The following is a 57,671-nucleotide window of genomic DNA, read 5'->3' on the forward strand; positions in this document are numbered from 1 at the left end:
ATTAACAATCTCGCCTGCGCCTCTTGTATTAATCTTAAAGTAAATCATAACACCTATAATATACAAGGGATTGAAACTGGCTTTACCTATAGTTTTATTTTAACATTTTTCACTGTGTGAATTGAACCTGTGAGGGATTGAAACACAGTTATGGTGTATCCATTATAATCTTCATCAATTGTGTGAATTGAACCTGTGAGGGATTGAAACTTTATAATTTCAAATTTATTTTCCTTATAGTGCTTATGTGTGAATTGAACCTGTGAGGGACCAAAGTAGCGATTGAAGTAAAGATTCCAAAATTAAGTTTAATTTTCACGCTTCTAAAATTCTCGCATTAATGGCTAATTCAAAGAGAAAAGATACAGGGGGACAAGTCAAAAAATGTAAATTAGGAACAAATTCAACTCGCCACTTGTTTTTTCTTTTGGTTAAACGGGAGAACAAAATTCATCTACAACCATGAACACAAAAAACTAAACCGCCGAAATTTTCTTAAAATAACTGGCTTAATCTCCCTTTCTCCACTCCTTAACTCATGCTCAAACCCTGTTATCTCTTCAATCTTTGACAGAGCAACAAAATATCAGCCTAAACCTAAAGTTGACATCTTGATTGAAGGGAACACTCAAAACATCGCCACAACTATCAGAGGGAAATACCAAATTTTAAAATCAATTGCAGAAAATCCTGGGAAAGAGCTTAAAATCGGATACGAATCACCCTCTGGTTACGGAATCTTGCGAATATCTTTCGTAAAAGATAATCTTGCATCTTATCCGCATCTTAAAATCATAAACGAAAGAACGGGCGAGATTGCAAACATTCTTTGGGGAATGGATGGAATTTATCCGTCAATTAAATTCGTTGATTCAAAAGGGAAGACGATAACAAAGAATGGATATGAACTTGAATTTCCTCTCAAACTTAAAAATCTTCCATCAACTAATTCAACTCTTTCTGCAAGGGACTGGCTTTTGATTGGGTTGAAAGTTTTTGCGGTTGCACTTGCCATTTGGCTTGGACTTTCAATTTCAAAACTTGTCATTTCAGCGCTTTCATTCCTTGCTTTCAATGCACTTGTAATTGGACTTTTGATAGTTAGTTTAAGCGTTGTAATCCCACTTGTCAAATGGATTCTTGATGTAATGGGTATAACTTTTGATGATGTCATATCAATTTTTGAGCAGACAATTGATTTAATCGTTTCAACTCTTTTAAGTATAGTTGACTACTTAACAAATTATTTTAAAAAGTAAATTCTCCAAGAAAGGGCTTGTTTATACAATCAATCCTGCTCTTTATGTTTAATAGGGATTGGAATCAATGGGGCGCGTAAAAAGCAAAATTCCTCTTGACTTTACTATCCAAAATTTTTAACTTACAAACAAAAATTTTCGGAGTTTATTTGGGAGATAAGGTAGAGCAAAAATATAAATTGATTTTGCATATGCTTGTTTTAAAGATTTTTTATTGCTTGTAGCCCTTCATCTTAATGTTTATCCATTATCGGATAACAAAAAAGGCAGGTCTATGTCAAAGCGGGATAGTTTTGATTTAACATTTATTACAAACGAAAATGGAAAAACCCTCAAAGACAGGTTCATTGAACTAATAAAAGATTGTCAAACATTTGACTGCATAGTCGCTTACTTCAAAGTCACGGGGTTCTACCAAATTTATAAAGCTCTTGAAAATACACAGAAAATGAGAATTTTGGTCGGAATTGGAACAGATAAAGAAACATTTGATTTAATTGAATCCACAAGAGAAAATAATCTCTTTTCCCATCCCGAAACAAAAGAGCAAATAAGCAAAATTATACAAGAAGAGTTTGAATTCTCAGAAGATAAAAAAGAATCAGAAGAAGGAGTTCTGAAATTTATTGAATGGATAAAACATGGAAAGATAGAAATAAGAGCTTATCCTAATAAACACCTTCACGCAAAAGTATATATTATGACATTTAAGGAAGGTGATAGAGATGTCGGAAGAGTGATAACAGGCTCAAGTAATTTTACATATTCAGGACTTGTTGATAATCTTGAATTTAATGTTGAACTGAAAAATAGGGCTGATTATGAGTTTGCAAAACAAAAATTTGAGGAACTTTGGGAAAAATCTGTTGATATATCAAAAAAATATGTTGAAACAATAAATGAAAAGACATATATCAATTCAAGTATTACTCCCTACGAACTTTACCTGAAATTCTTGTATGAGTATTTTAAAGATGAGCTATCAAGACACGATAAAGTTTATTTAAAGTATTTACCTTCAAATTTTAAACGGCTTGAATATCAAGAACAGGCAGTTCTGAATGCGAAGAAAACCCTTGAAGAATACGGTGGTGTTTTCCTTTCTGATGTTGTTGGATTAGGAAAAACTTACATTGCAGCTATGCTCGTAAATCAACTTGATGATGGGAGAACTATCGTTATTGCTCCGCCTTCACTTCTCAACAAAAATAATCCGGGTTCTTGGCCCAATGTATTTGATGAGTTTCGCATAAATGCCGAATTTATTTCCATAGGCAAACTAGAAGATGCACAGAGATATATTGAAAAATATGAAAATACAGATTATCCCGTTAAAAACATCGTTATTGATGAAGCCCATAGGTTCAGAAATGAACTTACTATAAGTTATGAAAAACTGGCTCAAATATGCAGAGGCAAAAGGGTTATTCTCGTTTCAGCAACACCATACAACAACTCCCCAAAAGATATAATCTCGCTTCTAAAACTCTTTCAAAATCCGAGAAAAAGCACAATTCCCGGACTTCCCGATCTTGAAGGTTTCTTCACAAAACTTCAAAATCAAATTGAAACTAACAGGCATGAAGATTACAACGTTTTTCTTGAGACAACCAAAAGAGTTGCAAGATTGATCAGAGAAAGGGTTTTAAAATATCTGATGGTAAGAAGAACAAGAAAAGAGATTGAAAAGTATTTTGCAGATGATTTGAGGAAAAATAATATAAAATTTCCAGAAGTTGAAGACCCAAAGCCATTTTACTATGAACTGAATGAGCAAGAGGATGAAATTTTTATGGAAACTGTTAAGCTCTTAACACGAAAACTCACTTATGCCCGATATATGCCCTTGCTTTACTTAGAAAAACCAATCACACCCCTTATTGAGCAATCTCAACGCAATATGGGTGGTTTTATGAAGGTTCTTCTTGTAAAACGACTTGAAAGTAGTTTCTACGCTTTCAAAAATAGCATTGAAAGGTTTATTCGTTCCTACGAACTATTCATTAGAGCCTACAAAGAAAATCAAAGTGTCTATATCAGTAAAGATTATATAAATAAAATCTTTGAGCTTCTTGAAAGAGGTGACGATGCGGAAATTCAGAGATTAATTGACGAAGGAAAAGCTGAAAAATATAACGCATCAGATTTTAGAGAAGATTTCATAAAAGATTTAGAAAACGATTTTGAAACTCTAAAACGAATAAAAGAAATGTGGGATTCAATCAATAGAGACCCAAAACTTGAAAAACTCCTTTATGAACTTGAAAAAAATCCAATACTCAAAGATAAAAAAATTGTCATCTTCACAGAGTCAAAAGAAACCGCTGAATATCTAACTGAAAATATAAACAAAAAATTCGGCAGAATTTCTCTGCTCTTTCACGGCTCATCCCCCGAAAGCGTAAAAGATGAAGTTATTGAAAACTTTGATGCAAGAGCAAGAAATAAAAAAGATGATTATAGAATTCTCGTCTCAACCGAGGTTCTATCAGAAGGTGTAAATCTCCACAGGTCTAATGTTGTGATTAACTACGATATACCTTGGAACCCAACAAGACTTATGCAAAGAGTTGGTAGAATAAACCGTATAGATACTCCTCATGATAGAATTTACACTTTTAATTTCTTTCCGACAAAGCAGGCTGATTCGGAAATTGAACTTACAAAAATAGCTCGTTCAAAAATAACTGCGTTCTTAACTTTGCTTGGTGCTGATTCTGCAATTTTAACAGAAGGAGAACCCGTAGCATCTCACGAACTATTTGATAAACTTCTTTCAAAGAAAACCATTCTTCAAGATGAAGAAGAAGAGAGCGAATTGAAATATCTCAAAATTATTGAAGATATAAGAGATAATAATCCGAAACTTTTTGAAAAGATAGAACGACTTCCTAAAAAAGCTCGTTCGTCAAAGCTTTTCAAAGATGAATATAAAAACTATGACATAAACCCCGCTTCGCTCCTTACATTTTTCAGGAAAGGAAAACTTATGAAATTCTTTCTATCAGATAAAGAAAGAACCGTTGAACTTGATTTTCTAACAGCTGCAAAAATACTTGAAAGCCAACCCGATGAAGAAAGAGAAAACCTTCCGCTTGATGAATACTATGAACTGCTTGATAAAAACAAAACTCAATTTTACAATTCAACTATTGATGAACTTGGTGAATTACAGGGAAAAAAGGGAAGAAGCACTGAAAAAGAACTTATTAAAATTTTGAAAGCTCTGCTGAAATTAGAAAATCTCACCGAAGATCAGGAAGATTACCTTAAAAGCGTCATATCACAACTTGAAAAAGGTGCTATACCTAAAAAAACGGCTCAGAGAATTATGAGAGAAATCCAAAAATTAAAAGAACCCAAAAGAATAAATGAAAACCCATACGAAGTCATAGCTGTTTTGAAAAAATCAATAGATCCGTTGTTTCTTAGAGGACATCTTGCAGAATTTTACTCGGAGTATGAACAAAAAAGAGAAGTGATATTATCTTTATATTTAAAATAAAAAAATTTGGAGGGAAAAATGAATAGGGGACAAGCGAAAAGATTAATAATTGAAACATTTGAAAATCCGTTCAATAAAGAAAAATTTGTAAAGTTTATTTCAAATTTACTGAAAAGCTATGATAGGGGAAAGGCGCTCTCTCCAAGAAATGGAATTCAGGGGGTGACAGAAAAATATATTGATTTTATAGTTTCATGGGAAAGAATTGGTAGGTATGAGGTTGATGACAAAAAAATAGATATTTTGATAGTTAAGTTGAAAAAGGGAATTTCGTTATATCGTGCTCGCTCCGCTCAGAGAAATTTCATTGCCAACTATCTAAAAGGAAAGTTAGGAACAAATACTGTAAAAGACGCAGCATTGGTTGCATTCTATTCAGATGATTCCGAAGATTGGCGTTTCTCTCTTGTTAAATTGGAATATCGTTTTGGAAAAACCCCATCAGGTAGAATTAAAGCAGAAGAAGAATTTACACCGGCAAAAAGATGGTCATTTTTAGTTGGTAAAAATGAAAAAAGCCATACAGCCCAAAGCAGATTCTTGCCTATACTTGAGAATGATGATTGGAGACCAACCCTTGAAGATTTAGAAAAAGCTTTTGATGTTGAAGTCGTAACAGAAGAATTCTTTAAAAAATACAGAGACTTGTTTATAAGAACGAAGCTTGAACTTGATGAAATTGTAGAAAATAACCAAAGGGTTAAGCAGGAGTTTCAGAATAAAAACATCAATACAGTTGACTTTGCTAAGAAACTTCTCGGTCAAATTGTTTTCTTATACTTTCTTCAAAAGAAAGGCTGGTTTGGTGTTGAAAAAGGGAAACCATGGGGAACAGGACCAAAAGATTTTATAAGAAGATTATTCAACAAAGAATTTGGAAATTACAAAAACTTTTACAACGATATCCTTGAACCTTTATTTTATGAAGCATTAAGAACTGATAGAAGTGCAGATGACCATTATTACAGCAGATTTAATTGCAAAATTCCATTTCTAAACGGTGGTCTTTTTGACCCACTAAACAATTTTGATTGGGTAAATGTGGATATACTTTTACCAAACGAACTTTTCTCAAATAAAAACAGAACAAAAGAAGGTGATATTGGAGATGGAATTCTTGATGTATTTGATAGATATAACTTTACCGTAAGTGAAGAAGAACCGCTTGAAAAAGAAGTAGCTCTTGACCCAGAGCTTCTTGGAAAAATCTACGAAAAGCTAAATGCTATAAGACCAGATAACTTTGATGAATATCTTAAAGTTTTAAAATCAGGCAAAAAAGGAGAAGAGATGAAATTTAACAAAGAGTATGGGGTTTATTATACACCAAGAGAAATTGTTCATTACATGTGTCAGGAGAGCTTGATAAATTATCTTGAAACGGAACTTTCTGGAAAAGTTCAAAGAAAAGACATTGAGGAGTTTGTAAGATATTCAGATTTGATTTTAGAGCACGAGAGAATGGCTAATGAAAAGAGAGAAAAAATTGAAAGAGGAGAGCAGAAGGAGACAAAATACGAACATAAAATGCCAGAAAGCATTATTCAAAATGCAAAACTGATTGATAAACTCCTTGGTGATCTAAAAACTTGTGACCCCGCAGTTGGCTCTGGTGCTTTTCCAATAGGTATGATGCATGAGATTGTGAAATTAAGACAATTGCTCTCGGTTTATCTTAACAAATCAATTAACACTTATGACCTAAAACGCCATTGCATAGAAAACTCTCTCTATGGAGTAGATATTGATCCTGGAGCTGTTGAAATTTGCAAATTAAGGTTCTGGCTTTCGTTGATTGTAGATGAAGAAGACTTTTATAACATAAAACCACTTCCAAACCTTGATTATAAGGTTGTTTGTGGAGATTCGCTTTTAGGGTTACCCGAAAATATTTTCCCAAATGATGCAATTAGCCGTCAAATAGAGGAAAAGAAAAAAATTCTCTTTTCTACCACTGTTCCAGCAGATAAACAAAAAATTAAAAGGGAGATTGAGGAATTATTTGTTCAACAAATAAAATTTATGCAACAGTTTAACCCTGAGATAATAGATATAAGTTTTGATTTCAGAATACATTTTTCAGAGATATTTCGCGAACCTAGAAATGGCTTTGACATTTTAATTGCAAACCCGCCGTATGTGAGACAGGAAAGAATAAAACATCTAAAACCACAGCTCCAAAAATTTTTCCCTGACTTCTACAATTCAACATCCGACTATTATACTTATTTTTACAAAAAATCTTATAATATTTTGCGAAATAGAGGGATACTTTGCTTTATCTCAAGCAATAAATGGATGAGAGCAAAGTATGGAGAGAAACTAAGAAAACTTTTAAAAGAAAAAACAAAAATAAAAGAACTTATTGATTTTTCTGGCTATAAGGTCTTTGAGCAAACCGTTGATACAAATATAATTATTTTTCAGAAAGAAGAACCGGAGAGAAACCATGCTTTATATTTTGTAAATGTCAAAAGCGATGTGGATGATGTAATAAGCTATATTCAGAATAATAAACAAATCATCTTACAGCAAAAACTCTCCGATAACGCATGGACTCTGGCAGAAGACGAGGTCCTGGCACTTAAAGAAAAGATTGAAAAAAATAGGCAAACCTTTGAAATATTGGAATGTGAAAATTTACCGTGGAGTTTTAACTGGCTACAATGAGGCATTTATCATTGATACAGAGACAAGAAACAGAATTTTGGCAAACTGCAGGACAGAAGAAGAAAGAAAAAGGACAGAAGAAATTATTAAGCCAGTTTTGAGAGGTAGAGATATTGAAAAGTGGAGATATAATTGGGCAGGGTTGTGGTTGATTAAAATTGAATCTGGTTGGACAAATAAAAATCGTGGAAAAGTAAAGCCAGAAGAATTTTTCAAAAAGATGTTTCCCAGTATTTATCAACATCTAATTTCATTTGCCAATAAAGAAATTGAAGACAGAAGAAAAGGACTTTTAAATCGTGATGACCAAGGAGATTATTGGTGGGAATTGCGAGATTGTGATTACTACCCCGAGTTTGAAAAGGAAAAGATTGTGTGGCAACATGTAAGTGGTAGATATCCTTTTGCATATGTAAGCAAAGGTATTTATCTGAATAATGCTCTATTTATGATAACTCACAATAGAGGAAACACAATGGAGTTAAAGCTTATATTAGCTATTTTGAATAGCAAATTGGGTGATTACCTTCTAATGACTTTTTCAAGATTATCAACAATAGGAAAATACGCATATGGTGCAAAAGATGCTATTGAAAAAATCCCCATCCACCCCATCACCCCTCAAAACCAGCACATAGTCAAAAAAATAGAATCTCTTGTTTCCCAAATCCTCTCCCTCACCCAATCTTCTGATTACGAAACAAACCAACAGAAGCAGGCAAAAGTGAAAGCACTTGAAAGACAAATTGACCATCTTGTATATAAACTTTATAATTTAACAGAGGAAGAGATTAAAATTATAGAAGGAGAAATATGATAGATAAAAAATTTAAAATAAAGCCTATTCCAGACAGTGAAATAAACCTATCGGAAAATGATATTCTTGGCACTTCCGTTTATGTGGAAACTATCAAGCAAATAATAGAAAATCCAGAAACACCAACACCATTAACAATTGCTCTCTTTGGTTCGTGGGGGTCAGGGAAATCATCCATCATAAAAACACTTGAAGAGATTTACAAGAAAGAAACCAAAAACATTAAGTTTTTTGTATACGATGCTTGGAAATACTCAAAAGATGATTTTAGAAGAACATTTATTTTAGATTTAAGAAAAAATTTTGGATTAACTACAAAAGAAGAGGAAGAATTATTTTATAGAGATAAATCTGAAGAGATACGATTTAAACCAAGGCTTGACATATGGACTGTTATTATATTTATATTCTCGCTTCTCTTAACCTTTTTAACTTCCTACTTTTTAAAACTTGCCAGTGTTTTAAATAACATTTTAGGTGCTTTATCCTTTTCAACATTATTAAGCGTTTTGTTTTCCTTTTTTAGGAGTGCTCTGATTTATCATAAAATAGCTATCACTACATCTAAACTGTTTGCTCCAGAGCAGTTTGAAAATAGGTTTAGGAATACTATTAATGAAATTATAAAGAATGGAGAAAAATTAGTTATCGCCATAGATAATATTGATAGATGCCATAAAGAACAAGCTTTTGAAATTCTTTTAACTGTAAAAACCTTTCTTGGGCATAAAAATGTTATTTTCATTATCCCGGTTGACGATAAAGGGTTTAAATCTTATTTACAAATGTCAAATAGAGATGCAGATGAGTTCTTGCGAAAGCTTTTCAATGTATCAACTACTATCAGAAGCTTTTCTTCAAGCGAACTATATGATTTTGGTCTTAAATTATGTGAAAAATATGAAATTGATTTTCCCAAAAAAGAAACAGTTATTTCTTTAATCTGTCAAGAATTTTCAAGAAACCCGAGAAGAATAATTCAGTTTTTAAACAATTTACAAGTTGAATATAATTTAGCAATAGAGCAGGAAAAAGGGGGATTTATACCTTCTGGTTCAATTACCAACAATATAGAAATGCTCGTTAAATTACTTATTATAAGAGAAGAATACCCTGAACTTTACGAAAAGATGAAAGACAATAAATCTTTACTTCAAACTATAACTGATGATTTAAAAGCAGGTAGATTTAACAAAAATGGTGAATTATGGGATAATGGAAATATAAAACTCACAGAGGAAGAATATAGATTTTTGATGAGAACCGCCAACATCGTATTAGATGAGGCAAGATTAGAACCATTTTTTATTGTTAAAGATATTTTTAAAGATGTTCCTGATAAAATTGAAGAACTAGTTCTAAGTCAAGATTGGAAGTCTATTAAAGAGTATATAGATAAAGGGCAAGTTACATTTGATAAACTAATATATTTTATTGAAACCAAAATAGATGAAGATGTAATAAAAAGAAAACTTTACGATACTTCTGGATTTAATCTTCTGTCATTACTGCTTAAAATTATAGTTGATAAGGGAGATGAAAATTTTGCTCTGCGAGACAAAATCATTTCTTTTTTGAATATCAAACATCTCTGGAAAAATCCTTCTAACTACCCAATTAAAGAGTTAGCTCTATCTTTAAGATGGCTAAAGACTAAAGGAATAGATGAACCCATAAACTATGTTATAGAAGCGATGAATAACACCAAAAATTTGACAGATAAAAATTTGATAATTTTATTGAAAGAATTCATAAATGTTTTTAAAAAGGACGAAACCATACTTTCCAAAATTAAAGATAAGTTTTCTGAAATTTTATTAAAAGATTTTACTTTATATAATGACTTTAAGGATATTATAGAAAGTGAAAGCATAAAGTATCTTCTTGATAATAACTTTGTTAAACAGATAATCCCCACACTATCTCAGGATTTTAATCAAAATCTAACCAAGGAAAAAATAAAAATAATTAAAGCTTTAAATAAACACGAAGTACTGGATGATGATAACATTATTCAATATATCAATAGATGCATTCAATATGCTGGGATTTTACAAAATTATAACAACTGGATCATCTTTGGGTTCTGGCTTGAAGCATTAGTTGGTTTTGTGAATAAATTAAAAAATAACAATACATTATCTAATCTTTATAGCTTTCTATCTCAAAATTATAACTTTCTGATTACAAATTACAATAATGGATACTTTGGGGAAGATCAAATTAAAGTTTATAAAGCTTATATAAATGTGCTTGGGGAATTTTATTTATCAACAGATCATTCTAATTATAGACAAAATATTTCAAGTTGGCTTAATGCTTTTAGTAATCCAATTAATTTAGATGTTTTTTCGCAAGTTTATAAGGTTTATAGAAAAATAATCAGCGAAACCCAAGATTGGCAAACACTTATTCAGTTTATAATTAATCAACTTATTAATCAAAATAACTGGGACTATAAGAAAGTTATTATTGAAACTGTTAATTTGACGCTTACTAAAACAAACGAGAATAAAGGTTTAAATCAAGCACAGATTAATCAAGTATTATCACATTATTTTGATTTATTTATAAAGGGCAACGAGGAGATTGAAAAATATATTTTAGAAATTTCTCAAAGTGAATTTATTGGAAATAAGGTAATAGATTATCTCTTAGATTTACCTTCAAACTATCTGGAAAAAGTTCTTTCAATCTTAGAAAGCTTAATTGATAAATATGGATTTGAAAGGTTTTATCCAAAAATTAAAGAGTTACTTGCAAGTTCCAATCCGAGAGAACAAGAAATGGGTATAGAATTACTACATATTTTAAAAGAAAAAATACCAAACGATAAGAAAGAAACAATTAAACATCTCCTTTCTGACATAGATTTAGAAAAAATTACAGACGAAGCACGACAAAAATTAAAAGCTATTGAGAAGTATTTACAATCAAACACGGGGTAGAAGAAATTTATGTCTGAGAAGTCATTCAAAGTTGGAGTTAATCCAGCAGTTATAAAATGGGCGAGAGAGCACAGGAGATAGATTGTTGAAGAAGTATCTAAAAAGAAATTGAAGATGGTAAAAGAATTGCCAACTTTGGGGCATATTAAGATTCTTGCTTTTTAAACTTATCAAATCAAACCGGATAGAAAACTTCAGAGACAAATTTGCTTGAGTTTGGGTAAAGGGAAATGATGAAATGTAAAAACTTGCTTTAATCAACTTTGGAAATGTTTGGCATTGGTTTTAGATCTCTTTAATTGAGGTATCATTTTTTGATGTGATATAAAGCACAAAAAAATCTTGAAAAATTTTTAAAATTTTAATTGAATTTCTTACAGTTTAACAAAAACGGAGGTGCTACAATGAAAAAAGCATTCGTTTATCCGCTTTTGTTCATCCTTTTAGTGTTTAACTCTTTTTCTCAAGTAAAGTGGGTCACCAGATCTGGCTGGCTCAACGATATTTCCGACGATGGTAAAGTTGCAGTGGGTAGCGTAGAGAGTACTTATGGAACTCCAACTATCTTTTTTATCTATCCTGATAGCGTAACTTACCAAAACTTTGGTTGGTGGCTTGGTGCAATGACAAGTGTTTCGTCTGATGGGAAAGTAGCTGTTGGTGGATATTATAGTTATGAAACGCGTAACGCTTATGTCTGGTTTGCCAATTCTGGATTTAGTTTATTACCTGGTTCACCATCTGCTCAAGCATTCGCTATCACAAGTGATGGCTCATTAGGTTTTGGGTGGTCACTTTTTACCTATGGTTGCCCACGAGATCCAAATAGCTACAGACATCATTGGCCAACTGTATGGGATTTGAAAGCAAGTCCAATTACAAGAAGCGATCTTCCAAATCCAAGTCCAATTGACTCTAACTGTGGTGCTGTATACGAAATTTGGGATGTATCCGATGATGGAAAAACTCTTTTGCTTCTTGGAAGTTGGGGTTGGCAAGATATAAAAGTAGTTCATCTTAAAAATGATGGTTCTCTTGATTGGTGGGTTTCACTTAATGGACCAACAGGTTATCCATACGCTCGGGCAGTATCGATCTCAGGTGATGGGACTATCGTTGTTGGCTATGTAGATAGCATAAATATAAACTTCAATGAGCCAGTACCAGTGATGTGGAGGGCATCAAACAATTGGCAACCTGAAATACTTGCAAGATTTCCATATATGAGAGCTCGTGCTTATGATGTTAATACAAACGCTGGAATTATTACTGGAACAGCTATGACGCCTGGATGGGTTTGGGAAGCTGTTATCTGGGATATATCAACGGCAACTCAACGAGTGAAGCGAGTTTCAGATTTTTATGAAGTTGATGGACGACTTGAAAGTGCTGGGAGAATTTCAAGAAATGGTCGCTTTGTGATAGTCAAAGGTGTTGATAAAAATAATCAAGGTGGTTGGGGTGTGCTTGACTTGACATTGAGAAAGGATTATAAAAATAGCGTCAATGGTCGTCTTCTTTGGCTTGGAAAACTTCCATATTCATATAGGATTACTCCAACAGCTGTCTCTTCAGATGGCTCGGTTGTTACTGGTTATACAGGAGATGGAGCAAGTGGAACAAACAAATCTTTCAGATGGACACAGCAAACGGGTCTTGTTCCATTAAGGGGTCACCGATATCTTGATGATTGGGCGAATTCAATGACGCCAGATGGAAAATTGATAGTTGGACGAGCTGCTTTTTACGAAGGCTCTTCCGTGGTAGATCGTACATTTGTTTGGAGAGATACGACAGGTGCTCTTGAAAATCTTTTGCCTAACATTACATCAATCGCAAATGATATTTCTTCTGATGGTTCAACAATAGTTGGTTATGCATATCCATCGGGTTCAAAACATGCATATAGATGGAATGTTGTTGATGGATTTCAAGATCTTGGAACGCTTGGGGGTAGAGAAAGCGAAGCTTGGGCTGTTTCTTCCGATGGTTCTGTTGTCGTTGGTTGGTCACAAGATTCATCAGGCTATACGAAAGCATTCCGTTGGGTAAAAGGAATTGGGATGCAGAATCTTGGAATTCAATCAAGAGAAAGTTATGCAACTGATGTTTCACCAGATGGTAAGACGGTGATTGGTTATTTTAGAGCCCCGGATGGTGGATTTAATCTTTTCAGATGGAATGTTTCAAGTGGATTTACTGATTTGGGCAGAAAGGATTGGGGCATTAGCACTGTGTTTGTAGAAGCACCAAAAATGTCAAGCGATGGATCAAGAATAGTTGGGACTTATGCTGTATCCGGTGGGTCAAGACCTTTCCTTTGGACAGCTGATTCTGGATTTATTGATCTAAATCAAATGTTTTCTGACATCTTAAATGATGGTTCTGTTTTAGTTAATGCAACTGCAATTTCTCCAAATGGTAAATTTATCGTTGGGCGTGGATATAATGCATTTAATGGACAGGAAAATGTGTATCTTCTTGAGTTGAATTTCACGACTTCTGTTTTGGAAAAGTCGCAGGTTGTGCCCGTATCTTTTAATCTTTATCAGAATTATCCAAATCCATTTAATCCATCTACAACGATTGAGTTTGACATACCTGAGAGAACATTTGTTAAGTTAGTTGTTTACGATATCCTTGGGAGGGAGATAGCAACAATTGTGGATAAGGAGCTTGATCCAGGTAGGTATAAAGTTAATTTCAACGCAGAGAATTTATCAAACGGTATTTATTTCTACACATTAAAGACGGCAAAATTTACAAAGACTAATAAGATGGTTCTATTGAAATAAAAATTTCAGCCCCGGCTTTATGCCGGGGCATTTCGGTATTTGAAGAAGTGGAACTTCAGAAAAAACTAAAATTTTGACACCAAATAACAAATCTGTGAGCAAAGGAGCCCGCCGTAAATTCCAAATATATTGCCTGCGACAGCCATTAAGAGTCCAACAGGTGCAAGTGCACTTTGATAAACAGATGCAACAATTGGAGCTGTAACAGGACCACCGATGTTGGCTTGACTGCTTGTTGCCATCAAGAACATAGGTGCTTTTATCAACCTTCCGACAATAAATAAACACATAGCGTGAATCAATATCCACAAAACTCCCATAATCATAAAAATTGGTGTCTCAAAAACTCCGTATATATTTGCTCTTGCGCCGACCGATGCGAGAAGTAAATAAAGCATAAAATTTCCAATATGTGTTGAGCCCGAATTTTCAAGTTCGGATAATTTTGTAAATGATAAAATAACTCCAAGCGTCGTCGCAATTATTATTCCCCAAGTGTAATGAGTTATGATTTCCCCAGCTTGTGGGAAAAAGTTTCCAATTTTCAATGATAAAATTCCACCGACGAAAGCGACGAAAATCATTGTTGCTAAATCAACAAAGGTTAAAAATTTTTTCTTTGCCTCTTTCAAATCCTGCAATTTTTTGTTAAGTTCAAGCAAAATTGTTTTATCAACGCGATTGAATTCATCAACTTTATCTTGAAAGGCAGAAAGAAAAATAACGACACCCATCCATCCATATCCGACCACTGTATCAACAACTATCAATGGAGCAAGGAGTGATTCAGGTGTTCCAATACTTTGAGCTATTGCAAGCATTGTTGCGCTTCCGCCCATCCAGCTTCCCGAGAGTGCGCCAATTCCTTTCCACGCATCAGGTGGAAGCCAGTGCTTGAAAATTAACAGAACAATTGGACCACCAATGATTATCCCAAATGAGCCGGTGAAAAACATAACGATGGCTTTTAAACCAAGTTTTATGATAACGGGAATGTTTGCGGAAAGAAGGAGCAAAATGAGAGCAGACGGCAAAAGATAAATTTTTGTCCAGTTGTAAAATTCGGATTCCCTCGGAATTATCCCGATCGCAGATGATAACATCGGGAGGAAATAAACCCAGATCACGGGCGGAAGATACTTGAAAAATTTTGATAGAAACTTAACTTGGCTTGCTTGATATATCAGAAAAATTAAAAAAACAAGGTATGCGAAAATTTCAGTTGGGTTCGTCAGCAAAACATTTCCAAATTATTTTTCAATCAAACGCTTTGCCCTTATAAAAGTTTTGTATCTGTATTCGTTAAAGTTTGGAGCTTTGGGGTCAAAACTATCAATGCTAACTTTACCAGAACAGTGGATAAATTCTTTGTTTCCGATATAAATTCCAACATGCGTAATTTTTTCTGGCTTTCCATCTTCAGCTTTTTGACCGAAGAAAAGCAAATCGCCGGGTTTTAAATTTTCAAAATTTTCGCCGGGGTTAATTTCAATTCCAAGTTTTGATTGTTGATCCGCATCTCGTGGCAATTCAAAACCATTCATTTTGAAGACAATTTTTGTAAAGCCTGAGCAATCAAATCCTCTCACGCTTGTCCCACCCCAAAGATACGGGAAGCCGACAAATTTTTTAGCAGTGTTAATTATATTACTTGCGTTCAAATTTACAGCATTGCGCCATCTGTTAAGTTCAACAACAGCATTTTTATCAACATAGCCAGTTCTTTTATCCGGGAGAATTACCTTAACCCATTTCCCGTCACTTTCTTTTTCTTCAAGACCAAGGACATTCCCCATTGATAGATCGCTAACGGGAATGGAATTTTTATCTTTCTGCGAATAAACGAAACCGAAATAATCAATGAAGATAACTTTTTTAAGATTTTTCCATTTTTCAAGTTCGGCTTTATTAAAAATCGCAAGCCCTCCTTCCTCAATCCAGCCGATATAGTTTTCCGGTGGCTCGGTTTGAACTAAATACCAATAGCCATGCTTTTTTAAGATCTTAACATTGCTTCCCATCAAGATTTGATTCACAAGTTCTGCTTGATGTGCTGGTTTTGCTCTCATATTTGCGACGCTAACGGAGATAACACCGTAAATTTTATCCCCGAGTTCAGGCGATGGAAGCACAACTATGCTGTCAATTATGTTAAATGTGGATTTTAATTGCGAAAGAAGTTCATCTTTTGCTTCTTTTTGTGTTGTTTCACCTTTTAAGATCAAGTTTCCATCTTTATCATAAAATTCAACTTCAAAAATTTCTATTCTTTTATCTGGGGCATATTTTTTTGAGACAGCGTCAATGACTTTCTTTAAATCGGGCTTTGATGATTCCTGAGCCAGAAGCGTTGAGAAAAGAGCAAAGATTAAAGCAATTGTCTTTTTCATAACTTTGTTTCGTAAATTTTTTAAAAAGTTAAAAAGGAGCGGTTAAATTTACAAGTGAAAATTTGGGAATTTTGCTTCGGATGAAAATTTTTGTTATTTTTAATTTGAACTTGGGCGGTTAGCTCAGCTGGTTTAGAGCGCCACCCTTACAAGGTGGAGGTCAGAGGTTCGAATCCTCTACCGCCCACTTAATTTTAAAAATTGAACACTCCATAAACAAACGACAACTTAAAATCCAGCCACAACTCTATCTTGACATTTTCCCGTTGATAATGTATATTTATTTTCACAAAAACAAATCTTATCGCAAAATCCTGTGATTGATAAACTTGAAAAATTGAAAAAAAGATACGATGAATTAACACAATTGCTGTCCCAACCCGATGTTATTTCCGACTTTGAAAAATATAAAACTCTTTCAAAGGAGCATCACGAATTGTCGGAAATTGTTGAACTTTACAATAAATATCTTGAAACTGAAAAAATTTTAAACGAGACGAAATTACTTTACAGAACGACTTCCGACCCCGAGCTTAAAGCGCTCGCACAGGAGGAAATAAATTCACTTCAAGAGAAACTGAAAAATTTGGAAGAACAACTTAAAGACGCACTCATACCCAAGGATCCAAACGACACCAAGAACGCAATCGTTGAAATCAGAGCTGGGACAGGTGGCGAGGAAGCAGCGCTCTTTGCAGCTGATCTTTTCCGTATGTATTCAAGATACGCGGAGAAAAAAGGATGGAAAATTGAAGTGATGGATTTTAACGAAACAGGGCTTGGGGGATTTAAAGAGATAATTTTTTATGTGACGGGAAATAATGTATATGGAACGCTCAAATACGAAAGCGGTGTCCATAGAGTTCAAAGAGTTCCGATAACCGAGTCAAGCGGTAGGATCCACACATCAGCAGCAAGCGTCGTCGTTTTGCCGGAGATTGAAGATGTTGAAATTGAAATAAATCCGGATGATTTGAAAATTGAGTTTTATCGCGCTGGGGGGCACGGTGGTCAAAATGTTAACAAAGTTGAAACTGCAGTTAGAATCACGCACATACCAACTGGGATTGTCGTACAGTGTCAGGATGAACGCTCGCAATTCAAAAATCGTGAAAAGGCGATGAAAATTTTGAGGTCAAGGTTATATGACAAAATGATTATGGAAAAAGAAGCTGAAATTACAGCACATAGAAGAAGTTTAGTCAAAACTGGTGATAGAAGCGAAAAAATTAGAACTTACAATTTCCCGCAAAATCGCGTCACAGATCATAGAATTAATCTCACGCTTTACAATCTTCAAGAAATTCTTGACGGGGAACTTGACCCGATAATTGAAGCATTGAAACTTGCTGATAAAAAAGAAAAACTTGAACAAAATTAAAATTACTTCGGCAAATTAAATTTTGCATGGATGATGATTTTTAAACTGTCATCGCTCGGTATGAACAAAAGAGTTGGGCGTTTAACTTTAAACTCCGTTAAGCTTATTTTAAAATCACCATCAACAACAAGTGAATTCATCTCAAACTTTGCTTTGCCTTTCATTGTTATCTCTTTCGTTATCCCGTGAAATGTGAGCAATCCAAAAACCGTCAAATCTTCACCATCTAATTTTATATCATTGCTCTTGAAACTAATCACTGGATATTTCAGCGCCTCAACTACCTCCATTACATGTGAATCCCTATTTGAATTACCACTGTTAAATTTAACAACCTCCGCTATTCCTTCAGCTCTTAGAATTTTCCTTTCTTTTGCATCAAATTCTATCAAAAATTTCGGCTCGTCATTTATTGCTTTAACTGTGTGAAGCGGATGGCGAATTATATATTGAATGTAAGAATCACCTTTTTCGGATTCTATCACGAGATTTTGAGCAATTAAAAATTGAAAAGAAATTGTCATCAAGATAAGAAGAAATCTAAAAATTTTCATTTTTGGACATCTGTTTTGTTTTTAACGAATTGTTATAACTATCATCGCTGATGCAAGGGCTGTGAAAGTTGTTATGGCAACTCCCATATGGATCTTCTTTAATCTGTTATAATCATCAATAGTTTTACTTTCTCTGACTTGTCTTCCAAGCACTGCTGTTGCAATCATACCAGCGCCGTGTATCCAAGCAAGCGTTTTGTGAAGAGATAAACTCCCTTCGCCTTTTTCCCTTCGCACAAGTGGTGGAGGAGATGTCAGCGCAAGTAAAGCAGTTAAAGTATATGATGCAATTGTGACTCTTACGAGCGAACGATGTTTATTTACCGCAGAATAATCACCATCAAAAACTTTTTTGCCATAGTAAGCAGAAACGAGCATCAAGCCAAGCGTTGTAAATCCACCAAGCTGATGAATTGAAAGCATAGTTCTTCGCAATTTCAATTCCTTTTCCCTTGCTTGCGGTGTTAACGGTGCAAGTCCCGTAATTCTAAATAATCCCCTTTCACCCCAGAGAGCTTTTTCAAGTATGCTTAATTTGTTTGGAAGCAAACTTATTGAAGTTGTATCTGACTGAGGTTTTAAATCGGAAGAGAAAAGAATTAAAAGGGTAAAGAGAAAAAGCAAAGCCGAACGCATAGCACCTCCGTCTTTGATTTAAAAAACGAATTCAAAATTTTTAACATTCGGAGCAAAGATAATGTTTCTCAAATTATTCCCATCTTATCGCTTCTGATGGAATGATGCTTGCTGCTCTTCTTGCGGGATAGTATGATGCAAGGGAACAAAGAATGATTGCGGAGATACCAACGACAATAAAATCTGTTAAGTGCATTTCAACGGGTAGGGATGGAATGATATAAACTGTTGGATCAAGCGGGAAGATATGATATTTTTCTTGAATATAACAAGCAAGATAGCCAATCGCACTCCCGATGCTTGCGCCGACAATTCCAATTATGACCCCTTCAAACATAAAAATTCTTACTATGTCTGAATTTTTTGCGCCCATTGCTTTTAAAATTCCAATATCTCTTGTCTTTTCAATTACAGACATAGTGAGTGAGCCAAGGATGTTAAATGTAGCAACGAAAATTATCAAACTTAAAATCACATACGCAGTCCATCTTTCAATTTGCATAACCGAGTATAAATCCTTGTGAAGGTCATACCATGTTTTCACTTGAAAATTTTCACCAAGCCGTGTTTGAATTATCTTTTTAACTTTTTCAGATTGATTTATATCATTAAGCCGTATTTCAACTCCGTTAATTTTCCCACGCATATCAAAAAGTTCCTGTGCTGATTTCACGGAGACGAAAGCATAATAGCCATCGTAATCTTTGTTGTTTGATTCAAAAATTCCAGAGACGATAAATTTCTTAACATTTGGCTGAACCAAGCCAAAAATTCCACCGAAACTTGGGCTAACCAAAGTGACGGTATCACCAACAAGAGCATTAACTCTGTCTGCAATCGTAAGCCCCAGAATTATCTTTGGTAGTCCATTATCGCTGTTAAGATCAAAGTTTCCCAAAACTATTTTTTGAGGCAAACCTGAAACAAGTCCTGCTTTTTCAGGATCAATTCCCTTCACATAGACAACACGATTGTTTCTGTCGGAAATTAACATTGCTTTGCTGATGATAAAGGGTGCATATCCTTTGATTTGCGAAATATCTGAAATTGCGTTTTCAATTTTTTTAAAGTCATCCGAACTTAAATTTAATTTTTTCTCAATTCTTATGTGCGGGTCAAATTCAACAAGTATTTTTGTTACAAGCCCATTAAACCCGTTGAAAACAGATAAAACAATTATCAAAGCTGAAACTCCAATCGTTACGCCAATGAGAGATATTAGGCTTATAATTGAAACGAGAGCAATTTTTCTTTTTGAGCGAAGATATCTCCAGGCGATGAAGGTTGTGAAAGGAAGTTTAAACATTGCGGAGAAAATTTTTTATTAAAAAGGGATTTGCCACCAGCTGTGGCAAACCCCGTAAAATTAAATTAATAATTTCCTGCGTAAACAGATAGATTTGTTGTTCTTGGTTTATTCACACTGACCCAAGCTTTTGCATCAGCAACGAGCCGATCTCTTACCTGTTGTGGTGTTGCATTTGGATTTCTTGAAAGATAAAGCGCAGCTGTCCCAGCGACATGCGGTGCTGCCATTGAAGTTCCACTCAAAGTTGCAGTTGAACTTCCAATGTAAGTTGACAAAATCCTTACACCTGGAGCATTTAAATCAAGAAGCGAGCCCCAATTTGAAAAAGTCGCGAATTTGTTGTTTTCGTCATAAGCGCCAACGGTTATTGCTTCTTTCACATGTGCGGGGCTGTAATTTTTTGCATCCGCTCCATCATTTCCAGCTGCTATCGTATAAACCACACCAGCATTAATTGAATTAACCACCGCATAATCAAGCGAATTATAACTTGTTCCAGTTCTTGCACCAAGACTCATATTTGCAACAATTGGAAGATTTGGATTGTTAACTTTTTGCTGTGTTACGAAATCAACACCGGCGATGACATTTGAAAACGAGCCAGAACCATTATCATCCAGAACTTTAACTGCGAAAAGTTCAACGCCAGGGGCAACCCCGACAACATAATTATTGTCATCTTTTGCCCCGACAATTCCAGCAACATGTGTTCCGTGTCCATTTCCATCATCAGCTGTTCCTTTGCCCGTAAAATCAACGCCACCGACAACGTTTAAATCAGGATGATTTAATTGAATTCCAGTGTCAATTATGTAAACCCTGACACCACTCACACTTCCAGTTCCATCACCAGCTCTTGTTGAGCTCAAATCCGCATCAATTCTATTAACTCCCCATGGCAAAGTTTGAGCGAATGCGTAAACGATTCCATCTTCTTCAATGTAAGCTATCCTCGGGTCGGAACGCAAAGCGAAAAGCTTATCTTCGGGGATTTCGGCTGAAAAACCTTTTATCGTGTAGCGATATACATGTTCGGGGTTCAAAGCGTAAGTTGATGCAATTTCACCAACAATTTTATTAACTGCTTCAGCGACTCCTTTTAGATCGCCCTTTGGCAGGATGTTGTCTTTAAGGACAACAATATATTTGCCTTGAATGGTGTTTTCAGTTGGCTTAATGACTGGGGCTAATTCTTTCCCTTGCTGTGTTAAGTTAATTTCTTCCTGACCAGCGGGTTGAGAGCATCCGGAAATTAAAGCAATTAAAAAAGCAAATGATAGAGTAAACAAACTCACTAAATAAAGCCGGCGCATTTTTATCTCCTGTTTTTAATTTTTAAATGAAAAAGCCCGACCTTTTATTTTAAAGGTCGGGCTTGTGGAAAATCAATTATTTAGTCGGCAAAGTGTAGAACACGCCGACTTCAACGCCGAGATAATGGACTGTCTTCACAACAGCTGAATACTTAACAACTGCTCCAACTTTAACATTTGGTGCAGCTTCATAAGCAACAAATCCGCCAGCCCCGCCTGTTAGCTTGGTTGCACTGCTTGGCTTGCTCACAAAAGCAAGACCAAGATCGCCAAGAACTCCAAGTTCAACCTTGTTCTGTGAATATGCAGTGTAGCTCAAACCATATTTCACAGGAACAAATGCGTATTCAGCTGAATTATCTTCCTTTGGAAATGTGACATAACCGACAGAAAGTTGACCTGCAACGCCTTTAACCTTCAAGAAGCTTTCCGGCACATTGTAACGATAATAAACATTTCCACCGTATCCGACCGTTGGTTTATCGCTTCGGAAGCCAAGCGTCAATCCAGCACCCAGTTCCCTTGATACTGCAACGCTACTTAAAAGAATTACTAATGCTAAAAATAAAAAAGTCCCTCTCATTTTATGCCTCCATTTTGTTTTTAAGTTTTTGTTTATTTTTTTACCTCACTACAATTATACAAAATTTGAAAATAAAAGTCAAGTGCTTTGGGTTCAAAGTTTAAGGCGACGATTTATTTCTTGAAAAATCAAGCATTTTTTGGTATATTTGAAGCGAAGAAAATTTTAAAAATTAATTTTTGATGCAAGAAATGACAAAAGCAAGGTCAGTTTTAATTTTAACAGCATTTGCGATAATTTTAATTTATCTTTCCGTAACCGGTTTCCAATGTGCAAGCGCTGAGGTTACGGGGGCAAAGGTCTATATGCAAAGACAGGATTGGGTAAATGCTGAAAAACAGCTTTTAAAAGAAGTTGAAAACAACCCCAAAAATGCAGAAGCGTGGTTTCTCCTCGGATATGTTAGAGGTGAGCAAAAAAATTATACCGGAATGCTTGAAGCTTTCAACAAATCACTTGAAATATCAAATCAATACGAAAGAGACATCAACAATTTCAAACTCAAATACTGGGTTGACAATTTCAACGCCGGTGTGACTTACTTTTCAAGGTATCAAAACAACAGAGATTCAATTCATTACATTGACAAAGCAATTGAATCATTTAAAACTGCAACGTTGATAATTCCTGATAGCGCAGCTGCTTACAAGAATCTTGCCTACAGTTATCTTGTTAAAGAAGATATTAATTCTGCTGTTGAACCACTTAAAAAAGCAGTTGAACTTTCACACGAGAAAGATGTTGATGCGATGAAGATGCTGGGAAAAATTTATTATGATTATGCATCAAGACATACTGTTAAGTTTGAAGACCCGTCAAATAAGCGTGATATTAGAGTTGGAATGACGGCTGATGATGTGAAAAAAACGCTTGGGGAACCAGATGTTATAAAGAAACCGCAACCTCAACCAACAGTTCAACAGAAAGGTAAAAGACCTCCAAAGCCAGCTCCAGTTCAACCCGAAGTTGAGTCATGGATTTATTCCAAATATGGTTTAACGCTTGAAATTGAAAACAATCTTGTTAAGACAATTGAATTTAAAGGTGAAAAATATCAAGAAGGTGGTGTAACGGTTGCGCTTGATTCAACAGAATTTTACGCTGCAAGAGAATGGTATGACAAGGCAATTGACATTTTCAACAAAGTGAGAAACATTCAACCATCTGATGAGGAAACGCTTGCCTTTCTATCAAATGCTTACATAAACGCCGGCAGAAGCGAAGAAGCTCTTGAAGCATTCCGTGCTTCCGTTGAAGCTCAACCCGGAAATAAGTATTTCCATTACAATTATGGAGTCCTTCTTTTGAAAGCTGAACAATTTGAAGATGCGATAAGAGAGTTCAAAGCAGCTGTTGATATTGATCCGAACTATAAAGAGGCACTTTACAATCTTGCTGCTTCGTATGTCAACTGGGGTGTTAAGTTGAAACAGCAAGCAGAGGATCTTGCCTTAAAACAGAATCTTGAAGAACAAGCAAAGTATGAAGCGCTATCAAAAGACAAATTTAGACAGGCGCTTCCGTATCTTGAAAGGTTAACAGAAATTGAACCTAATGATATTTTCATTTGGGAATTGCTCGGTAAAATCTATGCAAATCTTGGGGAGGTTGATAAAGCTGAGGCTGCGTTCAAGAAAGCAGATGAATTGAGAAATAAAAAGTAAAAACATAGTGCGGGCGAGGAATTCGCCCGCTTTTTTGTTAAAAAAATTCCGGGGTTAAAAATGGGATTCTCAACCGATGCAATTCATTTCGGGCAAAAACCTGACAAAGAATCATTTTCAGTTATCCCACCGATTTATCTTGCGACAACATATGCGAGAAAATTTGAAGACAGAGATGCCCCCTTCGTTTATTCACGCACGCAAAATCCAAATAGAAAAATGCTTGAAGAAAATATCGCCAAACTTGAAAATGGCAAATATGGTTTCGCTTTTTCATCTGGAGTCGCAGCTGTAACCGCAGTTATGAAACTTCTTAAACCCGGAGACCATGTTATAACGACGAAAAACATTTACGGTGGAACTTTAAGAGTTTTCAAAGAAATGGAAAAATGGGGGATAAAGTTTTCCTATGTTGATATGACGCAGGTTGAAAATGTTGAGCGTGAGTTAAAACCTGAAACGAAAATGATATTTGCAGAGACACCCTCAAACCCACTTCTTTATCTGACAGATTTGAAAAAATTATCTCAAATTCGTGATTCATTCAACAGGGAAATTTTGATCGCCGTTGACAATACATTTATGACTCCATATTTACAAAGACCGCTTGAACTTGGCTGTGATATAGTTGTGCATAGCAGTACGAAATTTCTCAACGGGCATAGTGATGTCGTCGGTGGAATTGTTGTGACAAACAGAGATGAATTGCAGAAACCGCTCTGGTATATTCAACGTGCCTTTGGAGCTGTCCCGAGTCCTTTTGATTGTTGGCTTCTTTTGAGATCAATTAAAACGCTTGCTGTCAGAATGAATCAGCATTGTTATAACGCAAAAAGAATTGCCATCTTTCTTGCATCGCATCCAAAGGTTAAAAGAGTTTTTTATCCGGGGCTTCCATCTCATCCGCAATATGAACTTGCTCAATCTCAGATGAAAGATTTCGGCGGGGTTGTGACGATTGACCTCGGTTCAAAAGAAAATGTTAGAAAATTTCTTGACAATTTAAAAATCTTCACACTTGCTGAATCTTTGGGCGGGGTTGAAAGTTTAGTTAATCATTCCTGGACGATGAGCCATTCTTCGGTATCAGAAGAAGAGAAAAAAGAACTTGGACTTACGGAAGGAATTTTGAGATTGTCCGTTGGAATTGAAGATGTTGAGGATTTAATTGATGACCTTGAACAAGCACTTGAAAAAATTTAACATTTGAAACCTATCAAGTTTTGAACTCGTCAAATTTTCAAAAAATTTAAGGAGAACCGCAAAATGCGTAAGTTGTATTTTTATTTCTTGCTGTCTCTTTTTATTCTTTCAACTTCGTTTTCGCAACGCCCGAGGTTTTATTACAAATCACCAACCCCGCCCCCTGAACATTTCACAAGAGATAGAACTTACGATCTCATTCACATTAAAATAGAAGTTTCACTTGATGAAAAACAGAAAACCGTTGATGGGAAGGTCACAACTAAATTCGTCCCTTTGCGTCCGAACTTTAACACCTTTGAACTTGACGCAGCGGAGATGAAAATTAAAAATGTTTATTTTGTAAATGGGCAAAAATTGAACTTTAACTTTGACTCGCTCGCACAAAAATTAAAAATTTACCTTGACAAAAATTATTCTCTCAAAGATACTCTTTCCGTCGTCGTTGAATACTTCGTCTCAAATCCACGCAAAGGTTTATATTTTATTCAACCTGACTCCGCTTATCCAGACAAACCCTATCAAATATGGTCGCAGGGACAGCCAGAGGATAATCACTACTGGTTTCCGTGTTATGATTTTCCAAATGATAAAGCAACGAGCGAACTCATCGCAACTGTTAATAAAAATTTTGTCGTAATCTCAAATGGGAAATTAATTTCAGTTAAAGAAGATAGAAAGCGTGGCTTGAAAACTTATCATTGGTTTATGGATAAACCACATTCAACTTATCTTATCTCAATTGTCGCAGGTGAATATGTCAAACTTCAAGATTATTATCTTGATATTCCGCTTGAATATTATGTTTACAAATCAAACGCAAAATATGCGAAACTATCATTTGAGAAGACGCCAGAGATAATGAAATTTTTCTCCGAAAAGATTGGCTACAAATATCCATACAACAAATACGCACAGACAATTGTTGAGGACTTTGTCTATGGTGGAATGGAGAATATAACTGCGACAACTTTGACAAGTTCAACGATTCACGATGAACGAGCGCATCTTGATGTTTCAAGCGATGGACTTGTTGCACACGAGATGGCTCATCAATGGTGGGGCGATCTTTTAACATGCAGAAGTTGGGAACACGCTTGGCTTAATGAAGGATTTGCCACATACTTTACAGCGCTTTATTTTGAACATGCACGAGGCAAAGATGAGTTTCAATTCAATGTTTATAACATGCAAAGGAGCGCAAAATTTGCTGATATGTCGGAGAAAAAACCAACCGTCTGGAATAGATATTTTGATCCAACAGATTTATTCGGTGCGCACATTTACCAGCGTGGTGGTTCAATTTTGAATATGATAAGATTTATTCTCGGTGATGAACTTTTCTGGAAGGCAATGAATTATTACGCTACAAAATATGCGTATCAAAATGTTGAAACAAATGATTTTAAAATTGCAATTGAAGAAGCAACTGGATTTAACTTAAAATGGTTCTTTGATCAATGGCTTTACAAAGCAGGTTATCCTGTTTTTGATGTAAGATATGATTATGACGATGCGAAAAAAGTTGTCAAACTTTTCGTTGAACAAATTCAACCGTCTGATTCATTAACACCAGAAGTTTTCAAAACCCCTGTTGATGTTGAAATAACCACAGGATCAGGTAGCAAGACATACAGAATTTTCATTGATAGAAGGAAACAGGAATTTGAATTCGCAGTTGATGATAAACCCGTAATGGTAATTTTTGACAAAGGCAACTGGATTTTAAAAGATTTATATTTTGAAAAGTCAAAAGAGGAGTTGATTTATCAAGCGAAAAACGCAAGTGAAATGATTGACAGATTTTGGGCTGTTCAAGAACTTGGCAAAATTATGAATGAAAAAGATGTCGTTGATGTGATGAAGCAAGTTGCAACATCAAACGAGTTTTATGCGATAAGGCAGGAAGCGATTAACAATTTAGGAAAATTAAAAGATGAAAACACAGCAAGATTTTTGATTGAGATTTACAAAAGAGAAAATGATTCACGAGTAAGAAGAAGCATTGTTGAAGCGTTGAAAGAGTTTAAATTTGATTTTGTTGCGGATTTTCTTTCCAATGTTATACAAACTGAAAAAAGTTATTATGTTATCGCTTCTGCTGTTAATTCGCTTGCTTTGATTGATTCATCAAACAAAATGAATGTTTTGAAAAAGGCACTTGAGATTGATTCACATCAAGAGGTTGTGAGAACGACTGCATTGAGAAGGTTCAGTGATTTTAAAAATACGAAGTTTGAAAAGGAAGCAATTGAAATTTTGAAAAAATACTCGTTGCGTGGGAATAATCCATCAATTCGCATGACAGCAATTTCAACGCTTTCACTCTTTGCGAATAACGACCCGAGCATAAAAGATTTTATTTTTGGAATGGTTAACACACCTGAATTTTTTGTGAGAATGGTAATTTACAATGTCCTTGGAAATATCGGTGATAAAGATGTTTTGAATTATTTGAAATCAGCGGAGAAAAAAGAGGTTGATGGACGAATGCTTCAAGCGATATGGGATGCAATTTCAAGATTGGAAAGTAAACTCGGCGAGTAAAGAAATTGGGTTGGATTTTTCAATAGGGCGTTATAATAGCGAGGGAGTGCCCAAGTTTTCAGGGCACTCCCCTTTTTTTTATTTACGCAAGAAATTTATAAGCTTTCGTTTTATTCTTTCCATTATTCGCCTCACTGTTCTTTCGCTTATATTAAATTCATGAGCTATCTCATCATTTTTATATCCATCTAATTTCCTGCGCAAAATTTCTTTTTCATTTTCTCTTAATTGAGCAAGTTCAAATAAATTCTCTACCTCAATTTGTTCAAAGTTTCGGTCAACGATAGATATCCAACTTGCGGGAATACCATCCCCGTAATCTAAGTCGTTATCGTCATCAATTAAATCAATCAATCGGATTATAACTTTACGCCTGTTTAAATAGTTTGACAATCTATTCTTCAAAGCAATGATAATGTATCTTTCAATTGATTCAATGCTTGGAAAGGTTCTGTTATCTTTTTGCTCCAATAAATTCAACAAGATATCGTGAAGCAGGTCTTTAATAACTTCAGTAGAGACATTGCGGTAAGCTGAACAAATTTTTGCGATCAAATGATCGTATCTTTTTTGTAAATGAATGTTAAAGTATTCATTTAAAGTTAATTGCATAATCTTTCCCCCTTATTTTTGATTTTGTTTAAGAAGATATGGTGAAAATGGATGGGATTTGTTTTTAATGGATTTTGAAACTGAAGGAAGGTTAAATTCAAAATTTTTGATTTATAACCCTCTTTGTTTTTAATGCACACAAATATAATAAACAAATTTGACAAAGTCAAATTTTGAGCATAAATTAAGCACGGGGAAACGAAGGATCTTTTTTGGAAGCTAGCGGTTGCAGTAAAACTCGGTGTCCGTTTTTTGTGATTTAAATTGTTTTATAATTGGAGGGAAAAATAAAAGGGAGCTCGGGTGATGCAAGAAATTACCTGCTAAATTCTTTAGTATTAGTGGAGGGAGGAAATGAAAGGTGGCGTAAATTTTATTGTTTTTCAAAACAAAAACAAAAAGAGGTTAAAAATTAGCAATGAGGAGAAGAAGAAATCCTCTATATGATTCTCATCCAATTGCAGGGGCAAGCTTAATCAAGCAGGTTAATTATGATGTGTGGAATATGGTAAGGTCTTATATACTTAAAGTTTGGAGCAAGGAGATAGATGATAATGTTATTTTTGTTGAAAAAGTTTTCAGTTATGTTGAACCGCTGGGGATACTTGGTGGAGTTTCGCTTGCTGGTTATGATGTCTTTAATAATGTTATAGCTGAAAGCAAAGGTTTATTTGCGATTGCTAATTATGATGGTGAAGGTTATATTGTTTCGTGCGTTGTGAGCGATAACGGATTTTCATCAAAGAACTACTTTATTGCGGTTGCTGCTGAAGGTGAGGGGATTAAAGTTCAGGTTTTTTTAGATGAATTGATAAAGATGTCGGTTAAAAGTTCTGGATATAAGGGAAAGATATTAAAGATATTTTATGATGAGGTGAGCGATGGGGTTAAGATAAAACCGGTTGAGCGGACAAATATAACGCTTGATGATATTTTCATAGGTGATGATATAAAGGCGGACATAAAAGATTTCATAGATGCTGTTGTCAATTTAAGTTGTGACGGAATGAGGTATCTTTTCGTGGGGGAACCCGGGACGGGGAAAACGGACACGATGAAAGCGATAATAAATCATTGTCAGACGGGAAACAGTCAAATAACGGTAATAATTTCTGATGCAGGATGCGGGGTTGGACCGGGAGCGATATTTGAATTTGCAAGCATTTTCAGTCCTGTTCTTGTGTGTATTGATGATATTGATTTAATGGTTGGAACAAGGGAAAAAGGGATGGGTCACAGGGGGCTTTCAAATATGCTTCAAATTCTTGATGGTTTTGTTGATATTCCGGGAGTTTTTCTTATAGCATCAACCAATGACAGAGAGCTCGTTGATGAGGCAGTAAGAAGACCCGGAAGATTTGATCAGATAGTTGAGTTTGGAGCGCTTGAGCCGAGGTTTTATCCAGAGATAGTTTACAGAGAAACACAAGATCAAAGGTTTGCTGATGTTTTCAGAGATGATGAGGTTGTGGAAGTTCTTTCAAATTTTGGTGCGACTGGTGCATTTATGGTAAATCTTGTAAAGTATTTGAAGAGGTCAAGGTTTGAAGAAAAAAGATATGAGCCGGAATTTGTGATTGAAGTTATTAACAGGTTGAGGTCATCGTTTGATATTTTGCCTGCGAAGTTTGGTTTTTAATTCTATGTTTTGCCCCCTTTGCGGGGGCATGATTGAATTTTAAACTAAACAAAAAGGAGTATATATGCCTTTAAACTTTAACACAGTAACGGTTGAGTTAATCAATGTGATATTAAAGCACTTGCAAGCCGTCACTTGCTCTGGCTCAAGAATAGATTGGGGTAATTTCAAAGTATTTTTATAAAATCATAACAAAAGTGGAGGATAGCCCATGGATTTGAAAGAAAGAGTAAATAAAATGTTGGAGGATGAAGAAACAAAACAATTGTGGGAGGAAATTTATTTGGCGTTTGAAGATGGTGGAATTAATGGAATTGAAAAATTGCTAATCAGAAAAGTTGAAGAAATTAAAAATGAGTTTGAAGAGATTAAATCCGAAATTGACAAAAAAATAAAGGGGAAGTAAAGTTATGGGATTAAAGTTAAAAAGTGCTATCATCTCTGGTTTCAGGGGGTTTAATCCCGAAGTTAAAATTGATTTCAATGCGCCAGTCGTCGTTTTATATGGTGAAAATGCAACTGGAAAAAGTAGTACTTTGAACGCTATTGAGTGGTGTTTGTTTGGAAGCAGCGAAGTAGTTGGGGAGAAAAATACAGGGATAAGGGAAAGGATAGATTGGGAGATAATAAACAGAAATGCGGAAAAATGTTATGTTGAGGTTGAACTTGAAAAAGATGGACAGGTTTACAATATAAGGCGAGAAAAATCTAATGGACGGGATAATATCTATATTAGGTTTTCTGACGGCGGAAAAATTGAAGGTAAAAAGGCACAGGAGGAGATTAACAAGTTGATAGGAAATTTTTCTTTTCGTGATTTTATGACTTGCATTTACCAACATCAGGAAGTTATAAGATATATTTTAACGGAAGAGCCGAGAAAAAGAGATGAAGCGCTTGACAGGTTATTTGGATTTTCTGATTATAGAAACATATCTGAAGCGATAAAGAAATTTAGCCCTAAAGGTGACGAACTTGAGAAAAAAATAGATGAGATAAAAAGTTGGATAAACAGTAGGATTGATGCTTTAAATGAAATAATTAAGCGACGAAAAGAAGAGTTATCAAAGAAAGGTTTAAGTCGGGTTGATGAAAAAGAGCGTATCAGCATAGCCAAACAAATAAAAAAGTTAATTGAAGATTTTTGTTCAGAAATTGGTGCAGATTTGTCGGAGAAGTTTAGTAAAATTGATTTAGAACAGAAAGAGTTTGTTGATGTTGCGGAGGAAGAGATAAGAAGATTAAGAAAACTTATTCCAGAAGAGAGAAAATTAAATGAATTAGTTAGAAGGAAGACAAAGATAAACCATTATATTGATGAATATGATGACCTAAATAAAAAGCGTTCGGAAGTAAAGAGGAAAATTGATAAGTTTGTTAGGGAAAATGGCGATGATAAAAAGATAAAAGAAAAAGTTAAACAAATAGAGCAAACGATAGAGGCGCTTGAAGATCAAAAAGAAGTTATGAATCTTTATGCTCTTATAATTGAGAAAGTGATGTTATATCTTGAAAGTGTTGAAGATAAAGATATATGTCCTGTTTGTGGGACGAGGAAAAAAGGTTTGCTGATACAATTGAAAAAGCAATGGGAAAAAGAACATAAAGAGAAATTTGAAAAGATAAATAAAGAAATTGACAGTTTAAAGAAAGAGTTGAAAGATAAGGAAAGATTGTTAAAGGATTATGAAAGGCTAATTGATGATTGGAAAAGGGCAGATGAAGGGTTTAGAAAATATATCAACAAAATCAGAGGTGATGAAAAAATTAGTGAGAGAGAAGATGTTAGAAGGAAGTTGGAAAAAATTTTATCAGAGCTTGAAAGTGAGATTGAACGGTTAAAAAAGAGTACGAGTGAGAAGACAGCGAGAATAGAAGAGATTGAAGAAAAAATTAAGCTTTGTAAAGATATTGATGAGATTTTAAAAGACATTGCTTTGAGGGAGAAAATAAGAGATATTGTGAGAACGCAGGAGTGGAAAAAGCTGAAGGAATTGTCGGATGATTTCAAGAAATTTGTTGACGATGTTGAAAGAATAAGGGACGCAATTTTGCGTGCAACGAAGGATGGAGTTGATGAAATAATCTCCAATGCTGGTGAAAAAATTTCGGAATTTTTTGGTGAAATCACTTCACATCCAAAGATAAAAAAGATAAAGATAAAAGTTGAGCAAAATTTAAGAAGTGGGGGTAATCAGTATAAGTTTTATGATGAAAACGATGAAAATTTACTTCCAGTTTTGAGTCAAGGTAATTTCAATTCCCTTGCTATTTCAATTTTTCTTGCGATGTCAGGAATGACGGGACAAAAAATGCCTTTTGATTTTATAATGCTTGATGATCCATCGCAAAGTCTTGGGTTTCAAGAAAAAGTTGGACTTATTAAGATACTTGACATTATTGCTAAAGAAAAAGATATCATAATTGCAACGATGGATTCTGAACTTCTGGATGAAATAAAGAAAATGTCAAGTGAGAAGAAAATATATAAATTTTACAAATGGACACCTGAAAAAGGTCCTGAAATAAATGAGGAGATTGTATCGTGAAGGGTGAAAGTTCTTTTGAAAAATTAAAAGAGATACTTGATAAATTTGGTAGCAAAGAAACAGGTCAAATATGTCAGAATCTTCTTGCTCTATGTTTTGTTGATATCGGCGTTTTGCCAAGTTGCATTGATGTAAGAAATCACGAAGGAATAGATATAATCATTGACGATCAAAATTTCGGAAAAATAGCAATTGAAGTTAAAACAACTTCTGGATCAATTATAAATCTTGGAAATAAAGATTATGAGGGTCTGGACAAATACAGAAAAAATGGATATATTGCTGTTTTTGCGATTTTAAAAATTGATCGTTATGGTGAGTGGATATTTTATGAGCCGTGGAGGAAAGTGAAAAGTTTAAGCGTTGGGCAGATTTACAATAGCGGAAAATTTAAATTTGCTGAAATGTTGAACGATAGCTTTGAGAAATTGCTTAACGATTTATTTGACGATATAATGAACTTTGGATGTAAATTTCTTGATAAGAAATTAAAAGAGATGGGGCTAAAATATTCTGGGTAATAAACAAAAACAAAATATGGAAGGCGAAAAAATGAGCTGTCCGGGAACATTTAGGGGAAGAAGATGCGCTACAACGCTTTTTCAATGCTCTAAATGTGGTCATGTTGGTTGTTCAAGGGAGGGATGCACGAATCAACTGTTTCGTGCGGGTCGGTGTTTAAGATGTGGAAGAACTGGAACAAAGAAATTATTCAGGTGATATTTGTATCTTAACAAATACCTCTCCCCCATTTGTGGGGAGAGGTTTTTCAAACACTTTCGCAAAAGGGGTTAAATTCGGGGGAATAAAATCTACTCTTTTACAAATTTATTTTTGCTTTCTTTAATTTTGCAACTCGTAGAATAAAAAAGAATCTCGGCTGAGTTAAAATTGCTCTGATAGAGTTTTGAGCGGGATGTAAAAATTTTTGTTGAATTAAGCGACATTTTGAGGAAAAATGACGGAAAATTGACGATTTAAGGCGATCTTTTATGATTGATTTACAATTAAATTAATTTGGCAAGGTTTTTGAAATACTATAGTTCAAACCAAAAATTCAGAGGAATTATCCAATGCCTGTGTCAAATTTAATTCAAATTGATATTTTATTCAGGATACTGGATGCGATAGAAGATGGGGTTATTTTTATTGACCGTGATGGAAGGATTCTTTATATGAATAAGGCTGCTGAGCTTTACAGAGGGATAAAGAACGAGGAAAGGTTGGGAACATCAGTTCTTCAGTGTCATCCAGGGGCGGTTCATGAGAAGGTGCGTGAAGTTCTTGAGAATTTTAAAAATGGAGTTTGTGAGAGAAGGCATAAAATTATTTACGCAAACGGAAAGTATTATGAGAATCTTTACAATGTCGTGAGAAGTGAGAATGGTGAATATCTGGGCATAGTTCTTGAAACAAGAGATATTACTGATAAGTTTTTACTTGAAAGAAAGTTAAAACAATTAAATGAAGAGCTGGAGAGAAAAGTTCAAGAAAGAACCGAAGAGATAAAAAAAGCATACGAGCAATTGCATAAGGCGCAGGAGTTTTTGATCCAAGCGGAAAAAATGACTTCAATTGGCAGGTTTGTTTCTGGTTTGGCTCATGAGATATATAATCCACTTGATGGGATACAGAATTGCATCAGAGCTGTGTTATCGGATTTGGATGATAAACAGCAGGTGCGTGAGTATTTAAATTTGGCGCTTGAGGGTTTATTCAAAATTGAATTGCTTGTCAGGAGGTTACTTGATTATGCAAGACCACACATGTTTGAGAAGGAAGAGGTTAATGTAAATGATATAATAGATGAGGCACTTTCTATAACGCAGTTCAGAATAAAAGACATGAATATAGAGGTTATAAAGAATTTAAGCGATGAAGATTTAATAGTTGTTGGTGATGGGCATTATCTTGAACAGGTTTTTACGAACATAATTTTGAATGCTATTGATGCAATGGAAGAGGGTGGAAAATTAGAAATAACATCCGCTGGTTCAGAGGAATGGATAGAAGTTAGCATAAAAGATAATGGTTGTGGTATTCCTGAGGAAATAATGTCAAAGATATTTGAGCCGTTTTTCACGACGAAGAGATCTGGAACGGGGCTTGGTTTATATTTAAGTTATAATGTTGTTGCTTCGCTTGGCGGGAGAATAGAGGTAAAGAGCAAAGTTGGAGAGGGAAGTGAATTCAAAGTCATATTGCCGAGAAAAATTGGGATTGAGAGTATGTATTATTCCAAGAAAGAAGTCAACGATTATGAAGGTTATAATAATTGAAGATGAGAAAATCAAAAGAATAACTCTCAGGGATGCATTAAGAAAAGAAGGTTATGATGTTGCAGATTTTGAGTCGCCGATTTTTGCATTGAATTACATAAAACAGTTCGGGGCAGATGTCGTAGTAACTGATATAAAATTGCCTGAGATGGACGGGATAGAAGTTTTAAAGTTAGTAAAGCAGGTTGATCCAGAGATAGTGGTTATAATGATGACAGCTTACGGCACGATAGAAAATGCAGTTGAAGCTATGAAGTTGGGTGCGTATGATTATATTACCAAGCCATTTTCATCGGAGAAACTAATAATGATATTGAAGAAGGTTGAGGCGTATAAAAAAGTTGTAAATGAGAACAAAGAATTGAGAAGAAGGTTAGAGGAAAGATATTCATTTGCGAACATAATCGGAAGGTCAAAGTTAATGTTAGAAGTATATTCGCAAATAGAAATTGTCGCACAAACTGATGCGACTGTATTAATAATTGGTGAAAGTGGGACTGGTAAAGATTTGGTTGCGAATGCAATTCATCAATTAAGTTCAAGAAAGGACAAACCATTTGTAAAATTAAGTTGTGCTGCTTTGCCTGAATCATTGCTTGAAAGTGAGCTTTTCGGGCATGAGAAGGGAGCATTCACAGGGGCAATCAAAGAGAGAAAGGGACGGTTTGAGTGCGCAAACGGAGGGACTTTGTTTTTGGATGATGTTGATGATATACCGTTGGGTCTTCAGGTTAAGTTGTTGAATGTGATTCAGGAGAAAAAGTTTGAGAGGGTTGGGGGTAATGAGCCGATAAAGGTGGATGTGAGGTTGATTTGCGCAAGCAAGGTTGATTTATGGGAGCTTGTAAAGCAGGGGCGTTTCAGAGATGATTTGTATTACAGGATAAGTGTTATACCCATAAAGTTGCCCCCTTTGAGGGAAAGGAAAGAGGACATACCTTTGCTAATTGAACATTTTTTGAAAAAATACGGGGGTGAAGGTTTGGAGATTACATCCGAGGCGATGGAAACATTGATTGATTACAGCTGGCCTGGGAATGTAAGACAACTTGAGAATGTGATTCAAAGAATCATAATTTTATCTAAAGGTAGCAAAGTAACAAAGGAAATGTTGCCTTCCGAGATACTGACTGAGCATGGGGGAAAAGATATATATAGTTTCTGGGGAAAGGAAAGAATTGATCTTGAAAATTTATTAAGTGAAGTGGAGAGGCAGGCGCTGAGGTGGGCATTAGAAAAATCTATGGGCAATCAAACTAAAGCAGCTAAAATTTTGGGGATAAAGCGAACCACATTGCGGGAAAAGTTGAAAAAATACGGTTTAATTAAATTTAAAGGTGACGAAAATTTGACAGAAGACAAAAAGTTGTCATCTCTAAACTAAAATTTTTCTCACATATCTAGCATTCTGGGGGAAATTATAGGGGTTGTAAAAGTTTCCTTGGCTGGCATAGAGTTTGAATTTAATTCAGAATGATGGCTAAAAATAAAAAACAAAAAAGGTTTGCAAAAATGAACCTTAGAAGAATGCTTTTAATCGTTTCAGTGGTGTTGATGGGGTTGGGAGTTGTTTACTCTCAAATTAAAATTGCTGATAACTTGACATTAAAACTAAGCGGGACATTTAACACCTGGTTTCAGTATCAGCAAGATTTTTGGTTTGGGCGGGGGACATATAATGATGCTTATGTTGTTCAAATGTTAAGGTTCAGACCTGAAATTTCTTATAAGGATAATGTTAAGATAATAACAAGATTTGATATGGCGCAGGGTTGGTGGGGTGTTGATAATGAACCACCAACCGGGAAAATAGTAAGCGTAAGAAGTGCAAGTTTGATGTATAATGGGAAAGATGTTCATTATTTGTTTCATGTTGATCAGGCATATGTGTGGTTTAAAATTCCTGCATTAAAGACATCGTTTTCAGTTGGGAGGATGCAATGGTTGGTTGGGAACAGGATTTTGATTGATAATAATTATGATGGTGTACAGGCAGATATAAGCATAGGTAATGATGTGTTAAAGCTTGGATGGGCGAAAGTTAATGAAGGGGTTGATGCATTAAGTGATGCAGACAGCATTGCTTCTGATTTCAGAGGGAGTTGGGACGCAAGGGATGCGGACTTGTATCTTGCTAATTATTCAACAAGTTTAAAGTTTGCAAGCACAAAACTTGATATTTACGCTTTTTATTACATTGACAGGTCAATTAGAGATGGAAATGCTTATATTCCGAATTTATTGGATTATAAGAAGGTGAGGTTTTCTCCTCAAATAACAAATCTTGCAGGTTTTGGTATCTCAGGAAGTTCAAAACTTAGCAAATTCTCATTTATGTATGAAGTAAATTATTTGCGTGGAAAGGATAAAATTAATAACACAAGTTATGGTCCAACCTTAGATGTAGACATAAACAATGGTGACCTTGATGGTGGAAACATTTATTTGAAGGGTGAGTATGCAATGAGTGATAAAATTAAGCCAGGTTTTGTCATAGGTGTTGGTTCTGGGGATGGTGATGGACCTTGGGGAGGAAAGGGAAATGTTACAAAGTTAAGAACCGCTGGGTTCTTTTTCATAACAGAGATCTGGGAAGACTCAATAATGCCGGATGAAGAGGGTATAACACCTCAAGGGCTTGGAGCTCCTAATGTGAGAGGATATAGGGAACTTGAAAATACGATAATAGGTCAGGTTAATTTAACATATAATCCGCTGCCAAATTTGAGTTTATTTGGTTCGTTCTCATACATAAGAGCAAACAAGCCAATTTATGCTTGGGATGCAAATGGTCCAAAGCCAAATCTTTCAGCGAAGGATTTAGGTTGGGAAATTGATTTCAAGGGTGATTATAAGCTTCATGATGGAAAGGTTATCTTAACATTAAGGGGAGGTTATTTCAAACCTGGTAAAGCAGCTGGGTATTTGATTAATGGGACAGATGAGTATAAAAAAGCTGCATGGGAATTAAAAGGGGAGGTTTGGTTTAATTTCTAAATTTTAAAGTTAAGCCCCCGGCAATTTGCCGGGGGTTAATGAAAAATAAAAACAGGGAAGAGAAATATGAGGAAAATTTTAAATTTGCTCTTTATGCTTTGTGTAATCGGGCTGTTTATTTTGAGTTTTTCAAATCAAGAAATCAGGTCACATTCAAATGGTGCACCTTCACTGGAGTGTGATGAGTGTCATTCTGGGGCAGAGAATGAAGAGGTAAAAATTTTGATCAGTGGATTGCCAGACAATTATATACCAAATAAGCGATATGAGATCAAGTTAAAAATTGAGAGTGGACTTATCAGCGAGGGTGAATATCAGGGTGGATTTGGATTAACTGTTTCTGGCGGGAAAGTCGTGGTTATTGATAGGAAGAATACGCAAGTTTCGGAAGGTTATCTAACGCATACGGTAGATGGTTCCAGGTTAAGGGAGTGGAAGTTTGGCTGGATAGCGCCTGCTTCAGGTGAAGTTGAGTTTTCAATTATGGGTGTTGCAGCAAATGGTGATTATTCTCCGAGTGGGGATGCTATAGGAGTTGAGACGGTGAAAATCAAGCCAATTGAAAAAAGAGGAAAAAATAAAGGAGGGAAAGTAATATGAGGATAACAAGAAGAGATTTTTTAAAGTTAAGTGCAATAAGCACAGCTGCAATAGCAGCGGAGATTTACTTGCCTGACAAATTATTTACACAAGCAAAGAATGTAAAAACGATTCCGGTTGGACCGTGCAGATATTGTGCTATTGGGTGTACAACTTTAGCAGAGTGTGAAGTTGATGATAAGGGTAAGGTTATCAAAGTTCTTGCAATAAAAGGTGATAAAAATAGCAGTGTTAATCGTGGGGTTTTGTGCACAAAGGCGTTCTATTTGCACAAGGCGCTTGAGTATCCCAACAGACCTATAAATCCGATGATAAGAAAAGAGTGGATAAATCCGAACACAGGGAAGCCGGATTTAATGAATTCACCGCGAGTGTTGCAGGGTAAGACGACCAAAGACGCTGAGGGTTTAAGACCTTCAGATGTAGATTTGAAGGAAAATTTCGTTGAGATAAGCTGGGAAGATGCGATAGAATTTGTTGCAAGCGCCGTTGAAAAAGCAGTTAAAGAACACGGCAAATTTAGCGTTGCTTATTACGGAAGTGGTCAACTTGGAACAGAAGAAACACATGTGATGAACAAGACGCTTAAAGGTGGAGGGATGTTGGCAAATAATTCTATTGAAGGACAGCCAAGAACATGTATGGCAAGTGCTGTGGTTGGTTATCTTTATGCCTTTGGCAAGGATGAACCGTATGGAAGTTTGGATGATATAGATGTGCCCGATCCAGATTATAAGAAACATGCGGATACATTTTTTATCATTGGTGGAAATATAGCCGAAGCTCATCCAATCATATTTAATCGGATCGCTGCGTTAAAGAGCAGAGAACCGGAGAAGATAAAAGTAATTTTAGCAGATCCGAGGAAAACAAGATCTGGAGTTGTTGCTGATCTTTGGTTGCCGGTTGCAAGTGGGCGTGATGTGGCTTTGATAAACAGTATGGCTTATGTTATAGCATTTGAATTGGATGGTGCTAAGTATGATATTGAAAAAGGAGAGGTAAGTGCAAATTGGAAATACCTTGACAGAAAATTTATTTACAGGCATGTTAGCTTTGGCATCCATGAGGATGTTAAGAAGCTTTGGATAAAGACAGAATATGGTGGAACCAGGGGCAGTGTTTGGGATTTATCTTATACAAATACACCGAGGTCAGTATATCCAGATCCAAAGAAGAAATATAATTCAGAAAGCGAGATAGAAAAAGACCTTTGGAAAGGATTTGCGATATTTTTGAGATTTTTAGAGGATTACAAACCGGAGAAGGTTGCGGAGGCGATTTTTGAAGGTGAAACTCCATTGATATATGATAGAGTTAGCAAGACATGGAAAAAAATAAGCGGGGCTGAGGCGATAAGAATAGCTGCCAAGTGGTTTGCTGATGGTTATGTTGTTACTTGCTGGACTATGGGTATAAATCAGAAACTGCAAGGGAGCTGGGCAAACGCATCACTTCATATGTTGCATTTGATAACGGGCAAAGTATGTAAGCCAGGTCGTCAATCTTTTAGTTTCACAGGTCAACCAAACGCTTGTGGTGGAATTCGCTCTCCGGGTGCTTTGTGTCATGCTTTGCCTTATGGTCGTCTGGTTGCAAATCCAATTCATAGAAGTGCAGTTGAAACAATATGGAGAAATCGCTTAAAAGAGTATTTGAAAAAGAAAGGATATTCAGATGATAAGATTGAAGAGGAGGCGAAAAAGATATCAATCCATCCGATCCCAGGACCTCACACTGTTGAAATGTTCAGGAGATACGGAGCAGGACAGATAAAGGTGATGTTTATTTCAACTGTTAACCCTGGACAGAGTTTGCCATACGCCTATCCATATAGGTTAGCCTGTGCTGGAGCAAATAAGGGCGAACCATGGCCGATAACTGTTGTGCTTGAAGCATTTCCAACTTCTTCTACACTTGTTGCAGATATAGTTTTGCCAGCCTCAAGTTGGTATGAGAAAGAGTTTATTTTTGGGAATCTTGAAAGAAGATATCAGCTTGTTAAACAAGTTATAAGATCAAAAGGGCAAGCAATCCCTGATTCGGTGATATTCGCTATGATTATGAGAAAACTTGAAGAAAAAGGGATTGTGCCAAAAGGACATATTTCTCAATTCTGGCCTGTTGATTATGATGAAAAAGAATGGCTGAGAAGAACTGTGGCTGAGGCTAAAGAACCAGAGTGGATAAGGAAATTTACAGCAAATATATGGGATGAATTGAGAGAACTTTCAAAGGGGACTGGCTACGATTTTTCAGGTATGAAGAAGGAGATGTTAATTGAAAGAAACTGGGGTTATAGGATACCTCTGCCGACGGAATTTCACGGTGATAATGATATTAAGCAAAGATATATAAAATATGAATCAAGAATTCAATATGCATATCCGTATGATCCGATAGTTGATTTGAGGACGAAGACATATCTTGGTAATCTTGCGAAATTTAATCCTGTGTATGCAAAGTGGATAGAGAATAATCTTGAAGAGGAGAAGAAAGATTATGAATATCACAAAGCGAATAATGTGCCAGAGGGTTGGTATGTTAGTTTTTACCACTCAAATGCTTTCATTCATGGAATGGTTGATGATCCAAGTGATCCAAATAAGAAGATATTTGTTATTGACGGCAGAGCAATAGCTTGGGCAAATCCGTGGTGGGCTTGCAAGTGGGATGGGAAGAATTTTGTTAAGTATAAAACAGTTGAAATAATTGAGCGTAAGTTCAACACGAAGAAGGTTGAAGTCAATTCTGCTGCACCTTATGATGAAGTTGCAAAATACACAGTTAATGTAGTTGGAGATCCGGATAAAGATTTAGTAGCGCTTAAATTAATAGCTTTGAGTCCGGGTGAATTCCCCGGCTTGAAGTGTGCATACAAGAAGGGTGATGGAAGTGAATTAGTTATATATGACACGACAGAATATAAGTATGGAGCTACCACCGGTAGGGTTCTTGAACATTGGCATTCTGGAAGTATGACAGGCAGAGTTGCAGAGTTAGAAAGAGCGATTCCAAGTGCATATGTTGAAATTAATTCAGAGTTAGCAAAAGAGTTGGGCATCAAAGACGGGGATTATGTTATAGTTGAGACATTGCGAGGGAAGATTGAATTAAAAGCAAAAGTTCTTGATGTTATGAAGGCAACCGGTGGACCAAGAAAAGATTTCTTATTCATACCTTGGTTTGATGAAAAGAAATTGATAAATATGATAATGCCTGATAGATTTGATCCGTTTAGTTTTCAACCAGATTACAAGATTTTTGCCGTTAAAGTTTATAAAGGGACATTAAAGATTAAACAGGCAGTCCCTAATAAACCTGTCAAAATTTGATGCGACGAAGGAATTTTCTAAAAATTGTATTCTACTCGCTTGGTTTAATTGCGTTCTCTGGCATAGGTCTAAGTTTCAGGGCTGGGAGGGGAAAAAACACAGTTCTTCCCAGCCCTCTTGGCGAATTTACAGAGGATGGTTTGATACATCCGCCAGGCGCTGTTGATGATTTTGTTTCAAAATGTATAAGTTGCGGTGTTTGCGGTGATGTTTGCCGGCAACTTGGTTATAGCGCTATAAGATTTACAGGGTTAAAAAATTCACAAAGTTCGGGTGTCCCAATTGTTGATGATATGAGAGATCACCCGTGCACACTTTGTATGGAATGTACAAAGGTTTGTCCAACAGGTGCGTTGATTGAGGTTCCAAAGGAAAAAGTGAGAATGGGAATTGCTTTGATAGATTTTTCACTTTGCCTTGGTTGGAATGGGGATGTATGCCTATCGTGCAGTAAAGCTTGTCCGCTGGGAATGAAAGTATTTGAGTTTTATAACAGCGAGTGGGGAAACCAGCCGTATATAAACGAAAACTGCACTGGTTGCGGATATTGTGTTAAGTTTTGTCCAGTCGGTGGCTCGGCTATAAGAGTTTTTGACTTAAATTCTTACAAACGATTGAAAGATAGATACATTCAATGGTTTAAATCAATTTTAACTATGAGTGATGATGAAAGATATGATCTTGTCTACACGCAAAATTTACCCAAAATACTTGAAAGAGGAAAAGAATTTGAAAGGGAATATCAATAAGATTTTCAAGTTCAGGCACGTTGTCATGTTTTCCATATTTGCGGTATTTATGTTACAATTTTTGGGTGTGAAGATACTCGTGGGTAGTTTAACTGGCTCTGTTTTGTTGTATAAAATCAGTTTGATTGACCTGTATGCTTTTTTTGAGGTGATATTAGCATCAAAAAAATTAACGATGGTTTTAGTATTATCCGTTTTGCCAGTTGTTGTGATTTACCTTATTTTTGGCAGAGCATTTTGTGGCTGGGTATGTCCTTTTGATTTTTTGTTCAAACTCGTTGATAAGCTTAAAAATGGATATGCAAGGTTGAAATGGAAAGGAAATGGAAGTTATGTAAAAAAGCAAAATTTAATCAGCTGGGCATTCATAATTTCAATGTTACTGTTATCTTTGGCACTTGGCATCCCCGTTTTTTCAAGATATATATCTCAAAATACGAATTTATTCAGATTCATCGGCGAATTGATTAATGTTATGAAAGGATTACCGGTTAATTTCGGTGTAATGATTTTTTCTGCGTCTTTGATTTTACTGCTTTTGGTTTTTGAATTTTTCTTTCCAAGGCAATGGTGTAGGAATTTTTGTCCCGTCGGGAGAGCATATGGATTGTTAAACAAAGTAAGTTTAATAAGGCTAAGTTTTGAAAATATGGATTTATGCAAAGAATGCTTTGTTTGCGATTTAAAATGCTATATGGGCGTTCCATTAAAAGAGTTTATTGAATCAAGAAAGAAAGGTGAAGCAGGGTTATCAGGTAAATTTATAAACTGCATTTATTGTGGTGAGTGTATTTTGAGCTGTCAGAAGGTTCAATCAGGTGGAGGCAATATAAGAGTTAAATTTTTTAATGCAAAAAAATAAACAAGGGTTAAAGCGATGATCATAGCAAGCGGACATATTGAGTTAAACACGGAAGACGATATGAACAGGGTGTTGGAAGAGTTGAAAAGAAGAAATGTTGAAGTTCCATTTTACAGTTCTGGTAAGATTCTTTATGTTGTGGAAGGCGAGAGCGAAAGACAGGTGAAGATCGTGATTGAGAAGCTCAGGGAGATAGAAGGCGTAAGAGAGGTATTTTTAAGTTATTATAGCCTTGATGGTGCGGATAAAGGGGAAGATTTTGAAATTTAAAACTCATAAGGAGGTTATATAAAAATGGAAAAAGAGACAAGAAGAGAATTTCTTGAAAAAATTTTTGTGAGAGTAGCCGGGTTAAGTGCGCTGGCTCTTACTTTGTTGAATATAGCGAAATACATTTATCCGAAAATTTCACCGCCGAAATTGAGGAAAGTACTGATCGCAAAGGAGGGTGAGATCGCTCCCGGAGAAGCAAAGGAGATAAACTTTGGCGGTGAATTGCTGTTTTTGGTAAATCTGGGGAAAGAATATAAGGTGTTTTCGGGGACATGCACGCACCTTGGATGTAAAGTCAGATGGGAAGGACATAAGCAAAGATTTTTCTGCCCGTGCCACAAGGGGATATTTAGTAGTGATGGTAAAGTTATTTCAGGACCACCGCCAAGACCACTGGATGAATTCAAAGTGGAGGTTGATAGAGAGTTCGTTTATATGTGGATTGAAGAAAAACAAAGCGGGAGGACGATATGAACCAGATGCAAGAAAAGAAATTTTCCGAAAGATTGCCGATTGATTTCAAAAAGATAGCTGAAGTTATTCTAAATGAGCCGATACCAGGGCATATGAAGAACTGGTTTTATGCACTTGGAGCGACACCGTTGGTCTTGTTTATATTTCAAGTTGTGACAGGTATACTTTTGACATTTTATTATGTCCCATCACCTGATCTTGCTTATCAAAGCGTTAAGTATATTACTGAGGAAGTAAGATTAGGTTTTTGGATAAGAGGACTGCACAGATGGGGTTCTAATTTGATGGTGATAGCGATATTTTTGCACATGGTTAGGGTATTTTTCACTCGTGCATATAGAAAACCGAGAGAGTTAAACTGGATTTTGGGTATCTTAATGCTTATAACTACGCTTGGTCTGTGCTTTACTGGATATTCACTAATATATAATCAGTTGTCATACTGGGCAACGACAGTTGGAACTAACATGATCAAAGAAATTCCAATTTTTGGAAGTTTATTTTTAAGGTTTCTCAGAGGTGGTGAGACGGTTGGTGTTAATACATTGACTCGCTTTTTTGACTTACATATAGGTTTACTTCCAACAACATTGTTCGTTTTGATAATTTTGCATATCGTTCTGGTGAGAGTTCACGGTGTTTCAAGATTAGAGGGTTATGAAGATGATGAAATTTATCGGTTTTATCCAGAACATATGTATCATGTTGCTGTAATAGCGTTGTTTTTACTTACAGTTATGAGTGCTTTGACTGTGGTTTTACCACCCGGGGTTGGCGAACCGGCAGATCCGAGCACAACACCTTTGCATATAAAACCAGAGTGGTATTTCTACTGGATTTACTTCTTACTAAAATATTTGCCAATAAAGCTAGGAATTGCTTTAATTCTGGTCGCATTAATCGTTGCAACATTTTGGCCTTTTATTGAGGATATTTTAAAGAAAAAATTTCCAAAAGTTAAATGGCATTACATCGTAGGCTCAGTTGCAATAGTTTTACTTTTAATCTTCACAGTTTATGAAACCATAATCTATTGAAAACCAAAAGGAGATGGTTGATATGCTCCAAAACGAAATAAGAACACAGAAGCTTGTAATAGGTATATTTAGCATTCTCTTGACAGTTGTTCTTATTATCATCGCTGGAGTAGAAGCAAAAAGAACAACGGAAACAAAACCGGTTATTGAGGTAAGTGGGATCAACAAAAGATGTGTAAGTTGTCATACTGAAAGAGGAATAGCTGTAAAGGCAATTGATCAATGGAAGGAAAGTCAACATGCTATAAAGAACATAGGTTGTATTGATTGTCATAAAGCCGAGCAAGGTGATTTTGACGCATTTTATTGCCCCGATAGTGATATACTTGTTGGAAAACATCCAACGCCCAAGGATTGCGCTGAATGCCATAAACAGCAAGTTGAAGAATTTGCACAAAGCAAACATGCACATCAATTCTGGGTTATTAAAAATGACGATAGGTCTATATTTGAGCCAACAATTGCTACGAGAAACGGATGTGAACAGTGCCACAATATAAGCATTGTCTGGCCAGATCAAAGCGTTGGCGAATGCGACGCTTGTCATCCTAAACATACATTTTCACGAGCGGTTGCAAGGCAACCCGAGACCTGTGGTGAATGTCATATCGGTCCTGATCATCCGCATATAGAGATTTATCTTGAATCAAAACATGGAAACATATTCAGGGCGAAAGAAAAGCAAATGGATTTGAGTTATTCAAGTAAAGATTTAAAGAAAATTCCAATTGAGGTTCCGACATGCACGACCTGTCATATGGATGGTAATGAGACGCAACCCTCAACTCACAATGTAAGCGCAAGATTGGCGTGGGAGTCACAGGCAGCGTGGAGTTACAGGACCGTCTGGTTGCAGGATAAACTGGGCGATTGGAAGGTAAAACGTGGGAGAATGGAATCTATTTGTAAGAGTTGCCACTCTCCCGATTTTGTTGAGGTATATTTTCTCACCGCAGACCTTGTAAATTTGCAATATAATGAGATCAGACGAAGCTTTGTTTATTGGGTTAAGAAATTGCAAAAAAATGGTTTAATAAAAGAACTTGAAGCGAATGGGAAAAAATACTCAGATATAGTTTTGAATGGTTGGGATGAGGAACCAGAATATTTAATGTATCATGCCTGGCATCACGAGGGCAGAAGATTTAGACACGGTGCTATTATGATGGGCGCAGATTATACGCAATGGCATGGAATTTGGGAATTGCAAAATGATCTTGTTGAGTTGATAAGATGGGCAGCTGAACGTGGAGATCCAGAGGCAAAAAAATGGGTTAATTCTACTCATCCTTCCAAGTTTATGCCATATGCAATTTATGATATACCCGGAAATGCGTGGGGTATAAATGCGCTGTCAAATAAAGTTCAATTCCTATATGTGAATTACAAGGATTACTGGGATAGAGTTTATCAAAATGTTAAATACGCTTATGAGAAGGGATTGCTCTCTGAGGAACAGTGGCAGTTGTGGCTTAAGAGGTATAACAATAAAGAGCATTATTTAGGCACAAAATACAATGTTGACTCCGTATACGCATATTATCAGCAATTAAACGCTATTGATACGAAGGCGATGAATGAGCAGGTGGTTAATATGCAATTACCTGGGAAGCCATTTTATGAACCTGGTTTTGGATTTATGGTTGAAGATAACAAGGCAAAATCAAAGGATATGGTGAGAAGAAAAGAAGAGCTTAACAATAATAGGCAAGGAACCACGACAGGTGGAAGCGTTAAGTAAATTTTAAAAAGTAATTTCGTCAAAAGATGCTTTTTGATGGATTTGGGCGGAAAATAGATTATTTGCGAATTTCCGTCACCGATAGATGTAATCTTTCGTGTTTTTACTGCAGAAAAAATGGAATTGAGGGATTTCCACGAAATGAAATTTTAACATTTGAGGAGATTGAATTTATAGTTGATATATTTAAAAATGAATTTGAGATCAAGAAGTTGAGGTTAACAGGTGGAGAGCCGTTGATGAGGAAAGGAATTGATTCTTTGATTTGTAGGTTATGTTCAAAAGGTCTAAGTGTAAATTTGACAACGAATGGGATTTTGCTTTTTAAGTTTGCAAAATTTCTTGCGGAGCAAGGAATTGGTGTGAATTTAAGTTTGGATACGCTTAATCATAATAAATTTAAATTCATAACAGGTTTTGACTTTTTAGATTATGTTCTTGATGGTTTGGAACAATTTTTATCTAATGGTGGAAATTTGAAGATAAACACGGTAGTTTTGAAGGGTGTTAACGATGATGAAATTTTTGATTTAATTGATTTTGCGGGAAAGAAAGGTGTTGAGATAAGATTTATTGAGTTTATGCCTTTTGTGGGGAAGGATGTATGGTCAAGTTATTTTGTGAGTGAAGATGAGATAAAAAGCAGAATTGAAAGAAAAGGTAATTTGGTCTTTTTGGGAAATGGTTCATCAACTGCACGGGTTTATCTTTTTGATAACAGGGTGAGGATAGGTTTTATTTCAACTGTTACAAGACCATTTTGTGATAGTTGTTCAAGGATAAGGATAACATCAGATGGGAAGATTGTGCTTTGCATGTTTGATGATAGAGGATATTCGTTGAAAAAGTTTTTGAGACCTGAATTTGATGGAGATGCTTTAAGGAAGTTCATTATTGATATTGTAAAGAAAAAACCACGTGGATTTGTTGATTTAAAGGATAAAATGGCAAAGTTTGAAATGATAAAATTGGGAGGTTAAAAATGAAAGTTTTATTTTTCGGAAGGTTGAAGGAAAGCATAGGTCTTGATCAAGTTGAAGTTCAGGGTGTAAAGAGTGTTAATGAGTTAAAAAGATACTTAAATGAGAATTTTCCGATTTTGGGAAAAGAGATTTTTGCAATAGCGGTGAATTATAAGATTATAAACGATGATGCTTCTCTTAAAGAAGAGGATGAAGTAGCGCTTATACCGCCGATAGCTGGAGGATAAAAAATATAACTTGGAATGTGTATGAAAAATTCAAAGTATATAATAACTGGTAGGATTGAGGATATTATGGAGGTTGATGTGTTAAGTGTAGTTGATGAAGGTTGTGGTTCATTTATAATTTTTGAAGGTAGAGTGCGAGCTGATAAAGTTGATGGTTCAGAGGTTGAAAAGATAGTTTATGAATCGTATATAGAAATGGCAGAAAGAGAAATTGCAAAAATAGAATCGGAGGCGATTGAGAAGTTTTCAGTTAAAAAAGTTATAATTAAGCATAGAGTTGGTGAGGTTAAAGTTGGGGAGATAGCATTACTTGTTGCAGTTTTATCGGAGCATAGAAAAGAAGGATTTGAAGCGATTCAATATGTTATTGACGAGATAAAAAGGCGAGTTCCTATTTGGAAGAAGGAAATTTTAAAAAATGGAAAACAAAGATGGGTAGAGGGGAAAAATGATTGATATATCAAACAAAATAAAAACATTGAGATATGCCAAAGCTCAAGCCATCGTTAAAATGAATCCTGAAACACAAAAAGCAATTGAAAATGGAAAAATAGAAAAAGGAGATGTTTTTGAGGTATCTCGCTCTGTTGCGATTTTAAGTGCTAAGAAAGTTTGGGAGATATTGCCCTTTTGCCATAATATTCCTGTTGAATGGGTGGGGGTTGAGTTTAAGTTTGAAGGTGAAGGTGAACTCAGGATTGAAGTTGAGGTTAAATCAACAGGCAAAACTGGTTGCGAGATGGAAGCACTTTTTGGGGTTTCAGCAGCAGCTTTAAATGTATATGATATGATAAAACCTGTTGATAAAAGTATTGAAATAAAGGAGATAAAACTCGTTGAGAAGAGAGGCGGAAAATCTGATTATCAAGAGGAAATACCAGAAGGTTTCAGGGCTGGTGTTCTTGTGATTTCTGATTCAATAAGTGCGGGGAAAAAGAGTGATAAATCGGGAAGGATAATTATTGAGAGGTTGAAGGAGTTAGGTATAAAAGATATTGAATACAAAATTGTTCCTGATGAACTTGAACTAATAAGGGAGCAAGTTTTGGGTTGGTGTGATGAAGGTTTTGATCTTGTTTTGACAACGGGAGGGACGGGGTTATCTCCACGAGATACAACGCCAGAGGCGATAAAACCTATTATTGAGAAGGAGATACCAGGGATTATGGAATCTTCCCGTTCTTATGGTCAGGAGAGGACTCCATATGCGATGTTATCTCGTGGGGTTGCAGGCACTAAAGGAAAAACTTTAATAATTACTCTTCCGGGTTCATCAAGAGGAGTTGAAGAATCAATGAATTCCCTCTTTCCTTATGTTTTGCACATTTACAAGATGATGCAAATGAAACCTCATAAAGAATGATGATTTATTTTGTCTTTTTCATTATCGCACTTATATATTCTTCGGTCGGACTTGCTGGAGGAAGTGCTTATGTTGCTTTTCTGGCTATTCTTGGAACTGATAGAATTTACATTCCATCAACCGCTCAATTTTTGAATATTATCGTTTCATTTTTAGGAAGTTTAAACTATAGGAAACATTTTCAAAAAGATTTTTTAAAAGATGTGCTCATCATTTATGCTCTTTCTATTTCAGGGGTTGTGCTTGGGAGCAAAATTGAACTTAGCGATAGAGCTTTTTATATAATTCTTGGTTTATCGCTTATAGCGTCCTCTGTTTTGAGTTTTCTAAAGGATAAAATTAGCAAGATAAAATTTAGCATACCGAGATATTTTGTTCCATTTTTTGGTTTTGCATTTGGATTTTTAACAGGCATAGTTGGTATAGGCGGGGGGATTTTTCTTTCGCCTATTCTTCTTCTTGCTAATTTTCCTGTAAAGTTAGTTGCATTTATAACTTCATTATATATTCTTTTGAACTCTTCTGCTGGTTTTCTAACTAATGTGTATGCTGGTAGAGTGGATATTTCACTTTCTTTATCACTTGCTTTTTTTGTTGCACTCGGTGGTTTTGTTGGTTCTTATTTTGGGTCAAGTAAATTTAAACCGGAGATAGTTAAGGCAACTTTAAATACAATAATACTTTTCATAGGAGGACAAATACTATGGAGAGGGATTACATAACTTTTGAGGAAACAAGAAAGATAATTGCAGAAGAAGTAGAGGAAAGCGACATAATTCAGGTGAATTTAAAAAAATCCTGTGGATATGCTCTTGCTGAGGATATTTTTTCTCCGGTTGATTTGCCATTATGGACAAACTCCGCAGTTGATGGATATGGTTTTAACACTAAAAGTTTAGTAAATCTTCCGGCGGAATTGAAAGTTATAGGTGAAATAAAAGCCGGGGAAGCTAAAAAGTTTAAGATTGAACTTGGTGAAGCAGTGAAGTTATATACTGGTGCGTTGATCCCCGATGGAGTTGATGCTGTGATTGAGGTTGAAAAAGTTGAAAAAATAGGAGATAAGATAGTTATCAAGGAAAAAGTGAAGGAGTTTTGCAACATAAGATCAAAGGGTGAGGAGGTAAAGAAAGGACAAAAAGTAATTGAGAAAGGAACGGAGATAACTCCCGGGGTTGTTGGTTTTTTAAGCAGTATGGGAATTAAAGAGGTTAAAGTCAGGAGAAAACCAAAAGTTGGAGTCATAGTTACAGGTTCAGAGATATTAAGACCGGGTAGTAATCTGAAAGAGGGTAAAATTTATGAGTCAAACTCTGTAATGCTTTTGACAGGACTTAGAAAATTTGGGATTGAAAAGATTCGGATTGCTTTTTCAAAAGATGATTTTAAAGCTTTGAGAAAGAGGTTTTATTCTTTTCTTGATGAATGTGGTATTATAATTTTCACAGGTGGAGTTTCTGTCGGGGATTATGATTTTGTTAGAGTACTTGTTGAAAGGGAAAATGTTGTTAAGTTATTTTACAAAGTTCAACAAAAACCTGGAAAACCTATTTTTATGGGGAGAAAGGGAGACACATTGATATTTGGATTGCCTGGGAATCCAGCTGCCACTCTTATTTGCTTTTATGAATATATCATTCCTTCTATCAAGAAAATGATGGGTTTTTCAAGGATATTTTTACCTGAGGAAGAAAAAGAACTTTTAAATGATGTGAAGAAAAAACAAGATAGATTATATTTTCTGCGTGCGAAAGCTGATGGTGATAAAGTTTTTGTTTTGCCGAATCAAGATTCACATATGCTTTCATCTTTTGTAAATTCTAATGCACTTGTTCTTGCTCCGAAGGAAGTTTCATACATTCAAAAAGGAGAAAAGGTAAAAGTTCATATTTTAACATAAAAATTTAGATGCGAATGTGTAAATGCGGGGCAGTGTTAGCAGGAGGAAAATCAAAAAGGTTTGGCAGTGATAAGAGATTTTTAAAACTGGGCGAAAGAACTTTAATTGAAATAGCGTGCGATAAAATAAGAGCAAATTTTGAAAGAAGATATCTTGTCCTTGATAAAGATTCTAATTTTGAAGTTCCGGATTTCATTATTTTAAGAGATAAAATTGATAACAGGGGTCCTCTTGTTGGTGTTTATTCTACTTTAATTGAAATGGTGGAATGCTTTGGGTGTGTTTTTGTTCCAGTTGATATGCCGTTTATACCCAACGAACTTTTGCAATTTATGAGCACGCTATCTGATTATGACGCGGTCTATATAAAATTTTCTGATAAAATTTATCCTTTCCCTGGATATTATTCAAAGAGATTAATTCCGCTTATTGAAAGTCTTATTGATTTTGGCAAATTATCTTTAAAGGAACTTCTCGGAGAAGTTAAGTTAAAATATGAAATAGATGAGAAAAAGTTAGCAGAATTTGGTGAACCTTTTGGGATACTTGCCAATATAAATGTGCCTGAAGATTTTGAACTTGTAAAAGCAATCTGGTTTAAATGGGGGTAAAGAATTTTTCTGTTAATTCAATTTAATCAAGTGTTAAAAACAACATTTGAGTGTAAAGCCAAGTTGTGCTTTTTGCGATTTTTAGAGGTGTGTTCTCTCCCTTCAGAACAGGTGTAATACAAATTGATTAGTGATTTGTGGTAAAAGGTAGTGGTGGTAAAGTGGAAAAAATTCCTTACCACCCCAGAGATTTATAAACTTCCGTAAATGAATCCAGCCAGGGTTCCAAGTATAATCATAATTGAAATATAAACCAACGCTTTTTCAATCCAAATACAATTAATAGCAGACATAATCTCGCATACAGCTGCTTCCACTCTAGTTTGAAGAAGAATCTTGTAAATTTGCAGTCGCGTTGGGTCAGATAACAGTTTAAAAATTTCAACTTCCAACATATACTAAAAATTTTAAAAAGCAAATTAAAATAAACCCGTAGGTTGAATTATACTGTGATACTGAGAATGCAATCCAGATGAATTTTGAGGAACTTTTTCTAGTAAATAATAGAAAGAGGAAGTTCGCAAAAGCTAAAGCGATATCTTGAAAAAGCCGGGAAGATATATGATATAGCTATGGGTAAAATGGTTTATAAGCCATTTTTATCTTGGACAGATTTTATAGATCCTGTGGCGTTAAACTTTACACTCATAAGCTCACTTTTTTATTCTGTAAGCGACGAGGTAAGAAAATTGTTTAAACATCCATTTCTACTTTTTTGCTCTTGTCCTTTTCTCTAATTTATTTTTTGTTCGCTTATTCTGATTCCAATTTTCTGAGATATTTTTTTATTGAATATATTTTAATCATTCCAGGATTTTTGCTCTCTAATGGGGTTCTTACAGGTAGTTTCATAGTTGAAGAGCCAATTGTTTTCTACAACCCTCAACATCATATTGGGATAAGGGTATTCAACATTCCTATTGAGGATTTCTTTTATGGAATGCTTATGTTAATCTGGGTATCATTTTTGTCTTATGAGAAATATAAAAAATGCAACGAGTTGTGTTAAGGTCATTTTATTGATTTCTTTAACATGTTCAGATAAAGATTTCTGCGTTCGTTAAAATTAACAATTTTTTTCGGTGGCTTTGTTGGATCATAAGGCAACCATTTTTTTAAGAAAATACCTTGTGGATCAAATTTTTTAAGCTGTAATTCAGGATTAAAAATTCTAAAATACGGAGATGCATCTAAACCAGTGCCAGCAGACCATTGCCAGTTGCCCACATTTGAAGCGAGCTCAAAGTCAAAGAGTTTTTCCGCAAAGTATCTTTCACCCCATCTCCAATCAATCCACAATATCTTGCAGAGAAAGTTTGCTACAAGCATTCTTAAACGATTGTGCATATAACCTGTCTGATTGAGTTGATTCATCGCAGCGTCAATAAGTGGATAGCCAGTTTCTGCATTTTTCCATTTTTCAAATAATTTCTCATCATTTTCTACTTGAATTGGAATGTTTCTAAAATTTTCCTTAATCATAGTTGGAAAGTAATAGATTAGATGTTGAAAAAACTCTCGCCAAATCAATTCCTTCAGATAAACGATGTTATTTTTTCCTAAGGATACAAGTTTTCTTATGCTTATGAAACCAAAGCGCAGTGCAGTTGATACACGAGTTGTGCTTTTATCATCTCCAAAGAGATTGCGGGTTTTATGATAGTTTTGAATGACGGATTTTATTTCATCTTCCTCAGGAGGTATATATGTTAGTGAAGACAACTTGAAGCCTAGGTATTCAAGAGAAGGAAATTCTTTTGTATTTATTAGGTATAAGTTGTTGAGAAACTTTTCAGACGGAAAGTGGGGGATTGAAGATAAAGAGTGAAACTGATATAGCCACTTTTTAGAAAAAGGAGTATAAATGCGATATGGTTTTCCAGTATCGGTTTGAATATCAGTTGGAGAGAAAATGACATGATCTTTTACAGGGTGAAATTGAATGCCGTTCTCGTTGAGTAATTGCTTTATAGATTTGTCTCTTTGTAGAGAGTAGGGTTCGTATTCTTCATTCGCATATACTTTATAGACTTGCCATTTTTTTGAAATCTCTTTGAATACTTCTTCGGGTTTGCCTTTGAAAATTAGTATCATAGAGTTGTGATGAGTTTTTAAATAATCATTCAAGATTTTAATACGATTGTAAATTAGATTTATTCTGTGATCATCTCTGGGCAGATCTTTGATAATGTTAGTGTCAAATATAAAAATCGGTAAAACGGGCAATTTTTCAGATAAAGCGAGAAATAACCCATGATTATCGTCTAAACGCAGATCACGGCGAAACCAGAATACGTTTATTTTTGAACTCATTGAATCAAAAATTTTTATTTGTTAAATAACTCATTTAGTTTCATTTTACGAAAGTCAAAAATATATTTCAACCTTTTGCTTATCAAAACACGATTAGCTAACTTGCCGACTATACCAAATGGGAGAAGATAATGAACTATATCTTCAACAATTGTTCCATCAGGAGTTTCTTCAAAGATGTGTTTATGATGCCAAAATTTGTAAGGTCCGAACCTTTGTTCATCTACGAAGAGCTTTTTGGGAACAACGTGAGTTATTTCAGTTATCCAGTAAGTTCTTAAGAATGGAAATGGTGTTATTTTGTAGATAATGATCTGACCGGGATACATTTTTCTTTCCGCTCCTGAAATTATTTCAAAAGATAAGTCGGGCGGAGTAATTATGTTTAGATTTTTAGGGTCAGAGAAAAATTCCCAAGCTGTATCAATGTCAATTTTTAACTTTGTTTTATAGTGCAAGCAATGCAACATAGGTAAAAAATTTTTGTTTTTAATAAATATAAAACAAGACATTCAGAAAAGTCAATAAATCAATTTTTGTATGTCGTGCAAGTGTTAAGATGGTAAATTGAAAATTATCTAAAAACATATTGATTTCATTCAGCAGGAACTTAAACACTAGCTTTGGCGATTAATTATTTTGTAAGTTTGTCAAAAACAAAAATTGAATGAAGGTGACGAATTTAAATGTTGTTTTCTTATCGCATGGCTCACCGACAATTTTAATAGAGAAAGGAGATTTTGCGGAGTTTCTTGAGAAACTTGGACAAAAATACAAAACAATTGGAATAGATACAATAGTTATAGCATCTCCACACTGGATAGTGAGAGATAAAAATTTTTATGTTAATGTTGCAGAAAAGCCGATGTGCATTAAGGATTATTACGGATTCCCGAAAGAATTATATGAGTTCCGATACGATTGTTTAAACGATGTAGAGCTTGCCGGAAGTATAATTGAGGAAGGTGAAAAGGTGGGTTTAAGTGTAAAGGGCACGCAAAGTTGGGGAATTGATCATGGGGCATGGGTTATCCTTTACTTTATGTTTCCAGAAAAAGATGTAAAAGTTGTTCCAGTATCCTCGTCAGCTTTTTTATCACCCTATGAACATAGAGAATTTGGCAGGGTAATAAAAACAGCGGTTGAAAAATCGCAAAGGAAAGTTCTTTTCATAGGCAGTGGTTCTCTTACGCACAGATTAGATTTGGTTATGTTTGGAGTTAACGATGTCTTTGAAGGCGGTAAAAAATTTGATGATAAGGTAGTAAGTATTCTTGAGTCAAAGGAGAAATGGGATGAAATTTTAAATTTATGGAACGACCCGCTTTTCTTTTCCGCACAGCCGGAAGGTCATCTTTTAACGCTTTTTATAACGCTTGGGGTTGCGGATGATAAAAAAGAGGCAAAAAGAATTTTTTATTCAGGGATGTGGTATGGATTAAGTTTGATTGCAATTGAGTTTATATAGTTTTAAATTCGTGTTGCTATTATACATCACAAACATTTGCCACTAAATTCAAAAATAATTTCAACAAAAACCCCAGCAATTTGCTGGGGCTTAAATCAAAATTTTACTTTACAAGGATCATCTTTTTTACAGAAACATAATCTTTCCCACCTGAAACTGGCTTTGCAACCATGCGATAAAAATATACACCGCTTGCATAATTACTCATATCAACCATAATCTTATATCTTCCAGCGTCTTTTACCTCATCAACAAGCGTTTTTAGTTTCCGACCGAGGATATCGTAAATTGTAATTTCAACATTTGATCTTATAGGTAATTCAAAACTTATCGTCGTTGCTGGATTGAATGGATTTGGATAATTTTGTTCAAGCAAGAATTCAGTCGGCAAAATGTTTTCCTTATCTTCAACGCTTGTAACTCCATATGGAATCCAACCGATCAAAATCGGGGATGTTAAGCTCATAAAGTATATCCTTCGGTCAAAATCATTAGCAACTGCGATTGTTTTAGCATGAGCATTGTGAATTTCTTTGAATCTGAAGAGATCGGAGTAATCATATTCAACTCTTGCGGTGAAATTATCAGATAGGTTCCAGTAATAAAGCTTGCCTTTATATGTAGCAAGAAGGTGAATTAATCCCGTTACATCTTTGACAAAAGTGAAATAAGGTGTTGTTACAGGGCTACCTGAAAAATATTTAATTAGAAGTTTCCGTGGATAATAAATCAACGCAGAATCACGGTTGAACTTATAAAGATAATGATCTCTTGAGCCATCATTTGTGTTGTACCAATCAGTGGTAACAATATACAAATTTCCAGAGTTATCTACTTCGGCAATGTTCCAGTCGGTGAAAGTCCTAGATGAGCGTTTAAACCCAGAGTTATAATCTCCATACCAGTATCTATATGTTCCGTAGTAATAATTGCCCCAGATATACACAAGCCCATTTTTCGCTACCCTTATTTGTGCATTTCTAAGCGATACAGAGTCAACAAGCACTGGTGGCTTAAATCTACCGCCAGAATTATTGGTGTAATATGTCAATGGAGCATTTTTATAAGTATAGTAAAGAACATGCACAACTCCACTATCATCTACGGTAAAATCAGAATAACTAGAAAATTGAACTATCTCAACGGTGTCAGGGGATACTTGCATTGTATCCCAGCCACCACCCGCTTTCTGACTTGCAAGAAAAAGCCGACCAAGATATGCTAGACCTCTAATTGTGTCCCTGCTTAGAAACAGGAAATGCATTTTTTGATTCTTATCAAGCGTATACTTTAACCCGAAAATTTTGTTAACCTCAGATGGATAAGGTACAGGCAATTCTTGAATTTCACTCAATTTATAATTGACAATGAAGTTGGAACCAGAACTTTTTAACTGATAAAAGTAAATATACGCTGTTTTCAAACTATCAATAAACCTATTTTCTCTTGGACTTGAGAAATAGACTTTGCCATCATTATCAACATACCATATTGGATCACCGTTGTTGAAAGTTCGTCCACCTACACCTGTCCCGAGGAGCACTTCGTAATTGAAATTTCCGGAATTTTGATACAACAAAATAACACCATTTCTATCATTTTGTGGGTGTTGAATAATTGCTTTGTTTAAATTTAAGGCATCACTTACATATGGTGGAACATAATTAGCAGAAATTTGAAGTTGCTTAAAAGTCCAGTATGTGGTAGAGTCATACTCAATTAGATAATCATAAATTGGACTGTGCCCAATTTCGTTTATTGGCATGTTTCCTGGTGTGTAAACTTGATATCTGTAAATACCGATGTTCCAAGCAAGCGGTATTTCTCGTATAATATGAAGATTTCCTTCTCTGTCAAGTATGTAGGAAGATATCCTAGAACCATAAAAATTGTAATTGTAGTCGTAAGGTGGATGAATGAGTGCACTGTTAGGGGATATCCTAACCAGCGCTTTGAACCATTCAATAAAACCATCATTTAAATCAGCCATAAACATAGGGAATTGAGTAGGTACAAAATCGTCATCTACATAAAATGTATGCCCATAAGTGCGGAGACGCTGTATATTCCCACCGGGCGTAAACT

44 protein-coding genes, 1 tRNA gene and 1 pseudogene (1 of these 46 running past the window's edge) are annotated in these 57,671 nt (G+C 35.3%); 34 read left to right on the forward strand and 12 right to left on the reverse strand.

Annotation, left to right across the window (positions count from 1 at the left end):
• Window positions 1-611 precede the first annotated feature (611 nt).
• The 5 genes and pseudogenes from AWW83_RS00720 to AWW83_RS00740 all read left to right on the forward strand — a co-directional run bounded on the left by AWW83_RS00720 (window position 612) and on the right by AWW83_RS00740 (window position 13,994).
• A complete protein-coding gene (locus tag AWW83_RS00720) occupies window positions 612-1,259 on the forward strand; it encodes a hypothetical protein (RefSeq protein ID WP_092346932.1) in 648 nt (215 codons plus the stop codon).
• Between the two features lie 274 nt (window positions 1,260-1,533).
• Window positions 1,534-4,764: a helicase-related protein gene (locus tag AWW83_RS00725; protein ID WP_092346935.1), complete on the forward strand. Its 3,231-nt coding sequence runs from the start codon at window positions 1,534-1,536 to the stop codon at window positions 4,762-4,764.
• Between the two features lie 18 nt (window positions 4,765-4,782).
• A pseudogene (locus tag AWW83_RS00730) lies at window positions 4,783-8,251 on the forward strand (Eco57I restriction-modification methylase domain-containing protein).
• Window positions 8,248-11,199 carry a KAP family P-loop NTPase fold protein gene (locus tag AWW83_RS00735; RefSeq protein ID WP_092346938.1) on the forward strand — a complete coding sequence of 984 codons (2,952 nt, stop codon included), beginning with the start codon at window positions 8,248-8,250 and terminating at the stop codon, window positions 11,197-11,199. Before AWW83_RS00730 ends, AWW83_RS00735 begins: the two are co-directional and overlap by 4 nt.
• Before the next feature lie 404 nt (window positions 11,200-11,603).
• A complete protein-coding gene (locus tag AWW83_RS00740) occupies window positions 11,604-13,994 on the forward strand; it encodes a T9SS type A sorting domain-containing protein (protein WP_092346941.1) in 2,391 nt (796 codons plus the stop codon).
• 65 nt (window positions 13,995-14,059) lie between these two features.
• Here the strand turns inward: AWW83_RS00740 and AWW83_RS00745 are convergent, their stop codons facing one another.
• Together AWW83_RS00745 and AWW83_RS00750 are read right to left on the reverse strand one after the other, a co-directional pair.
• Window positions 14,060-15,232, reverse strand: a complete 1,173-nt coding sequence (locus tag AWW83_RS00745) for a DUF819 family protein (RefSeq protein WP_092346944.1) — start codon at window positions 15,230-15,232, stop codon at window positions 14,060-14,062.
• 12 nt (window positions 15,233-15,244) lie between these two features.
• A complete protein-coding gene (locus tag AWW83_RS00750; protein WP_092346947.1) occupies window positions 15,245-16,384 on the reverse strand; it encodes a C40 family peptidase in 1,140 nt (379 codons plus the stop codon).
• 112 nt (window positions 16,385-16,496) lie between these two features.
• Between AWW83_RS00750 and AWW83_RS00755 the strand changes: the two genes are divergently transcribed.
• Both AWW83_RS00755 and prfA read left to right on the forward strand, forming a co-directional pair.
• Window positions 16,497-16,571, forward strand: a tRNA-Val gene (locus AWW83_RS00755).
• Between the two features lie 129 nt (window positions 16,572-16,700).
• The gene (gene prfA, locus AWW83_RS00760; protein WP_092346950.1) at window positions 16,701-17,765 is read left to right on the forward strand and encodes a peptide chain release factor 1; all 1,065 of its coding nucleotides are present in this window, start codon (window positions 16,701-16,703) and stop codon (window positions 17,763-17,765) included.
• A gap of 2 nt (window positions 17,766-17,767) precedes the next feature.
• On the opposite strand, the gene AWW83_RS00765 is transcribed toward prfA, so the two are convergent.
• From AWW83_RS00765 to AWW83_RS00785, 5 genes are all read right to left on the reverse strand, one after another.
• A complete protein-coding gene (locus AWW83_RS00765) occupies window positions 17,768-18,319 on the reverse strand; it encodes a YceI family protein (RefSeq protein WP_092346954.1) in 552 nt (183 codons plus the stop codon).
• Between the two features lie 21 nt (window positions 18,320-18,340).
• Window positions 18,341-18,955 carry a hypothetical protein gene (locus tag AWW83_RS00770; RefSeq protein ID WP_092346957.1) on the reverse strand — a complete coding sequence of 205 codons (615 nt, stop codon included), beginning with the start codon at window positions 18,953-18,955 and terminating at the stop codon, window positions 18,341-18,343.
• 73 nt (window positions 18,956-19,028) lie between these two features.
• Window positions 19,029-20,261, reverse strand: coding sequence for an ABC transporter permease (locus AWW83_RS00775; protein ID WP_092346960.1), 1,233 nt, complete (start codon window positions 20,259-20,261; stop codon window positions 19,029-19,031).
• 65 nt (window positions 20,262-20,326) lie between these two features.
• Window positions 20,327-21,577, reverse strand: coding sequence for a S8 family peptidase (locus AWW83_RS00780; RefSeq protein ID WP_092346963.1), 1,251 nt, complete (start codon window positions 21,575-21,577; stop codon window positions 20,327-20,329).
• 76 nt (window positions 21,578-21,653) lie between these two features.
• Entirely contained in the window at window positions 21,654-22,160 is a 507-nt protein-coding gene (locus AWW83_RS00785; protein WP_092346966.1) for a hypothetical protein, read from the reverse strand.
• A 182-nt stretch (window positions 22,161-22,342) separates the two neighbouring features.
• Between AWW83_RS00785 and AWW83_RS00790 the strand changes: the two genes are divergently transcribed.
• The 3 genes from AWW83_RS00790 (at window position 22,343) to AWW83_RS00800 (ending at window position 27,574) form a co-directional block, all read left to right on the forward strand.
• Complete coding sequence (locus AWW83_RS00790; protein ID WP_092346969.1) at window positions 22,343-23,824, forward strand: tetratricopeptide repeat protein; 1,482 nt, start codon at window positions 22,343-22,345, stop codon at window positions 23,822-23,824.
• Window positions 23,825-23,884: 60 nt separating this feature from the next.
• Window positions 23,885-25,027 carry a trans-sulfuration enzyme family protein gene (locus AWW83_RS00795; RefSeq protein WP_092346972.1) on the forward strand — a complete coding sequence of 381 codons (1,143 nt, stop codon included), beginning with the start codon at window positions 23,885-23,887 and terminating at the stop codon, window positions 25,025-25,027.
• Between the two features lie 63 nt (window positions 25,028-25,090).
• Window positions 25,091-27,574, forward strand: a complete 2,484-nt coding sequence (locus AWW83_RS00800) for a M1 family aminopeptidase (RefSeq protein WP_092346975.1) — start codon at window positions 25,091-25,093, stop codon at window positions 27,572-27,574.
• A 78-nt stretch (window positions 27,575-27,652) separates the two neighbouring features.
• Here the strand turns inward: AWW83_RS00800 and AWW83_RS00805 are convergent, their stop codons facing one another.
• A complete protein-coding gene (locus AWW83_RS00805; RefSeq protein ID WP_092346978.1) occupies window positions 27,653-28,186 on the reverse strand; it encodes a sigma-70 family RNA polymerase sigma factor in 534 nt (177 codons plus the stop codon).
• A gap of 418 nt (window positions 28,187-28,604) precedes the next feature.
• On the opposite strand from AWW83_RS00805, the gene AWW83_RS00810 reads away from it, so the two are divergent.
• The 22 genes from AWW83_RS00810 (at window position 28,605) to mobA (ending at window position 51,805) form a co-directional block, all read left to right on the forward strand.
• On the forward strand, window positions 28,605-29,825 hold the full coding sequence (locus AWW83_RS00810) for an ATP-binding protein (RefSeq protein ID WP_092346981.1): 1,221 nt from the start codon (window positions 28,605-28,607) through the stop codon (window positions 29,823-29,825).
• Window positions 29,826-30,036: 211 nt separating this feature from the next.
• Window positions 30,037-30,231: a hypothetical protein gene (locus AWW83_RS00815; RefSeq protein WP_092346983.1), complete on the forward strand. Its 195-nt coding sequence runs from the start codon at window positions 30,037-30,039 to the stop codon at window positions 30,229-30,231.
• Window positions 30,232-30,235: 4 nt separating this feature from the next.
• Complete coding sequence (locus AWW83_RS00820) at window positions 30,236-32,374, forward strand: AAA family ATPase (RefSeq protein WP_092346986.1); 2,139 nt, start codon at window positions 30,236-30,238, stop codon at window positions 32,372-32,374.
• Window positions 32,371-32,895, forward strand: a complete 525-nt coding sequence (locus AWW83_RS00825; RefSeq protein WP_092346989.1) for a hypothetical protein — start codon at window positions 32,371-32,373, stop codon at window positions 32,893-32,895. Before AWW83_RS00820 ends, AWW83_RS00825 begins: the two co-directional genes overlap by 4 nt.
• Window positions 32,896-33,447: 552 nt before the next feature.
• A complete protein-coding gene (locus tag AWW83_RS00830; protein WP_092346992.1) occupies window positions 33,448-34,653 on the forward strand; it encodes an ATP-binding protein in 1,206 nt (401 codons plus the stop codon).
• Complete coding sequence (locus AWW83_RS00835) at window positions 34,634-36,037, forward strand: sigma-54-dependent transcriptional regulator (RefSeq protein WP_092346994.1); 1,404 nt, start codon at window positions 34,634-34,636, stop codon at window positions 36,035-36,037. The genes AWW83_RS00830 and AWW83_RS00835 overlap by 20 nt, the downstream gene beginning before the upstream one ends.
• Window positions 36,038-36,165: 128 nt before the next feature.
• Window positions 36,166-37,650 (forward strand): alginate export family protein, encoded by a 1,485-nt coding sequence (locus AWW83_RS00840; RefSeq protein WP_092346997.1) that lies wholly within the window; start codon window positions 36,166-36,168, stop codon window positions 37,648-37,650.
• Between the two features lie 66 nt (window positions 37,651-37,716).
• The gene (locus AWW83_RS00845; RefSeq protein ID WP_092347000.1) at window positions 37,717-38,250 is read left to right on the forward strand and encodes a choice-of-anchor V domain-containing protein; all 534 of its coding nucleotides are present in this window, start codon (window positions 37,717-37,719) and stop codon (window positions 38,248-38,250) included.
• Complete coding sequence (locus AWW83_RS00850) at window positions 38,247-41,585, forward strand: molybdopterin oxidoreductase family protein (RefSeq protein ID WP_092347003.1); 3,339 nt, start codon at window positions 38,247-38,249, stop codon at window positions 41,583-41,585. Before AWW83_RS00845 ends, AWW83_RS00850 begins: the two co-directional genes overlap by 4 nt.
• Window positions 41,585-42,334: a 4Fe-4S dicluster domain-containing protein gene (locus AWW83_RS00855; RefSeq protein WP_092347006.1), complete on the forward strand. Its 750-nt coding sequence runs from the start codon at window positions 41,585-41,587 to the stop codon at window positions 42,332-42,334. The genes AWW83_RS00850 and AWW83_RS00855 overlap by 1 nt, the downstream gene beginning before the upstream one ends.
• A gap of 49 nt (window positions 42,335-42,383) precedes the next feature.
• Complete coding sequence (locus AWW83_RS00860) at window positions 42,384-43,196, forward strand: 4Fe-4S binding protein (protein ID WP_159421060.1); 813 nt, start codon at window positions 42,384-42,386, stop codon at window positions 43,194-43,196.
• A 15-nt stretch (window positions 43,197-43,211) separates the two neighbouring features.
• Entirely contained in the window at window positions 43,212-43,466 is a 255-nt protein-coding gene (locus AWW83_RS00865; protein WP_092347012.1) for a chaperone NapD, read from the forward strand.
• Between the two features lie 24 nt (window positions 43,467-43,490).
• Window positions 43,491-43,943, forward strand: coding sequence for a QcrA and Rieske domain-containing protein (locus AWW83_RS00870; protein WP_092347015.1), 453 nt, complete (start codon window positions 43,491-43,493; stop codon window positions 43,941-43,943).
• On the forward strand, window positions 43,940-44,980 hold the full coding sequence (locus AWW83_RS00875; protein WP_092347018.1) for a cytochrome b: 1,041 nt from the start codon (window positions 43,940-43,942) through the stop codon (window positions 44,978-44,980). The genes AWW83_RS00870 and AWW83_RS00875 overlap by 4 nt, the downstream gene beginning before the upstream one ends.
• Window positions 44,981-45,002: 22 nt before the next feature.
• The gene (locus AWW83_RS00880) at window positions 45,003-46,721 is read left to right on the forward strand and encodes a multiheme c-type cytochrome (protein ID WP_092347360.1); all 1,719 of its coding nucleotides are present in this window, start codon (window positions 45,003-45,005) and stop codon (window positions 46,719-46,721) included.
• A 26-nt stretch (window positions 46,722-46,747) separates the two neighbouring features.
• Window positions 46,748-47,701, forward strand: a complete 954-nt coding sequence (gene moaA, locus AWW83_RS00885) for a GTP 3',8-cyclase MoaA (protein ID WP_092347021.1) — start codon at window positions 46,748-46,750, stop codon at window positions 47,699-47,701.
• Between the two features lie 2 nt (window positions 47,702-47,703).
• Window positions 47,704-47,931 carry a molybdopterin converting factor subunit 1 gene (gene moaD / locus AWW83_RS00890; RefSeq protein ID WP_092347023.1) on the forward strand — a complete coding sequence of 76 codons (228 nt, stop codon included), beginning with the start codon at window positions 47,704-47,706 and terminating at the stop codon, window positions 47,929-47,931.
• A 21-nt stretch (window positions 47,932-47,952) separates the two neighbouring features.
• Window positions 47,953-48,387: a molybdenum cofactor biosynthesis protein MoaE gene (locus AWW83_RS00895; protein WP_159421061.1), complete on the forward strand. Its 435-nt coding sequence runs from the start codon at window positions 47,953-47,955 to the stop codon at window positions 48,385-48,387.
• Window positions 48,380-49,294 carry a bifunctional molybdenum cofactor biosynthesis protein MoaC/MoaB gene (gene moaCB, locus AWW83_RS00900; protein WP_092347029.1) on the forward strand — a complete coding sequence of 305 codons (915 nt, stop codon included), beginning with the start codon at window positions 48,380-48,382 and terminating at the stop codon, window positions 49,292-49,294. Before AWW83_RS00895 ends, moaCB begins: the two co-directional genes overlap by 8 nt.
• Window positions 49,291-50,016: a sulfite exporter TauE/SafE family protein gene (locus tag AWW83_RS00905; RefSeq protein WP_092347032.1), complete on the forward strand. Its 726-nt coding sequence runs from the start codon at window positions 49,291-49,293 to the stop codon at window positions 50,014-50,016. The genes moaCB and AWW83_RS00905 overlap by 4 nt, the downstream gene beginning before the upstream one ends.
• Window positions 49,998-51,194: a molybdopterin molybdotransferase MoeA gene (locus AWW83_RS00910; protein ID WP_092347035.1), complete on the forward strand. Its 1,197-nt coding sequence runs from the start codon at window positions 49,998-50,000 to the stop codon at window positions 51,192-51,194. Before AWW83_RS00905 ends, AWW83_RS00910 begins: the two co-directional genes overlap by 19 nt.
• A 14-nt stretch (window positions 51,195-51,208) precedes the next feature.
• Window positions 51,209-51,805 carry a molybdenum cofactor guanylyltransferase gene (mobA, locus tag AWW83_RS00915; protein WP_159421062.1) on the forward strand — a complete coding sequence of 199 codons (597 nt, stop codon included), beginning with the start codon at window positions 51,209-51,211 and terminating at the stop codon, window positions 51,803-51,805.
• Window positions 51,806-51,996: 191 nt separating this feature from the next.
• Here mobA and AWW83_RS00920 read toward each other — a convergent pair whose 3' ends face one another.
• Window positions 51,997-52,200: a hypothetical protein gene (locus AWW83_RS00920; protein WP_092347041.1), complete on the reverse strand. Its 204-nt coding sequence runs from the start codon at window positions 52,198-52,200 to the stop codon at window positions 51,997-51,999.
• Window positions 52,201-52,526: 326 nt separating this feature from the next.
• Between AWW83_RS00920 and AWW83_RS09800 the strand changes: the two genes are divergently transcribed.
• Window positions 52,527-52,814, forward strand: a complete 288-nt coding sequence (locus tag AWW83_RS09800) for a lycopene cyclase domain-containing protein (protein ID WP_268761441.1) — start codon at window positions 52,527-52,529, stop codon at window positions 52,812-52,814.
• 2 nt (window positions 52,815-52,816) lie between these two features.
• Here AWW83_RS09800 and AWW83_RS00925 read toward each other — a convergent pair whose 3' ends face one another.
• Window positions 52,817-54,118, reverse strand: coding sequence for a cryptochrome/photolyase family protein (locus AWW83_RS00925; RefSeq protein WP_092347044.1), 1,302 nt, complete (start codon window positions 54,116-54,118; stop codon window positions 52,817-52,819).
• A 14-nt stretch (window positions 54,119-54,132) separates the two neighbouring features.
• The gene (locus AWW83_RS00930) at window positions 54,133-54,588 is read right to left on the reverse strand and encodes an SRPBCC family protein (RefSeq protein WP_092347047.1); all 456 of its coding nucleotides are present in this window, start codon (window positions 54,586-54,588) and stop codon (window positions 54,133-54,135) included.
• A gap of 203 nt (window positions 54,589-54,791) precedes the next feature.
• Between AWW83_RS00930 and AWW83_RS00935 the strand changes: the two genes are divergently transcribed.
• Entirely contained in the window at window positions 54,792-55,586 is a 795-nt protein-coding gene (locus AWW83_RS00935; RefSeq protein WP_159421064.1) for a dioxygenase family protein, read from the forward strand.
• A 103-nt stretch (window positions 55,587-55,689) separates the two neighbouring features.
• Here AWW83_RS00935 and AWW83_RS00940 read toward each other — a convergent pair whose 3' ends face one another.
• On the reverse strand, window positions 55,690-57,671 hold the 3' portion of the coding sequence (locus AWW83_RS00940; RefSeq protein WP_159421065.1) for a T9SS type A sorting domain-containing protein. Its footprint extends 709 nt past the window's final position; the window shows 1,982 of its 2,691 coding nt (coding positions 710-2,691); the start codon falls outside the window, past its right edge — the gene reads right to left on this strand; its stop codon occupies window positions 55,690-55,692.

The organism is Candidatus Chryseopegocella kryptomonas, from assembly GCF_001536065.1.
In the GTDB taxonomy this organism is placed as follows: Bacteria; Bacteroidota; Ignavibacteria; order Kryptoniales; family Kryptoniaceae; genus Kryptonium; species Kryptonium kryptomonas.

Coding starts and splice junctions, on each gene's coding strand:
- AWW83_RS00725 (WP_092346935.1), top strand. CDS start 1,534: ATGTCAAAGCGGGATAGTTTTGATTTAACATTTATTACAAACGAAAAT.
- AWW83_RS00735 (WP_092346938.1), top strand. CDS start 8,248: ATGATAGATAAAAAATTTAAAATAAAGCCTATTCCAGACAGTGAAATA.
- AWW83_RS00740 (WP_092346941.1), top strand. CDS start 11,604: ATGAAAAAAGCATTCGTTTATCCGCTTTTGTTCATCCTTTTAGTGTTT.
- AWW83_RS00750 (WP_092346947.1), bottom strand. CDS start 16,384: ATGAAAAAGACAATTGCTTTAATCTTTGCTCTTTTCTCAACGCTTCTG.
- AWW83_RS00765 (WP_092346954.1), bottom strand. CDS start 18,319: ATGAAAATTTTTAGATTTCTTCTTATCTTGATGACAATTTCTTTTCAA.
- AWW83_RS00770 (WP_092346957.1), bottom strand. CDS start 18,955: ATGCGTTCGGCTTTGCTTTTTCTCTTTACCCTTTTAATTCTTTTCTCT.
- AWW83_RS00775 (WP_092346960.1), bottom strand. CDS start 20,261: ATGTTTAAACTTCCTTTCACAACCTTCATCGCCTGGAGATATCTTCGC.
- AWW83_RS00780 (WP_092346963.1), bottom strand. CDS start 21,577: ATGCGCCGGCTTTATTTAGTGAGTTTGTTTACTCTATCATTTGCTTTT.
- AWW83_RS00785 (WP_092346966.1), bottom strand. CDS start 22,160: ATGAGAGGGACTTTTTTATTTTTAGCATTAGTAATTCTTTTAAGTAGC.
- AWW83_RS00790 (WP_092346969.1), top strand. CDS start 22,343: ATGCAAGAAATGACAAAAGCAAGGTCAGTTTTAATTTTAACAGCATTT.
- AWW83_RS00795 (WP_092346972.1), top strand. CDS start 23,885: ATGGGATTCTCAACCGATGCAATTCATTTCGGGCAAAAACCTGACAAA.
- AWW83_RS00800 (WP_092346975.1), top strand. CDS start 25,091: ATGCGTAAGTTGTATTTTTATTTCTTGCTGTCTCTTTTTATTCTTTCA.
- AWW83_RS00805 (WP_092346978.1), bottom strand. CDS start 28,186: ATGCAATTAACTTTAAATGAATACTTTAACATTCATTTACAAAAAAGA.
- AWW83_RS00810 (WP_092346981.1), top strand. CDS start 28,605: ATGAGGAGAAGAAGAAATCCTCTATATGATTCTCATCCAATTGCAGGG.
- AWW83_RS00815 (WP_092346983.1), top strand. CDS start 30,037: ATGGATTTGAAAGAAAGAGTAAATAAAATGTTGGAGGATGAAGAAACA.
- AWW83_RS00820 (WP_092346986.1), top strand. CDS start 30,236: ATGGGATTAAAGTTAAAAAGTGCTATCATCTCTGGTTTCAGGGGGTTT.
- AWW83_RS00830 (WP_092346992.1), top strand. CDS start 33,448: ATGCCTGTGTCAAATTTAATTCAAATTGATATTTTATTCAGGATACTG.
- AWW83_RS00835 (WP_092346994.1), top strand. CDS start 34,634: ATGAAGGTTATAATAATTGAAGATGAGAAAATCAAAAGAATAACTCTC.
- AWW83_RS00840 (WP_092346997.1), top strand. CDS start 36,166: ATGAACCTTAGAAGAATGCTTTTAATCGTTTCAGTGGTGTTGATGGGG.
- AWW83_RS00845 (WP_092347000.1), top strand. CDS start 37,717: ATGAGGAAAATTTTAAATTTGCTCTTTATGCTTTGTGTAATCGGGCTG.
- AWW83_RS00850 (WP_092347003.1), top strand. CDS start 38,247: ATGAGGATAACAAGAAGAGATTTTTTAAAGTTAAGTGCAATAAGCACA.
- AWW83_RS00855 (WP_092347006.1), top strand. CDS start 41,585: ATGCGACGAAGGAATTTTCTAAAAATTGTATTCTACTCGCTTGGTTTA.
- AWW83_RS00860 (WP_159421060.1), top strand. CDS start 42,384: ATGTTACAATTTTTGGGTGTGAAGATACTCGTGGGTAGTTTAACTGGC.
- AWW83_RS00865 (WP_092347012.1), top strand. CDS start 43,212: ATGATCATAGCAAGCGGACATATTGAGTTAAACACGGAAGACGATATG.
- AWW83_RS00870 (WP_092347015.1), top strand. CDS start 43,491: ATGGAAAAAGAGACAAGAAGAGAATTTCTTGAAAAAATTTTTGTGAGA.
- AWW83_RS00875 (WP_092347018.1), top strand. CDS start 43,940: ATGAACCAGATGCAAGAAAAGAAATTTTCCGAAAGATTGCCGATTGAT.
- AWW83_RS00880 (WP_092347360.1), top strand. CDS start 45,003: ATGCTCCAAAACGAAATAAGAACACAGAAGCTTGTAATAGGTATATTT.
- moaA (WP_092347021.1), top strand. CDS start 46,748: ATGCTTTTTGATGGATTTGGGCGGAAAATAGATTATTTGCGAATTTCC.
- moaD (WP_092347023.1), top strand. CDS start 47,704: ATGAAAGTTTTATTTTTCGGAAGGTTGAAGGAAAGCATAGGTCTTGAT.
- AWW83_RS00895 (WP_159421061.1), top strand. CDS start 47,953: ATGAAAAATTCAAAGTATATAATAACTGGTAGGATTGAGGATATTATG.
- moaCB (WP_092347029.1), top strand. CDS start 48,380: ATGATTGATATATCAAACAAAATAAAAACATTGAGATATGCCAAAGCT.
- AWW83_RS00905 (WP_092347032.1), top strand. CDS start 49,291: ATGATGATTTATTTTGTCTTTTTCATTATCGCACTTATATATTCTTCG.
- AWW83_RS00910 (WP_092347035.1), top strand. CDS start 49,998: ATGGAGAGGGATTACATAACTTTTGAGGAAACAAGAAAGATAATTGCA.
- mobA (WP_159421062.1), top strand. CDS start 51,209: ATGTGTAAATGCGGGGCAGTGTTAGCAGGAGGAAAATCAAAAAGGTTT.
- AWW83_RS00920 (WP_092347041.1), bottom strand. CDS start 52,200: ATGTTGGAAGTTGAAATTTTTAAACTGTTATCTGACCCAACGCGACTG.
- AWW83_RS00925 (WP_092347044.1), bottom strand. CDS start 54,118: ATGAGTTCAAAAATAAACGTATTCTGGTTTCGCCGTGATCTGCGTTTA.
- AWW83_RS00930 (WP_092347047.1), bottom strand. CDS start 54,588: ATGTTGCATTGCTTGCACTATAAAACAAAGTTAAAAATTGACATTGAT.